The organism is Verrucomicrobium sp. BvORR106 (assembly GCF_000739655.1).
Lineage (GTDB): Bacteria > Verrucomicrobiota > Verrucomicrobiia > Verrucomicrobiales > Verrucomicrobiaceae > Verrucomicrobium.
Map to the genome: position 1 here is coordinate 57,672 of NZ_BATR01000114.1, position 57,671 is coordinate 115,342.

39 protein-coding genes and 1 tRNA gene (2 of these 40 cut by a window edge) are annotated in these 57,671 nt (G+C 59.6%); 16 read left to right on the top strand and 24 right to left on the bottom strand.

Annotated elements, in window-relative coordinates; genetic code table 11:
- Window positions 1–257 carry the 5' portion of a hypothetical protein gene (locus BV106_RS20735; RefSeq protein ID WP_038167779.1) on the bottom strand. 286 nt of this gene lie to the left of the window's left edge, so the window shows 257 of its 543 coding nt (coding positions 1–257); it begins with the start codon at window positions 255–257; its stop codon lies off the left edge, out of view.
- A 159-nt stretch (window positions 258–416) separates the two neighbouring features.
- On the opposite strand from BV106_RS20735, the gene BV106_RS20740 reads away from it, so the two are divergent.
- Window positions 417–2,480 (top strand): hypothetical protein, encoded by a 2,064-nt coding sequence (locus BV106_RS20740; RefSeq protein WP_265595906.1) that lies wholly within the window; start codon window positions 417–419, stop codon window positions 2,478–2,480.
- Here the strand turns inward: BV106_RS20740 and BV106_RS38735 are convergent.
- On the bottom strand, window positions 2,417–2,620 hold the full coding sequence (locus BV106_RS38735; RefSeq protein WP_265595907.1) for a hypothetical protein: 204 nt from the start codon (window positions 2,618–2,620) through the stop codon (window positions 2,417–2,419). The genes BV106_RS20740 and BV106_RS38735 overlap by 64 nt on opposite strands.
- Before the next feature lie 200 nt (window positions 2,621–2,820).
- On the opposite strand from BV106_RS38735, the gene BV106_RS20745 reads away from it, so the two are divergent.
- The 6 genes from BV106_RS20745 to BV106_RS20770 all read left to right on the top strand — a co-directional run bounded on the left by BV106_RS20745 (window position 2,821) and on the right by BV106_RS20770 (window position 7,922).
- The gene (locus tag BV106_RS20745; protein WP_038167784.1) at window positions 2,821–4,365 is read left to right on the top strand and encodes an MFS transporter; all 1,545 of its coding nucleotides are present in this window, start codon (window positions 2,821–2,823) and stop codon (window positions 4,363–4,365) included.
- Window positions 4,366–4,504: 139 nt separating this feature from the next.
- Window positions 4,505–6,088: an MFS transporter gene (locus BV106_RS20750; RefSeq protein ID WP_051946121.1), complete on the top strand. Its 1,584-nt coding sequence runs from the start codon at window positions 4,505–4,507 to the stop codon at window positions 6,086–6,088.
- A gap of 130 nt (window positions 6,089–6,218) precedes the next feature.
- Window positions 6,219–6,920: an outer membrane lipoprotein carrier protein LolA gene (locus BV106_RS20755; protein ID WP_265595908.1), complete on the top strand. Its 702-nt coding sequence runs from the start codon at window positions 6,219–6,221 to the stop codon at window positions 6,918–6,920.
- A 139-nt stretch (window positions 6,921–7,059) separates the two neighbouring features.
- Window positions 7,060–7,494 carry a 3-hydroxyacyl-ACP dehydratase FabZ family protein gene (locus BV106_RS20760; protein ID WP_038167787.1) on the top strand — a complete coding sequence of 145 codons (435 nt, stop codon included), beginning with the start codon at window positions 7,060–7,062 and terminating at the stop codon, window positions 7,492–7,494.
- Between the two features lie 29 nt (window positions 7,495–7,523).
- Window positions 7,524–7,751, top strand: a complete 228-nt coding sequence (locus tag BV106_RS20765) for a hypothetical protein (RefSeq protein ID WP_038167789.1) — start codon at window positions 7,524–7,526, stop codon at window positions 7,749–7,751.
- 81 nt (window positions 7,752–7,832) lie between these two features.
- A tRNA-Ser gene (locus tag BV106_RS20770) sits at window positions 7,833–7,922 on the top strand.
- 172 nt (window positions 7,923–8,094) lie between these two features.
- Here BV106_RS20770 and BV106_RS35965 read toward each other — a convergent pair.
- Window positions 8,095–8,670, bottom strand: a complete 576-nt coding sequence (locus BV106_RS35965; protein WP_081892035.1) for a ferritin-like domain-containing protein — start codon at window positions 8,668–8,670, stop codon at window positions 8,095–8,097.
- A gap of 593 nt (window positions 8,671–9,263) precedes the next feature.
- Here BV106_RS35965 and BV106_RS38740 point away from each other — a divergent pair.
- The 3 genes from BV106_RS38740 (at window position 9,264) to BV106_RS20790 (ending at window position 28,766) form a co-directional block, all read left to right on the top strand.
- Window positions 9,264–24,545, top strand: a complete 15,282-nt coding sequence (locus tag BV106_RS38740; RefSeq protein ID WP_038167792.1) for an autotransporter-associated beta strand repeat-containing protein — start codon at window positions 9,264–9,266, stop codon at window positions 24,543–24,545.
- Window positions 24,546–24,594: 49 nt separating this feature from the next.
- Window positions 24,595–26,607: a hypothetical protein gene (locus BV106_RS20785; RefSeq protein WP_038167793.1), complete on the top strand. Its 2,013-nt coding sequence runs from the start codon at window positions 24,595–24,597 to the stop codon at window positions 26,605–26,607.
- Window positions 26,608–26,750: 143 nt separating this feature from the next.
- The gene (locus BV106_RS20790) at window positions 26,751–28,766 is read left to right on the top strand and encodes a hypothetical protein (protein WP_265595909.1); all 2,016 of its coding nucleotides are present in this window, start codon (window positions 26,751–26,753) and stop codon (window positions 28,764–28,766) included.
- A 155-nt stretch (window positions 28,767–28,921) separates the two neighbouring features.
- Here the strand turns inward: BV106_RS20790 and BV106_RS20795 are convergent, their stop codons facing one another.
- The 11 genes from BV106_RS20795 to BV106_RS20845 form a co-directional block, all read right to left on the bottom strand.
- Complete coding sequence (locus BV106_RS20795; protein ID WP_038167797.1) at window positions 28,922–29,620, bottom strand: DUF4386 domain-containing protein; 699 nt, start codon at window positions 29,618–29,620, stop codon at window positions 28,922–28,924.
- Window positions 29,621–29,813: 193 nt separating this feature from the next.
- On the bottom strand, window positions 29,814–30,284 hold the full coding sequence (locus BV106_RS20800) for a hypothetical protein (protein ID WP_038167798.1): 471 nt from the start codon (window positions 30,282–30,284) through the stop codon (window positions 29,814–29,816).
- A 125-nt stretch (window positions 30,285–30,409) separates the two neighbouring features.
- Window positions 30,410–30,865, bottom strand: coding sequence for a hypothetical protein (locus BV106_RS20805; RefSeq protein ID WP_038167800.1), 456 nt, complete (start codon window positions 30,863–30,865; stop codon window positions 30,410–30,412).
- A gap of 102 nt (window positions 30,866–30,967) precedes the next feature.
- A complete protein-coding gene (locus tag BV106_RS20810) occupies window positions 30,968–31,387 on the bottom strand; it encodes a hypothetical protein (RefSeq protein ID WP_038167801.1) in 420 nt (139 codons plus the stop codon).
- Between the two features lie 190 nt (window positions 31,388–31,577).
- Window positions 31,578–33,122, bottom strand: a complete 1,545-nt coding sequence (locus BV106_RS20815; RefSeq protein ID WP_038167803.1) for a phospholipase D family protein — start codon at window positions 33,120–33,122, stop codon at window positions 31,578–31,580.
- Window positions 33,123–33,336: 214 nt separating this feature from the next.
- A complete protein-coding gene (locus BV106_RS20820; protein ID WP_038167804.1) occupies window positions 33,337–34,074 on the bottom strand; it encodes a DUF4384 domain-containing protein in 738 nt (245 codons plus the stop codon).
- Window positions 34,075–34,200: 126 nt separating this feature from the next.
- Complete coding sequence (locus BV106_RS20825) at window positions 34,201–35,694, bottom strand: hypothetical protein (protein ID WP_265595910.1); 1,494 nt, start codon at window positions 35,692–35,694, stop codon at window positions 34,201–34,203.
- A 498-nt stretch (window positions 35,695–36,192) separates the two neighbouring features.
- The gene (locus BV106_RS20830) at window positions 36,193–37,584 is read right to left on the bottom strand and encodes a histidine kinase dimerization/phospho-acceptor domain-containing protein (RefSeq protein ID WP_038167808.1); all 1,392 of its coding nucleotides are present in this window, start codon (window positions 37,582–37,584) and stop codon (window positions 36,193–36,195) included.
- Window positions 37,581–38,276, bottom strand: coding sequence for a response regulator transcription factor (locus tag BV106_RS20835; RefSeq protein WP_038167810.1), 696 nt, complete (start codon window positions 38,274–38,276; stop codon window positions 37,581–37,583). The genes BV106_RS20830 and BV106_RS20835 overlap by 4 nt, the downstream gene beginning before the upstream one ends.
- Window positions 38,277–38,295: 19 nt before the next feature.
- Window positions 38,296–38,784: a hypothetical protein gene (locus BV106_RS35970; protein WP_051946123.1), complete on the bottom strand. Its 489-nt coding sequence runs from the start codon at window positions 38,782–38,784 to the stop codon at window positions 38,296–38,298.
- A gap of 113 nt (window positions 38,785–38,897) precedes the next feature.
- Window positions 38,898–39,608 (bottom strand): GNAT family protein, encoded by a 711-nt coding sequence (locus BV106_RS20845; RefSeq protein ID WP_038167812.1) that lies wholly within the window; start codon window positions 39,606–39,608, stop codon window positions 38,898–38,900.
- Between the two features lie 90 nt (window positions 39,609–39,698).
- On the opposite strand from BV106_RS20845, the gene BV106_RS20850 reads away from it, so the two are divergent.
- The 3 genes from BV106_RS20850 (at window position 39,699) to BV106_RS20860 (ending at window position 43,556) form a co-directional block, all read left to right on the top strand.
- Window positions 39,699–41,174, top strand: coding sequence for a sulfatase (locus tag BV106_RS20850; RefSeq protein ID WP_038167814.1), 1,476 nt, complete (start codon window positions 39,699–39,701; stop codon window positions 41,172–41,174).
- A gap of 48 nt (window positions 41,175–41,222) precedes the next feature.
- Window positions 41,223–42,698: a sulfatase gene (locus BV106_RS20855; RefSeq protein WP_038167816.1), complete on the top strand. Its 1,476-nt coding sequence runs from the start codon at window positions 41,223–41,225 to the stop codon at window positions 42,696–42,698.
- Between the two features lie 144 nt (window positions 42,699–42,842).
- The gene (locus tag BV106_RS20860; RefSeq protein ID WP_038167817.1) at window positions 42,843–43,556 is read left to right on the top strand and encodes a carbonic anhydrase; all 714 of its coding nucleotides are present in this window, start codon (window positions 42,843–42,845) and stop codon (window positions 43,554–43,556) included.
- Window positions 43,557–43,697: 141 nt separating this feature from the next.
- On the opposite strand, the gene BV106_RS20865 is transcribed toward BV106_RS20860, so the two are convergent.
- The 3 genes from BV106_RS20865 to BV106_RS20875 all read right to left on the bottom strand — a co-directional run bounded on the left by BV106_RS20865 (window position 43,698) and on the right by BV106_RS20875 (window position 47,520).
- The gene (locus tag BV106_RS20865) at window positions 43,698–44,150 is read right to left on the bottom strand and encodes a MarR family transcriptional regulator (protein WP_038167820.1); all 453 of its coding nucleotides are present in this window, start codon (window positions 44,148–44,150) and stop codon (window positions 43,698–43,700) included.
- A 605-nt stretch (window positions 44,151–44,755) separates the two neighbouring features.
- A complete protein-coding gene (locus BV106_RS20870; protein WP_038167821.1) occupies window positions 44,756–45,604 on the bottom strand; it encodes an FAD:protein FMN transferase in 849 nt (282 codons plus the stop codon).
- Window positions 45,601–47,520: a flippase activity-associated protein Agl23 gene (locus BV106_RS20875; protein ID WP_038167823.1), complete on the bottom strand. Its 1,920-nt coding sequence runs from the start codon at window positions 47,518–47,520 to the stop codon at window positions 45,601–45,603. The genes BV106_RS20870 and BV106_RS20875 overlap by 4 nt, the downstream gene beginning before the upstream one ends.
- A 99-nt stretch (window positions 47,521–47,619) precedes the next feature.
- Between BV106_RS20875 and BV106_RS20880 the strand changes: the two genes are divergently transcribed.
- Together BV106_RS20880 and BV106_RS35975 are read left to right on the top strand one after the other, a co-directional pair.
- Entirely contained in the window at window positions 47,620–48,312 is a 693-nt protein-coding gene (locus BV106_RS20880) for a DUF1573 domain-containing protein (RefSeq protein ID WP_038167826.1), read from the top strand.
- 10 nt (window positions 48,313–48,322) lie between these two features.
- Window positions 48,323–48,769 carry a rhodanese-like domain-containing protein gene (locus tag BV106_RS35975; RefSeq protein ID WP_051946124.1) on the top strand — a complete coding sequence of 149 codons (447 nt, stop codon included), beginning with the start codon at window positions 48,323–48,325 and terminating at the stop codon, window positions 48,767–48,769.
- 12 nt (window positions 48,770–48,781) lie between these two features.
- On the opposite strand, the gene BV106_RS20890 is transcribed toward BV106_RS35975, so the two are convergent.
- On the bottom strand, window positions 48,782–49,159 hold the full coding sequence (locus tag BV106_RS20890) for a VOC family protein (protein WP_038167829.1): 378 nt from the start codon (window positions 49,157–49,159) through the stop codon (window positions 48,782–48,784).
- Between the two features lie 69 nt (window positions 49,160–49,228).
- On the opposite strand from BV106_RS20890, the gene BV106_RS20895 reads away from it, so the two are divergent.
- A complete protein-coding gene (locus BV106_RS20895) occupies window positions 49,229–49,594 on the top strand; it encodes a hypothetical protein (RefSeq protein ID WP_038167831.1) in 366 nt (121 codons plus the stop codon).
- Between the two features lie 553 nt (window positions 49,595–50,147).
- On the opposite strand, the gene BV106_RS20900 is transcribed toward BV106_RS20895, so the two are convergent.
- From BV106_RS20900 to BV106_RS20925, 6 genes are all read right to left on the bottom strand, one after another.
- On the bottom strand, window positions 50,148–50,855 hold the full coding sequence (locus BV106_RS20900; protein ID WP_038167833.1) for a PEP-CTERM sorting domain-containing protein: 708 nt from the start codon (window positions 50,853–50,855) through the stop codon (window positions 50,148–50,150).
- Between the two features lie 135 nt (window positions 50,856–50,990).
- Entirely contained in the window at window positions 50,991–54,881 is a 3,891-nt protein-coding gene (locus BV106_RS20905; RefSeq protein ID WP_038167836.1) for an FtsK/SpoIIIE domain-containing protein, read from the bottom strand.
- The gene (locus BV106_RS20910; RefSeq protein ID WP_009961474.1) at window positions 54,874–55,086 is read right to left on the bottom strand and encodes a hypothetical protein; all 213 of its coding nucleotides are present in this window, start codon (window positions 55,084–55,086) and stop codon (window positions 54,874–54,876) included. Before BV106_RS20910 ends, BV106_RS20905 begins: the two co-directional genes overlap by 8 nt.
- Window positions 55,087–55,159: 73 nt before the next feature.
- Entirely contained in the window at window positions 55,160–55,696 is a 537-nt protein-coding gene (locus BV106_RS20915) for a hypothetical protein (protein WP_038167838.1), read from the bottom strand.
- Window positions 55,697–55,714: 18 nt separating this feature from the next.
- Entirely contained in the window at window positions 55,715–55,987 is a 273-nt protein-coding gene (locus tag BV106_RS20920; protein ID WP_038167841.1) for a WXG100 family type VII secretion target, read from the bottom strand.
- A gap of 244 nt (window positions 55,988–56,231) precedes the next feature.
- Window positions 56,232–57,671: the 3' portion of a CTP synthase gene (locus tag BV106_RS20925; RefSeq protein ID WP_038167843.1), read on the bottom strand. The gene runs 171 nt beyond the window's last position; only the last 1,440 of its 1,611 coding nucleotides appear in the window; its start codon lies beyond the right edge, outside the window; the stop codon is at window positions 56,232–56,234.

Below are 57,671 nucleotides of genomic sequence, written 5' to 3' on the forward strand. Positions count from 1 at the left end.
TGTACGGGGATCGGCTGCCCATTCCCGTCCGCCACCGTGTAGTAGGGGCGCTCTGCACTCGGGTTCGAGTACATGGGGTAGTTGGAGAAGGGATAGTTCTCCTTCAGGGAGAGGGAGAGGATCGTGTAGATCAGGAGCGCACCGATGGGGCTGCACTTGAGAAAGGCCCAAGCAGATTTGGCGATTCGAGGTAATTTCGCCATGGGGGAAACCCTGAGGGGCTCCTGAATGGCGGGAGGCTGGACAACGGCTGGCATGGCGGGTAGACGAGGAAAGTCGGGCGGAGAAAACAGGTACCTTTTGCTAGTTGCATCACGTATCCATGACAAGTCGTTGATTGACAATGGCTCCGCGGATTTTGATTGTACGGAAAGATTGAGTGAGGTAATTTATCAACGGTCGTGAAGTATTTCTTTATGAAACGGCACGCTTTCCACGAGCTTACAGTGGGAGGCGTTTGCGCCGCTGTCTTGCAATTTAGCATTTTTAGCCAGGACCTGGGAGTAACGACCTCCCCGGCGCCTCCTGCGATCGCACCTGCGTCAGAAGGGGCCATTCTGGCCCCTCCAGTCACGCCAGCGGCTCCTTCTGCGGCTGCCGTGACGACGCCCGTCTCCCCGGCGCAGGCCCCATCTACGGAGGGCCCTGTGACCTCGCCAACGGTGGTCGCGGCTTCCGCGGCACCCGGCGACATGCCCGTGGGAGTGCTGCCTGAACCGGTGCCTGAGCCCCGACGGGTGCGTCAGCCGCTCCAGGAGTATTTTACCGTCTTCGACCCGCAGCGCGAAGCGAGGCAGAACGTGCATGAGAAGGTCAATCCCTTCATCACCTACACCCACTTGGGCACCGACTTCGGCTTCATTGGCAACGGTCAGGAGGCCATCGGGTGTGAGCGGGGGGCGGTATTGATCTCCATGCCGCAGGGTTACTGGGCGGGCATGTGGCATGGTCTGGCCGGCATTGGCACGGATCTGGACTCTCAGCTCGATTTCCGGGCCTGTTATCCCCCCTTCATGAACACAAAGTTTCAGCCCAAGATCGTGGGCTTTGAGCTGCGAGGGAAGGGGAAGGGGACCTTGAAGGTGGAGATCAAGTCCTCCCTACAGCAGGTCCTGTGGATGAAGCCCTTCGTTTTGGACACTCCAGACATGCGAACCCAGGTGGAGCCAGTGAGTCCTGACCAGGTGGGCAAGGCCAAGTACCTCAACTGGGTGGCGGAATCGGGGACGGATGTGTCCTTGGACTCCATCTCCTTTATCGTGCAGGCACCGCCGATTCCTTTTGACGAGTACGTCTTCCTGACCAGCTACGCCAAACTGGCTCGTTGCTTCAGCCTCCGTACTGCTTGGGTCCGTGACCGCGCCCACATTCGGGATGGGCACTTCGACAACGTGCCCGCCACGGGCATCTTCGCCATGTGCACCGCATTGGCGGCGGAACTCGGGGTGGTGGATCACAAGTTTGCCCGTGATCTGGTGTATCGCGTGAATGACAACATCACCCGCCTGGACAGCTCGCGCGGGCTGCTGCCTCACTTTGTGAAGGCGTTTGAAAACGGGCACTACGGCATCGTGCCGGGCACCGAGTACAGCCTGGTGGACACGGCCATCTACTATCACGCGATGCTGGTGGCGGCAGAGATCTTGCGGGATCAACCCCTCAAGGACCACCTGACGGATCAACTCCGCGGTATCGTGTTGGATGAGATGCTGGTGGATGGGGAAGGTTACATCAGGCACGGGGTGCGTGAGGATCGAGTGACGCCGCTGCGCGCCGTTTGGCGTGACTGGGGTGGTGAGACCGCGCTGGTGCTGGCCATGGCCAACATGACCGCCAAGCCGCCGCCGCTGAAGATGGCAACAACGGGTCGAGTCTATGATGGCACGGGTTTCATTCCGGAGATCCAGAGCCTGTTTTACCCGGACTTCGAACAGGAAGCGCCCGATGCGATCTCCAAGCAGAGCTGGCCCGCGATCCGGCAGGACATGCTGAAGCGGCAGAAAGAGTACTTCCCCAAGAACTGGCCGGACAGCCAGGCGGCCAAGGAGCGCTTCTTTGGGCTCTCCGCTGGTGAGGCCCAGCATGGCAACGGCTACATGGTTGGCGGGGTGGATCTTCCACAGCAGACCGTGATCCACCCGCACTACGTGCTGATTTCTGGAAGCACGGACCCGGAGCCTGAGGGGGTGTACGACCTCTTGCGCAAGATGGAGGATGATCAGCTCTTCCCGCCGTGGGGCATGGTGGAGAACTTCACCAAGGATCTCGATGAGTATCTGCCCATGCTGGGGGCGCTGAATGCCGGTTTCGAGTGCCTGGGGGCCTACAACCTCATGACCAAGCATCGCAAGGCCAAAAACCTGGTGTATGAAGCTTCGAGGTCCAACTCAGAGCTTCGCCGGGGTGTGAGCATCTTCTACCCGGTGGCCACGACGTCGGCTGAAGGCAACAACACGGGCATTTCATTGACCGTCCGGTAGAGACGGCTGCCGTCCTCTGTGGCGAGGGCTTCCTCGTCAGCAGGGATGCCTTGGGCGCTTTTCTCTGCAGCCGTTGCCAGACGCAGCGGCTGCTTGGTATTTGGGCAGCGCAGCAGGGCGATCATGGCAGGGGAGAGCATGGGGCAACGTAGGATGGGGAGGGATTCCGGGCAATCGGGAAGTTGCCGGCGGAGACAACGACCGAAATGGGGCTTCATAACAAGTCCGGGCCAATGTGGAAAAAGGGATTGTCTTGGCGTGGCGGTTTTGTTGCAATGCCGCGCTTGGAACTGCGTACTGGGTTCCACTCGTTTTTTCCTCAGCCTCCGCACTCCCTCCCATGACCAACCCGTCGACTGCAACCCGGCCGGACATGCGCCTCTTTTGGGCATGTTTCGTCGCCCTCGTGGCCACTTCATTCGTGTTCGGGGTGAGGGCGAATACCATGGGGCAGCTGCAGGAGAGTTTGAGTCTGTCGGAAGCCCAGAAAGGGAATATCAATGGGGCAGGGATGTGGCCCTTCGCGCTGAGCATCATCTTCTTCAGCCTGATCATCGATCGGATCGGCTACAAGGTGGCGGCCGTTTTTGCGATCCTGTGCCACACGGTGTCCTTGCTCCTCACCGTTCGCGCCACCAGCTATGACTCCTTTTACTGGGCCACACTGCTGATTGCGGTCGCGAACGGCACGGTCGAAGGCTTCGTGAACCCAGTGGTGGCCACCTTGTTCCCCAAGGAAAAGGCGAAATGGCTCAACATCCTGCACGCAGGTTGGCCCGCGGGACTGGCCTTGGGAGCAGGAGCGACTGCGATCTTCAGCGGGCAGACCTGGCAGTTCAAGTACGGGCTCTGCTTCATCCCGCTGGTCATCTATGCCTTCCTCACTCTGCCGCGGGCGTTCCCGGTGAACGAGCGTGTGGCGGCAGGGGTGAGCTACCGGGACATGCTGAAGGAAGTGGGCGCGGTAGGCTTCTTCATTCTCAGCGGACTGACCGCAGCAGCCGTCTTCCAGATGTTGAAGCTGGAGGCCTCCGTGGGGGTCATTCTGGCCATCGCATCGGTGGTGGCAGTGCTGGTCGGTCTCTACACTCGTTCCCTCGGGAACTGGCTGTTCATCTTTGTCCTGATCACCATTGGACCGCTCGCGACCACAGAACTGGGGACTGATGGGTGGATGCCGGAACTGCTGAAGCTCTCCGGACCTGCTGGATTCACTGCCGCGCAAGCCGGACTCTTTGCCACCTGTGTCTTCATTTACACGTCGCTGGTCATGACGGCCCTGCGGTTCTATGCCGGGCCGGTGGTGCATCGGTTCTCCCCCATAGGGTTGCTGGTCGTCGGTACGGCGGTGGCCATTGTGGGGCTCCTCTTCCTCTCAAAGGCCACGGGCTACGTCATCATCGCTGCGGCCACGGTCTATGCTCTGGGGAAGGCATTCCTTTGGAGCACGACGCTGGGACTTGTCAGCGAGCAGTTCCCCAAGGGGGGCGCGCTGACCCTCAATGGGGTGTCAGCGGTGGGCGTGCTCTTCCTCGGCGTGCTGGGCAGTCCCTGGATTGGCTTCCAGCAGGATCAGGATATGCAGAAGGTCCTGGCCCAACATCACACGGCTTTGCATCAGCGCGTGGTCGGCGAGCCCAAGGACACGCTCTTTGGCAAGGCCCCCAGCTTGGATCAGGTCAAAGTGGACAGCCTGGACGAGCCTGCCAAACAGGAACTGCAGGCCGCGCAAGCCTCCAGCAAGCGGAGCATGTTCGCCGTCATTGCCATCCTCCCGGCTTTCATGCTTGTGTGCTATTTGGGCATGTTTTTGTATTTTAAGGCCAAGGGCGGCTATAAACCAATAGCCCTCGGCCACTCCGAGGAAGCCGATCCCGGTTTCTAACCCAGTTTTTCCTTGAGGCATCCCGCCTTTCTGTATAAAAACGCGGCTGCTTTGGCCGTTCTCTGGGTTCGCGCGGGCTCCCTCCCGCCAAACTCACCTCACTCACCAGACAGACATCAACCAAATACATAATACACACATGAGTAGCAACGCGGGCATAGCGCCCAATGCAAATCGCCTCCTTTGGGCAGGCTTTATGGCCATTCTGGCCGCCGGCGTCGGATTCTCCGTTCGCGGCGGGATCCTGGGCCAGTGGTCCCATCAGTTCGGATTCACCATGACGGAACTGGGTACCATCACAGGGGGCGGACTTACCGGGTTCGGCGTTGTGATTATATTGACAAGTCTTTTTGCCGACAAGATCGGCTATGGAAAGCTGATGATCGCGGCATTCCTGCTGCATTTCGTTTCAGCCGTGCTCACGCTGGCGACACCGGCCTTCTTTGCATCCGGTGGTAAAGAGGCTGCCTACTGGTGTCTCTTCTCCGCCATGTTCATCTTCGCCATCGGCAACGGTGTTTGCGAAGCTGTGGTGAACCCGCTTACCGCGACTTTGTTCCCCTCGAACAAGACCCACTACCTCAACATTCTTCATGCGGGTTGGCCTGCGGGTTTGGTGCTTGGTACCCTTGCGGCGACTCTCATGTCCGCCAAAACCGACGCTGCTGGCAACGTGATTGCTGCAGCAGTGGACTGGAAGATTCAGATGTCCCTGTTCCTCATCCCGGTTGTAATTTACGGGGTGATGCTCATTGGTCAGAAATTCCCGAAGTCCGAGGTGGAATCCGCCGGCGTGACGATCGGCGAAATGGTCAAGTCCGTCATCACTCCTCTATTCATCGTCCTCATCGTGCTGCATGCCTTGGTGGGCTATGTTGAGCTGGGTACGGATTCCTGGATCGCCAAGATCACTGGCAACATCATGGCCAGCCCCGCCAACGGGCTGAAGCTCATGATGTATACCTCCCTGTTGATGTTTGCCCTGCGCTTTGTGGCAGGTCCGATCGTTCACCGCATCTCTCCTCTGGGTCTGCTCTTCGTCAGCGGCATCCTGGGCTGCATCGGCCTCACTCTGCTTGGCAATGCCACGAGCATCGTTATGTGCGTAGTGGCTGCGACAGTTTACGCCTGCGGCAAGACCTTCCTCTGGCCGACCATGCTGGCAGTTGCTTCCGAGCGTTTCCCCAAAGGTGGCGCTGTGGCCATCGGCCTTATCGGCGGTGTGGGTATGCTCTCTGCAGGTTCGCTGGGTGGTCCTGCCATCGGTTACAAGCAGGACTACTTCGCAACGAAGCAGCTTGAGGTGAAGGCTCCTGAGACCTATGGCCGCTACTCTGTTGCTGAACCCAAGGGTTTCTTCTTCCTTCCGAAGATCAAGGGCCTTGACGGCGCCAAGGTGGGTGTTCTTGAAGACAAGGGTAAAGAGCTCGCCAATGTCGGTGCAGCTCTTGCCAAGGATGGCAAGCAGGACAAGAACCACGAAGCTCTGGCCGCCTGGTGGGAAGCTTCCAAAGCTTCTGCTGATGCTGATGCCCAGCCGGTGAAAGATGCCACGCTTGAAGGCAGCCGCATGGCCCTTAAAGTGACAGCAGCCGTTCCTGCCATCATGGCGGTGCTCTACCTGCTCCTTATCCTGTACTTCAAGGCCACAGGCGGCTACAAGGCCCTGCAGGTGACGGGTGAACAGATCGCTGGCGGCGTGCAAGGCCCCGGCGAAGGCTGAGACGGCGATCCTCGCTGAACTCGGATAAACGTTTATGGGACGAGGCTTGTGCCTCGTCCCATTTCTTTTGGAGGCAGGCCCGACGCTCGAACTGCTTGCCCCAGCAGGAATGGCCTGCATGGTATTCGGCATGAGGATTCGAGAAACGTGGTGTCTGGCAGTTGCGGCAGCCGCGCTGATTGCAGCCCCGGCTGGTTTCGCGGCCACTCCCGAAGAAGCCCGAGCTTCCTTGGAGAAGTGGCTGGTTTCGGCCTCCAAGGTGAGCTCAGTCCAAGCCAAGTTTGACCAGCTTCGTCAGCTCAAGAGTGTGCGCAAGCCACTCAAGCGGGAGGGCCAGCTCTGGATGGAAAAGCCCGGCGGGTTTCGCTGGCAAATCGGGCAGGCTCCAGATCTGTTGGTGCAAAAGGGCCCGGATGGCTCGCTGTGGGTGCTGGATGGCAAGGACAAGAAGGCCCGGGTGTGGAGCAAGGAGGCGCTCGATGCCCAGGAGAAGGATGGCAAAGGGCAGGGGTTCGCCATGATCCAGTCCATGCAGGCGATCTCCTTGAAGGAGTTCGAGGAGCAATTCAAGATTCGCGGAGGGGAGCCGGATGCAGGCAATGCAGACGTCTGGGCCTTTGAGCTGGGCTTGAAGGACAACAAGGCGGCCCTGTTCGTGATCAAGGTCACGCTCAAGGGGAACATCAAGGAAGGCTCCCTGCATGCGCTCACCATCCACATGAGGGATGGTTCGAGCATGACCACCGCCATCACGGAGTACCGATTGAATGGAGCGATTCCGGACAGTGTTTTCAAGGTGGACACGGCCGGGTACGAGGTGGAGAAGGAGTGAGGAGTGCAAGCCTCAAGCTTCAAAAATCAAACCTCAAGAGCTCAGCCTCCCCGTGATCATGTAGGCCATGGCCTCTGACGAAAAGCGCAGGGCTGTACTTTGCCATTGATCCCTTCCCATTCAGCATCATTGCTGGATCATGGATTTTGATGCAGCACTGCGAGCCTTGCCTCATGGGCCGGAATTCCGATTTGTGGACGCTCTCGTCTCACTGGAGCCCGGGAAAGCCGCGGCCGGGAGCTATCTGCTCCGGGGGGATGAGAACTTCCTCATCGGGCACTTTCCTGGCCAGCCGCTGATGCCAGCGGTGTTGATGGTGGAGGCGATCGCTCAGGTCGCGGGGGTGGCGGCCCAGTCGGATCCCGTGATCCCACCGCTGGCCGATCTCCGATTGACGGCGATCCGCTCCGTGAAGGTGTTTGGCGCGGCCTTCCCTGGCGATCAACTGCTCGTGGAGGCAGAGGTGCAGGGGCGCATGGGAAACCTGCTTTTGGCGACCGGGCGGGTAAAGCTGGGGGACAAGGTCTTGGCAGAAGGGCAGGTCACTCTGAGCGGCGAACCAGCCCCGGCTTGAATTCAGAGAGGTGCGTGGTATCTCACCCTATGGCGACATACACCTACGAAACCATCCCGCAGACCGAAGGCGAGACCCCTAAGCGCTTTGAGATCAAGCAGAGCATGCGTGACGCCGCCCTGACGCTCCATCCTGAGACAGGGGAACCTGTTCGTCGAGTTATCACGGGCGGTGCTGGACTGATGGGCGTGGGCCAGACGGCGACCGTTTCTTCCGGCGGCGGTGGCCATTGCGGTACCGGTTGCGGCTGCCATTGAAAATCAGTTCATTAGAAGTGCAAAAAAGACTTGCGGGAATGCGGAATCTACGCAAACTGCGCGTCCTCAAATGAATTCCAAGGACAGGTGCCAGAGTGGTCGAACGGGCACGATTGGAAATCGTGTGTACTAGTGATAGTACCGAGGGTTCGAATCCCTCCCTGTCCGCCATTCATCGCCAAGAGTTCTCTATGGTGATGAAAAGCAATCCAACAAGATTGCCCCAACCACGTAACGGTGAACAACCCCTTGCTTTGGCGAAGGGGCTGGTCTGTTAAAAGAGGTCCAAATTTCGGGCCACGTTCCGTTGAATACTTTTCCGCAGAGGGGCTCGTCTTGTGACCTAGCTCAATATGCCTGGCATGGTCATCTGTGGTGGCGAAGAACGGACCAGGTGACCATAGGCATCGCACAGGAGGTCAGCCCCGTTGTTTTCGGTGACGGCTTGTTTATTGCAGCGGAAACGAGCCAGCTTGATCAGCAACTGGTTTGCAGTTTTTTCCTCTGAGAGAAGTTCTTGCAGGAGGCCAGTCGCTTCCTCGTTCCTCAGATGTGAGGACCATTCGTGCAAGCAACCGTACGAGGCGATTTCGAGGTGTTCTATCTTCTGAGCGGCCCCCACGAGGGCAGCGTTGATGGCGGGTGAGTTGCCGAACGCATGGATCATGCGATGACACTCTTGAATGAGTTTGGCTGTCACTTCGCACTTGGTGGCGATGACTGGCTGGCGGAAGGCCTGGAAGACGTGAGTCAGTTTCTCGACCTGACGCACCGTTTCATGATGGTGAGCCAACATCAGGCTCTGCAGCGTAGAGGCAGTTGCCTCCTCGAGGACGAAGGGCATTGCGCGTACCTGCTGCATTTCCGAACTGAGCCTGCTACTGAGTTGGTGGAGGAACAGATCTTTGAGGGATTTCATGGTGTGTTGACGACCGGCGGTACGCCATTGCTGTTGTCGGATGAATGGGGAGACTCTGAGGGCGCGAGAAAGCGCAAAGAGCCCTGCGTTCGTCGTGATGCATTTTTTGGACTAGCGAAGCGTCTAGCCAGCATCCGTTTGCTCAGAGGTGGAATCGTCTGCTGTGCGAATCGGAGGTGGGACGAAGATGGAAGAACCAGTCAGATCATTGAGTGTCTGGCTGCTGGGTGATTGCTGTTGGCTTGGGATGGGCTCTTTGTTTTGGGTGTCTTTGTCCAGTGGTTCTATAGGTGGCAATGCTGGTGACGTGATTCCCATTCCGGGACGATATTCAGTGACGTTGTATTTGTGGTGAGAACTCATATGAGGGGTAGTTGGCGGTGATCTTTGCTGCATACTCTCGAAGCATTGGCTGAAATTGTATATGGGGTGAACGCCCCATCATTTCTGCGAGGGGTTAGGGACAAGACATGGCTCGAGAATCGCCCGCATTTGCGTGCAGGGGACTTTGGAATAGGGGTTTTCTAGTGGACGAAATTATTGTGGGTACTTAGTATTCACCAGTCGGAATATTCCCATTCCGACAAATTCCTATGAAGGTTTTCGTTGTTCTCGCTTCGTTTCTTACTGTTGCTCAACTACTTGTGCTGCCGCTGCACTCGCAGTCGGTGTTGTACTGGGATCTCAATGGTAACGTGGCTGGGTCGGGTGGAGGGAGTGGTCCCTCAGGAGTGTGGAACTCAACTGCGGCCAACTGGAACCCTCAGGCTGACGGCACGGGTGTTCCTTCCACGTGGACAGCCGGGCAGATTGCGGCCTTTGCGGCGGGTAACAATGCCAAAGGCGCGTACCAAGTGATTCTTGCGGGTACTCAGATCGCGGCCGGGGTGACGTTGGAGGAGGGCACGCTGACGCTCGCGGGCGGGTCCCTTTCCTCTGGTGCCTCATCTCTCGCCGTGCAGGTGGCGACGGGCACCCGACTCAATCTCAATTCGGTGCTGGCCGGGACGGTGACCGCGGGCTCGAACGGCATGGCGATCAGCGGTGGCGGTACCGTCAGACTCATGGCGGCCACGAACACCTTCACCGGGGACATCTCCGTCAACGCTTCGCGATTGGAGGTCCTCACCGGCACCACCGATTTGCTGTCCTTGGGAGCAGGCACCAAGGCCATCACGCTCACCAACGGTGCCGTCGTCGCTCCGGTGAACTCCGCGAACCCAGCCTCCACCAGTGGCAAGTCGTTCGTTATCGGCACGGGCGGTGGCACCTTCAACGTGGTCAACGGAGTGAGCCTGACGCTGGATGACGCGGGGCAGTTCAGTGGGACTGGCAACTTGACCATCACGGGTTCCGGCACGGGTACCGTGATCTTGGGAAACACAAGTGTGGCCCATACCTTCACGGGCAGTGTGAATGTCCAGTCCGGAACACTTCGGGTTCAGAACGCGGGGGCGGTCGGTGCGGTGGCAGGTGGCAAGACGATTACCGTGGCTGATGGAGCTTCTCTTGACATCCGGGCGGCGCTGAATGCCATTCCCATCACAGTGCAGGGGAGCGGGGTGAACAACACGGGGGCACTGACCAACTCCACGACCACGGCGGGAAGCAGTGCTTCGGCCATCACGCTGGCTGGTCATGCCAGCATGGGGGTGACCAATACGGCCGCGTTGACCATCTCTGGGGTTATTTCCGGAAGCGGCATGAATCTGACCAAGGTGGGTGCGGGAGCGGGTACGCTGGTGCTGAGCGGGCTGAATACCTACACAGGCAACACGATCGTGAATGGCGGCACGCTGGTGGCTAGTGCTGCGACGAATGCAGCCCCCATCAACAGTGCCTCCGGCCTGGTGCTGAGCGGGACGGGTACGTTCCAATATTTGGGACGATCCGGTGCCTCGGTCACCATGGTATTGAATGGCCTGGAGCTGGCGGGAGGGGCGGGCACGGTTGATGTCAACAACGCCGGCACCATCACCACCCTGGATCTGCGGGGCACCGGCGGCACCTTGGGGATCACACGAACGACGAGGGGTGGTACGGTGGACTTCAAAGCGACCACGGGCACCTTGGGGACCACCGCAGTGATTCTGACCAATCAGGCCAATGATGCCTCTGGAATCCTCGGGGCCTGGGCCACCGTGAACGGTGGGGCCAGCTTTGCCATGAATGACGGCACTGGCAAGGTGGTGGCCTACGGCACCTTCACCGACATTGCGGCCCTGGGGGCATCCATCGCCAACGGTGTGAACACCAATGTCAGGATCAATTCGGCGGGATCGGGGGCCAACATGGCCCTGGCCGCAGGCACCACCAGCATCAACACCCTGACGCAAAACAGCACTACCGCAGTCATCGTTGATACGGCGGGCAAGATTTTGCGATTTGGCGCAGCCGGTGGGTTGCTCATCACTCCTACGGCATCCACCACAGGCTCGTTGACCATTGGCACGGCGGCCAACTCTGGCACCGTCACCGCCGGAGGATCAGACAACACGGCAGGGGAATTGATTCTCTCCGCCTACTCCGGAGCAGCCCTGACCGTGAACTCCGTGATCGCCGACAACGGGACAGGAGTTGTCTCTGTGAACCGATCCGGGACTGGTGCAGGCTTGGTCACGCTGGCGGGCACGAACACTTACACGGGCTCTACCACCCTGGCGGCGGGCATCACCAATGTGACCGTACTGGCGAATGTGAACATCGCCAGCAGCATCGGTCAAGGATCATCCGCAGGCTCGGCAGCAGATCTGGTGCTGAACGGCGGTACGCTGCAGTTCACCGGGGCGGCCGCAGCCAGCACGGATCGACTCTTCAGTATTGGGCTGGGCGGCGGAGCAATAGATTCCTCCAGTGCTACTGCAGCCGCGGTGGTGAACTTTAGCGGGACCGGTGCCATCGGTTTTAATGGCCAGAGCGGTGCCCGCAGTTTCACGCTCACGGGCACGAATACGGGGGCCAACATTCTGGCTGGGGTCCTGGGTGACAACGGCGGATCAACCACTCTGACCAAGAGCGGAGCGGGCCTGTGGGTGCTGACGGGTGAGAACACCTACAGCGGGATGACCACCATCACCGCCGGTACGCTTCGTGTGGGCAATGGGGGGACAACGGGCTCCTTGGGGACGGGTGCTGTTAACTTGACGGGCACGCTGATCTTCAATCGCAGTGACAACTACACGGTGAACAATGCTATTTTCGGCACCAGTGGATCTGTGATCACCCAGGCGTCTGCCAATGTCCTGACTCTGGCTGGCGCGGGGATCAACACCGGTGGCCTTCGCTTTACCGTGGATGGTGGGACGATCGACATCACCGGGAACGATGTGATCCTCACTGGGAGCTCAGCCCTGGTCACCACCAACAGCGGTACCATCAATGGTACGGGAGGAGGACGCATCCTCCTGGGTGCGGCCAATGGCGACTATGGTGCAGCGAGCGGCAAGACACTGGTGATCAACACGGTGATCGCGGATGGCACAGCTACGACGATTGATTTTCATGGGGGCACGAACAGCACGGGGGTCACGTTCCTCACGGCCGACAACATCTTCACAGGGACGGCCAACATCCAGGGGCAGGCGGTCTCTGTGACCAAGATCGGCAATGCGGGGACGGCGGGCAACCTCGGGGTGAACTCGGTCATCAATATCGGTACCGGTGCAACCACGACTTCTCGATTGATCTACACAGGCGCGGGCGAAACGACGGACAGGACGATCAACTTGTCTGCGTCCACAGGGGTTGCCATCATCGACCAGTCAGGCACTGGTCTGCTGGAGTTCACGAGTGCGGTCACGGCGGCGGCCGGTGTCAAGTCGCTGACCTTGCAAGGTTCGACCGCTGGGGTGGGGCGCATGAGTGGGAACATTGCCAACGGAACGGATCCTGTGGGCATCATCAAGTCAGGAACGGGAACCTGGACGCTTGCGGGAAACAATGCCTACTCCGGCGCCACCGCTGTGAACGGGGGGCTGCTTTACGCTGGCTCAACCAGCGCCTTTGGCAACGGGTCCGCCATGACTGTGGCTGCGGCTGGTACGGTCAGGCTGGACGGCTTCAGCAATTCTTTGGGTTCACTTGCCGGAGCGGGCTTGATGGAGAACGCGAATGGCTCTGCGGTGACTCTTACCCTGGGCACTGACGGAACCTCCACGATATTTAGCGGCACTCTGCGGGATGGCACTGGCGGTGGAGCCTTGTCGCTGGTCAAGACTGGTGCGGGAGCGCAAACCCTGGGAGGTGCAGAGATTTCCTATACCGGAAGCACGGTGATCGGCGCTGGCACAGTGCATCTCACGGGATCGCAGGGTGCGGTGCTTGCCACTAGCAGCATCACGGTGGCAGGAGGAGGGACTTTGAATCTGAACAATCAGACGGCTCAGCTTTATTCCTTTTCATCGGGAACGCTGAGTTTTGGCACCGGGACGGGTACGGCGACGCTGGGGTTGGAACTGGGCGCGAACACGGCTGCTTCTGACCGCTATGTTAGCAGCGGGTCGATCGTCACCGCCAACAACATCGCCTTCAACATCTTTGCTCTCAGCGGTTTTGGGCAGTCCTTGAGCTATGACCTGCTCACTGCTGGGAGTGGACTGAGCGGAGCGACCTACTCTTTGTCATCCGTGGCAGGTGGTTACACCTACAACCTCGTCACCAGTGACACCAAGGTAACGTTGCAGCTCGCTGCCATGGCGGCGGGAGATCTCTATTGGCGGGGAGCCCTGAACAATAGCTGGTCCGCCTACAATGCCGGGGTCACCAACTGGACCACCGACGCAGCGGGCACGCTCAATGCCGGAGGTAATCCTGGCGCTTCAAACTCGGTGATCTTCAGTGCCAGCCCAGTCGCCGGACCTGCCGTCACTACCACCTTGGATGGCAACTACGTCATTCGTGATCTCACCTTCACCGCAGTGCCCAATGGCGTCACTTCTGTCGCCATTGCTCCTGGAATCAACTCCACCAACTCGCTGACGCTGGCTCCTATCACTGATACGACTGGGATTCTCGTACAGGACAATGCTGGCAGTGTGACCATCTCAGCACCCCTCGTTCTCGGGGCCGCTCAGACCTGGAACGTAGTGGGTACGGGCGCGAACGGTTCCTCGTTGACCGTGTCTGGAGGAATCTCTGGTTCGGGGAATCTCACGAAGTCGGGGACTGGCACCTTGTCCATCAACGGCGTTTCCACGAACTCGGGAACGACCACGATCTCCGGAGGAACGGTGGTGGGTGGGGTAGCATCGGCCTTCAGTGGTAGTTCGGCGTATACAGTGAACAGTCCTGCCATCGTGCGGCTCAATGGTTTTGCCAATGCCATGGGATCGCTGGCGGGATCCGGCATTGTCGAAAACAACCATGCCAGCACGGCCGCGACCCTCACGGTAGGAGCGAACAATCTCAGCACGCTGTTCAGTGGGATCCTGCGGAACAACAGCGGAGCGGGTACCGGCACGCTCTCCCTGGTGAAGACGGGCACAGGCACCATGACCCTGACTGGGGCCAATACTTTCACGGGCACCGCGACGGTCAGTGCAGGGACACTGACGGTGGGGAATGGCACGAGTGGGAGCATCACCACGACCTCAAACGTCATTGTGGGGAATACGGCCGGCAATGCCGTGCTGAACGTGACAACAGGCGGTTCGATCTCCAGCGCGCTTCTAGTGGTGGGCAACGCCAATGGGGCGTCAGGAGCGGTCAATATCAGTGGCGGTTCTTACACTGCGACGACGGCTGAGACCCAGGACACGATCCCGGCTTTCGGCGCGGCCAATGGAGGCTACGGCAGTCTTGTCATGTCGGGTGGCACGTTGAACCTAGCCAGGTTCCAGTTCGGCGGGGTTCAGGGAGCCAATACCACTGGTGGCATTGGGGTGGGCCTGATCACGGGCGGTACAGTGAACAACACTGGATTCCTGCTGCTGGCCCGTCATGGCGCGTCCATCGGGGTGCTCACGGTGGCCGGGGGTACGCTCAATCACAATGCTGCCGGGCAGAACATTGCCCTGGGCTGGCAGGGTACGGGGCGCGCTGAGCTGAATCTCACGGGCGGCATGCTGGACAACACGGGACGCAGTGTGCAGTTTGGCGGGGGCACCTGGACGGGCACCGCCATCGTCAATCTCAACGCTGGCACTCTCGTGACCAACTCATTCACCCGCACTTCGGGGACGAGCTACATCAACTTTAGCGGCGGCACTCTGCGTGCGGGAGCGGCGAGCACCACCTTTATTCCCACTACGGTAAACCGGGTTACGGTGAACGGGGCCTTTGGGGCCTTTGCAGGTGGGGCTGTGATTGATACCAACACCTTCGATCTCACCATTGGTGCGAACATGCTTGCAGCCACGGGCGACGGTGTGTCCACCATCCAGGTGATTGACGGCGGTTCAGGCTACATCGGGGCTCCAGCGGTCACCATCAGTGGCCTTGGCGTCGGTGCGACCGCGATTGCCAACATGGTGGATGACGGCACGGGCATTGGCACCCTGAAGGTGGCTAGCATCACCATCACCAATCCCGGTGTGGACTACACAGGAACTCCTACAGTGACGCTCGCCGGAGGCGGCGCGGCTACGGCTGCCACGATCGGTACGGTCAGCCTGGCCGCCAACACTTCTGGTGGACTCACCAAGTCAGGGGCCGGGGTGCTGACGTTGAGCGGTACCAACACCTTCGCGGGAGCCGTCAGCGTCACCGGCGGAGCTTTGGCATTCTCGGCGAGTGAGAATCTGGGTGATGCTTCGGCCGCTACGAACACGCTTGGCCTCAGCAACGGTGCGGTGTTGCGATACACAGGGGCGGGTGCTCTCGATTTGGGGGCAAATCGTTCCTTGGCCCTGGGAACGGGTGGGGGGAGCGTGGACGCCAATACTGCCACCGGGGTGCTCACGTCTGGCGGTGGGATCTCAGGCACTGGTGCGACTTTCACGAAGACCGGTACTGGGGCTCTCATTGTCAATGGAGCGGCGACCCACACCGGGGCGACCAATGCGTCCGCTGGCATCCTGACTATTACTGGGAGCCTGAATGGGACGAATGCTCTCAACGTCAGCACTGGGGCCACGATGAATCTTACGGGGTCGCTGCTGGCTCCAGCCTCCATTCAGACCATTGCCGTTGCGGGTGGCGGTTACTTGAATCTCGCGAACGGTACGGGGGTGCCGCTCTCGAATGTTGGCACCTTGAACCTCGGGGCGGGCACGGGGACGGCGAGACTGGGGCTGGAGCTGGGCACCACCTCGGATTTGATCACTTCTTCAGGTCTGGCCGTCACGGCCAATTCGGTCCGATTCGAATTGAGCAAGCTGGCAGGCTTTGGGGTGGGCAGCTACAACCTACTCACTGCGACGGGTGGTTTGGGCAGTGCCAGCTACACGGCCCATCTCACGGGGTACGCGTACAGTCTCACCTCATCTGCCACTTCGGTGCAGTTGAATGTGTTGTCTGCCTTGATTGGGGACGTGTATTGGCGTGGTGATCTGGGGAACAGCTGGGCCAGCTACGCCCTTGGCTCTACCAACTGGGCCTCCAATGCGGCGGGGACGGTCGATGCTGCGGCGTTGCCGGGGATTGCCAATGGCGTGATTTTCAGTTCCAGCGCTACGACGGGGCCGACTATTTCCACCACGTTGGATGGGGATTTTGCCATTGGCAGCCTCAGATTCACCAATGCGCCAGCCGGTGTCACGAGCGTGACCATCGCTCAGGGTACTTCTGGCACGCTGACGCTGGCTCCTGCGGTTTCAACCAGCGGCCTCACGGTCGATGACAACGCTGGCAACATCACCATCTCCGCTCCTGTTGCTCTGGGGGCAGATCAGACCTGGACCATGAGCGCCACCGGCGCAACTCTCACTATCAGTGGCCCCATCACGGGGACTGGCATGCTGACCAAGGCGGGTGCGGGTACCGTGACCTTGTCCGGCAACAGCACCTATTCAGGAGCCACGGTGGTCTCCACCGGAGTGCTGCAGGCGGGTTCTGCGACGGGATTCAGTGCCAATTCTGCCTACACGGTCAATGGTACAGCAATCCTCCGGCTCAACGGCAACAATGCCAACGTGGGCTCCCTTTCAGGCACTGGTTTTGTTGAGAACAACCATTCGGCCAATGCCTCCATTCTCACGGTGGGAGCTTTGAATAGCAGCACCGCCTTTGGTGGGGTGATCCGGAACGGTGCAGCGGGCACCATGGGACTGACCAAGGTGGGAATCGGGACATTGAGTCTCGGCGGGGTCAATACTTACACAGGGGCCACGTTGATTACCGGGGGGACACTGCAACTCGCCACGGGTGGAAACTTGACCGGAAACAGCGCGTTGACGATCACCGCTGCTGCGGGAGTAACGGCCTCATTCGATGTGAATGGCGGCACTCCAACGCTCGCCTCCATTACCTTGGGCGGCGCTTCGGCGACCTCTACCGCGAATGTCCTCGATACGGCGGGCACTGGGGTGATCAATCTGGGGGGCAATATCACCTATAACGGCACCAACAATCCCTTGGGCTCGACCTTCAATGCGGGATTGCTGTACACCAATCCGGGAGGAAGCAGAACCATCACGGCGAACACCTCGACCAGTGCATTGGTGGAACTGACCTTCAACGGGGCCATCAATGGAACAGGATTCGTGACTGACAACAGGGTGATCTTCTCCGGAACGGGAGACATCACCCTCAACAACACCGTGACGGTTGCCGGTTCAGGTTCTGATCTGCAGAAGAACAGCACCGGGATACTGAACATCAACGCTGCCACCACCGTGACCGATGACTGGGTGATCGACGCGGGCATCGTGAATGCCAACGTGAGCAATGCGCTCAATGCCACCGACGATATCGTCATCGATGGTACGAGCGTCCAGGACTCTGCCGTGGTGAACGTTGGGGGAACGGCGGGAACTTCAGGAGTGCATCAGGGGGACGACATCTTCATTCGCAACGGCGGCCGGGTGAATGTGCTGGTAAACAACGGCATCAGCCTGGGCACGGACATGATCCTCGTCGGCGATTCCTCGTCGGCCTCCGCGGCGGCGGCCGGGCGGCTGGATCTCGCAGCGGACATTTCGATTGGCGCCAATGGCCTGCAGGTGGGCAACGGTACCAACATTGGCAATGTCACCGGTACGGGCACCATCACCACGGCCGGGACCTTCTCCCTGCGGAATGGCACGGTGGAGAGTGGCATCACTCTGGCAGGCGCAGGTGCCATCACGAAGGTGAGCAACGCCACGTTTGTCTTCTCCGGATCTCGCACTGCGACAGGAGCGACCAACATCCAAGAGGGCACCTTGGTCCTTGACTACACGACCAACAACGCCAGCAAGATCGGCGGGGTGCTTACCCTCGGCTCGCTCATCCCAGCCGCGGCCAATCCGGTGCTGACCATCAACGGCAATGCCTCGGCCGCGACCAATCAGGTGGTGGCCAGCACCACCCTGATTCTGGGCACTAGCAGAGTGAATGTGAATGCCGGCACCGGACAGCAGGCATCGCTCAGTCTCGGCGCCGTCACAAGGACAGTGGGCGGTTCCACCCTGGTCTTCACCTACAACAATGGCAGTGCCAACGTGAAGACGGACCATCTGAGCTCGTTGTTGCCCTATGCCACACTGACGACAGGCGGCATCACGCGTTTGGCCGCCACTGACGGCTCAGGTAACGTGGTGCACGCCACGGGGGCAAACAAGAATGACGTCACCGCTTGGTGGGGAACGGACAATGTCACCAATACAGGAGCGTTCTCAGGAACTATCGGCACACAGTCATCGGCGGCGTCCACCTTGAGTTTTGTGGCTGCAGGCTCGGCGTCTTCCGTGAACGTGGGAGCGGAGAGCCGCTTCACTCTGCGCAATGGCGCTGTCTACGTGGATGCTGGGGTAGGGGCCAATGCGACTTCCATCGTGGGAGGTCAGCTGGCAGGGGCGACCTCTGGCGTCACCGGGGAAATCATCGTTCATCAGTACAACACGTTGTCCGCGTTTGAGATCGGCTCACGACTCTTCGGGACCACCACCCTTACCAAGAGTGGCGCGGGAGCGTTGGTGCTTTCAGGAGACAACTATTTCGCGACCAGCCTCAACAACGGCGCGGCCAGCTTTGTGGCCCTGAATGAAGGCACTTTGGTCCTCCGCGGTGGCAACGCGATCGGGGATGCGACCAGTGTGCATATGAAGACGGGGACCACCCTGGAACTGGCGGCGGGGGCGTCCGAAACGATCGGTAGGTTGGGCATCGATACCACCAACATTTCCAGCGGAACCATCTCACTCGGCGCAGGCAGCGCCCTCACGATCAACCAGACTGGCAGTGCCACCTACAGCGGTGTCTTTACCGGGAGCGGCACCATCACCAAGGTGGGCAATGGCAACCTCCAGTTGACGGGGAACACTGCAGCAGCGTTTACGGGGGCGCTAAATGTGAATGGAGGCATGCTCTACATCTCAGGCTCGGCTGGTCATCTGAGTGGAAGCGTTGAGATCAACCTCAATGCTGGAAGCTCGTTCTTGATCGACAACGACGACGATTCCTCCAACACCACGCGCATCTCGGACGCCGCGGTGATCACGCTCAATTCGGTCAATGCTCCCTGGGCGGGTGAAACCCGGGCCAGAGGGCTGTCTGTACGCACGGACAACAACAGCAACATGACGGAAACCGTAGGATCGCTGGTCCTGGCCAGTGGTGCCAACTACGCCGGTCTGGAAGCTGCGGGTGGCACCAGTTCTGTCGCGGGCATCATTGCGGCCAATGGCATCACGCGAAATGTCGGTACGACGTTCAACATCCGGGGTGCAGCTCTCGGAGCCACAACGGGGCAGCGCTCCGTGCTCAAGATTGCGGATGCCAATGATGCGGCATTCATGACCTCGAATCTCGTCGGTGGTGGCGCTGCGACCGGTGCTTCAAACAAGAACGTCAGCATCGTGCCGTGGGCGATCGGAGAGACGATCTTGGATGATCTCTCTGACAGCAACATGGGAAACAGCTTTGTGACCTATGTGGACAACAGAGGCTTTGTGGTGCTGGATCTCACGACAGAGTTCCGCACCTTCGCTGCGGGTGGTACCGCTCAGGACAACATCCGGGAGTCTCTGTCTGCGAATCTGACCGGACTCGGCGCGCAGACGATCAACTCTCTGATCCTGCATGATGCCACCGTCGCTGCGGGAAGTCTGACCGTGTCGGGTTCCGGCTTGCTGACCAACACCAGCGGTGCCTTCCTCTTCACGCTCAACACAGCCGCCACTGCCTCCAGTGCTCATGGGATCCTGCTCAATGGTTTCAGCGGCATTCAGGTAGGAAGCACCAATGAGTATATCATCCAGGTGGTGAATCCGGTCTCCACGGCTACCACTCCTGCATTGACGGTGGAGATCGCGTCGAATCTCACCAGCACTGGGGCCTCCCTCACCAAATCGGGGCGCGGCACCCTGATCCTTTCCGGATCCAACAGCTACGGCGGTGGCACTTACTTGAACGAAGGCATTTTGCAGGTGGCTGGTCTGGCAAACCTCGGCTCTGGCGGTCTGAGGTTCAATGGAGGCACGCTCCGTCTGGGCGCTGGTTTTTCGGATGACCTCAGTTCCCGCGCGATGACGATCTCGAATGCAGGTGGGATCCTGGATACGAATGGCATCAGCTACGTGTGGCAGAACGGGCTGGATATGACCGGGCCTGGAAACTTCATCAAGTCCGGGTCGGGACTGTTGACGATTCAGGGAGCATCGAGCTTTACGGGTACGTTTGTGGTAGGACACACATCGAACATCACAGGCGCGACTGCTGGGGTTTCGCAGGGCGTGCTGTTTAACGGAGTGACCAATCAGGCTGTCACTGGGAATCTGCAGATTGGTTCAGTCGGTACTCCGGCAAGTGGCATTGCGGGTGCGGCATTAGGGGCGGACGAGCAGATCGCGGACACGGCGACCATTGTCTTCAATGGTGTCGCTGCCAGCAGCCGGTGGGCTTACTTCAAACTGTTGGGACATACTGAAACGGTGGCGGGTATCTCTGACGTGACGGGGGCAGGCGTCATTGAAAACCGCGAGGGTGACACCGTCACTTCAGCCGGTGCGTTGATCCTGAACAGTGATCGTGACTTTACCTACAATGGCTACCTGCGGGACAACAGTTCCGGCAGCGCAGATGCCAACCCGCTCAGTCTGACCAAACTCGGGTCGGGCATGCAGATCCTGTCTGGCACGCAGATCCGGTACACGGGGGGAACCACGGTGAATGGCGGGACACTGTACCTTCTTAACACCAACAACTTCGCCAGCAGCATCGTCAACAATGCCCTGGTGGTGTTTGACTATACCAATGCCTCTGCCCTTACGCTCACCAAAGACCTGTCCGGCAGTGGCAAGTATGTGAAGCGGGGAACGGGAACTCTGGCCTTGAATGGGAACAACACGTTCTCCGGAGCGCTGGTGATTGAAGAGGGGGGAGTCAGCTTTAGCAACAGTCTTGGCAACAACGCCGTGGGGAATACCATCTCCATCCTGGAGAACGCCACGCTCACCAGCACCGGCCTCGCGGCGGTCCTGGGAAATAATCAACACGTCACCCTGGGAGGTGAGGTTGCCAACATCGAGGTGACGGGGGCTGCCAACACGCTGACGGTGGCTGGCTCTCTCTCTGGCGGGGCGTTGACCCGGTTTGAAAAGGAAGGCGCAGGAACGCTGATCCTGACGGGGGCGTCCACCTTTGCGGGTACCACGCAGGTGAACGCAGGACGTTTGGAAGTGCGCCACGCAGCAGGCCTGGCGGCCAGCTCTGGCATCACGGTGGCCAATGGGGCCGGACTGGTGCTCAATGTGGCATCCACTGGCAGCGGAGCCAGCCATAGCCTTATGGGAACGGGCAACCTGCTGACGCTGGGTAGCACAGGAGGATCTACCGTGCTTGGTTTCGGGATCAACGGGGTCGCGAATGACAAGCTGGTTCTCGGTGCAGGTCAGTTCATCAATGTCGCTGCCACCACGGTGTTCACGGACCTGTACGTTTCCGGAACTCCGTTGTCTTCCAGCTATGTCTTGATCCAGAGTGCGAACGCTACGAACTACGGTGCCTTCACTCTGGGGTCCATATTTAATGGAGGGGCTTATATCTACACCCTGGACAATACCCAAGGTAACAACCTGGTGCTCAATGTCACTGCTGCCTCCCAGCCGAGTCCGCCGCAAGCCTACTGGAAGGGAGACTTGACGGGGACGGGAACCGGAGTTTGGAATGCAGCCCAACTCAATGGCAATACCAACTGGGCGACGGCAGCCGATGGTGCCACCGACACGCAAGTGGGGCCCGATGCAGGGACGGATGTGTTCTTCAGTGCCACTGGTGCTCAGAACTTCACCACGACGCTGGGAGCAGATCTCGCTGTGAAAAGCGTGACGTTCCTTGCCGGTTCAGGTACTGGCGGCAGCAATACGGTGGTTACAGGAGGCAACACACTGACCTTGGGTGCAGGAGGCTTCAGCCTTTTCACTGGTTCGGGCAGCATCAGCTTCAGCCCGAATGTGATTTTGCAGGGCAGTCAGACCTGGACTGTGGCCGATGCGGCAGCCGTCCTGACGGTGTCTGGCTCCGTTTCAGGTGCGGCGGATCTGATCAAGGCAGGCTCCGGCGTCGTGGTGCTGTCAGGTGCCAACACTTACACGGGGAAAACGATTGTGAACGGAGGCGCTGTCCAGATCACGGCGGAAACCGGGCTGGGTGGCAATCCTACGGGCGGATTCCAGGCAGACCAACTCACTCTCAATGGGGGCGCATTGGTCGTCACAGCGAGCATGCTCCTGGATGACGTCAATCGAGGGATCACACTCGGTGCTTTGGGCGGGACATTTACCGTGAATACGGGTGCGACGTTGACGGTGGCCAACGCGATTGGCGGCGCTGGCGCCTTCATCAAGAGTGGAGATGGGACGATGGTGGCCAATGGGGCGAACAACTTTAGCAGTTCGGTTCAGGTGAACGCTGGTACACTCACCTTTGGGAATCAGGTTTCATTGACCACGGCAACCGTCACCGCCGGGACCATGAATCTGGGTGGGGCGACCAACAGCTTCTCTGGTACGCTGCAGGTGGGAACCTTGGGAACGGGCAGCCTGAACTACGCGGTCGCGGGAGGAAGTCTGACGGTGGGCAGTGGCTCCGGAAGCAACCTCGACATCGGGGTGATCAATGATGCCTCAACGACTGCCCGAAAGGGGACGGTGGATCTGAGAGGGACGGCCAATTTCACTGCCAACGTAGGCATGGTGCGCCTCGGCGTGTACGTCAGCGGTGGCAACGTGGCATTGGAAGGGGACCTCTTCCTGGCGACCAACAATACCATCACGGCTTCCACGAGCTTTGTGGTGGCAAGCAGCAGTACGCCGGGGGTGTCTGGGGTGAACACCGTGGCGTTTGGCAGTGGCACCAACGTGGTGAATACGCCGTTGCTGACGATTGGTGGCTTTAAAGGCAGTGGGGAGGCGACTCTGGCCAGCGGCGGTACGTTGACGGTACAAGGCCTCAGCGGAGGCTCCACCACGCTCAACATTGGGCGGAACCCAGGCAATACGGGAACCCTGACCACAAGTACATTCGACATGACGGCGGGCACGTTCATCGCGAATCTCGGAGCGGTGGTCATTGGGGAAAAGACCGGAGGCGGCGTAGGTACGGCGACGGCGACCATGAGTCTCGGGACTTCCAGCGCCAACAGCGTAACGGCTGCATCGTTGGTACTGGGCAACTACTCCTCAGGTACCGGCAGCACTACGGCGTCCTTTGCCACGGCGAATCTGAACATGGGGGGCGGCACCTTTGATGTGACGGGGGATGTCACGATGGCTGCACACAACAACGGAACGGGGCTCGCCACTGCAAACCTCAATCTGACAGGCGGCACTTTCACCATCGGCGGGAATGTCACCAAAGGGGCCAGTGCTTCTGCCACGGCGACGATCACGCTAAATGGCGGGACCCTGGATATGACGGGAGGCACGATTGGATCGGCAGCGGCGAATGCTCTGGTAAACTTCGTGGCCCAACAAGGGCGCATACGGAACCTGCAGGAGCTGAATGGTGGAGGGGCATTTACGAAGACGACAGCTGGGACGCTGATCGCATCCGGAGTGAACGGGTACACTGGAGCCACCACCGTGCAGGCGGGTGTGTTCCAGGTGGGGGAAGGACAGGCGGGTTCCATCAGCAGTGCCACCACCGTCCAAGCAACCGGAACCCTGGCGGGCACGGGCGTGATCAACAATCAGGTCGTGATTCAAAATGATGCTTTCCTGAAACCGGGGGATCTCGCCGGGGCAGGAAAAGGGCGCCTTTCCATGGGAAGCCTCACCGTGGCCACGGGCGGACAGATCCAGCTGCAATTGACCTCCGCCACCATCCCCCTGGACTCAGCACTCTACGGAGCCATCACAGGTGGAAGCTGGGTGGATGCCCAGACGTACTACTCGGCGAACAGTCCTGCCTGGAACGTGCCTGCCAGCACCCTGACCAATCATGATGCGGTGGCCATGACGGGAACGCTCACACTGGGGACTCGGGAGTCGGTCACCTATGGGAGCGGGACGATTCTTCTGATCAACGATGGTTATGCGGCCCGCACGGGCGATGTGTTCAATCTCGTGGACTGGGTGGGGCTCATTCAGGGAGGTTTCACCGTGACCAGCGGGCAGTTTGCAGGTCTCACTTCTGCAGGAGATCTGGATCTGCCAGATCTGGCGGTGGGTTACTACTGGGATACGAGCGCATTCATGTCTCAAGGGGTTCTGGTGGTGGTGCCGGAGCCCTCTCGCGGAGTGATGCTGCTGCTTGCGGCGACGCTTCTGACCTTGCGGCGTCGTCGCCGCCTGGTCTGACGGGTTTGTGTTTGCCCGAATGCATCTCAACGTGTCATGATGGGCGGCTATGTCGGAAAATTTCCAGTCGAAATGGTCGTCGTGGAAACGACTGGGTTCGTGGCTCATCACGGGGTTGTTACTGGGAGCGGCAGCAGGGGCGGATGCTGATTCCAAAGTCGCGGCTGAGGTGGCGTCCATGGCCCGATGGTCGGATCCGGTGAACGGGCTGACGGCGAGGGTGGACTATGTGAATCCTGCGGGACCTGCGGGATTTGTCGTGCTGGTGCAGCTGCGGAACGTCAGTTCATCTCCCTTGAGGGTGCCGATGGGGAATTCGCCGGATTCTCGGCCGGCCCGGTTGTATGAATTGCACAAACGTGACCGGAAAGGGGAATGGCACCGTGCACCTTGGTTGCCGGGAGAGCATCTGGAGGGTGATGGTCCCGTGGCGGACAGAGGAGGCGTGTTGCACGCGGGATTTTTGGTTGGGCAAGACATCGAGCGCCCCCCTGTCGTGTTGCAACCGGGGGAAGGGGCTCTGGTCTATCTCTGGGGAAATAAGCCCGGAGGGGATGATCGTAGCCTTCCCCTTGATTTGAAGGTCGTGCTCCGTCTCAAAGCAGGACAGATCCAAACTGTGGCAAAGGGGCTCGCCAACGCAAAGGGGGGACCTGCTACTGCAGAGCAAGGAGACGGATCCTTGGCGTCTTGGACAGGAGTTCTGGAGACGCCCGCCTTTCCAACCCATCGTGCTAGCAAGTTGCACAGGCAACGACGGGGGCAGTTGGAATGTACCGAGTATCTGCCACCATTTAGGTTGTTCATAGGCAATCCGCTGCTCCGGGACATGTCGGAGCACCAGTTTGATGGCATTTGCGATTCCAATTTTGCACTGAATGCCGCCGTCGAGCTCTACAGGGGGGGGCCCATGCGCAGCATCTTGGAGAAAAGAATGGCGAATGCTACCTCGCCACTTTTGAGGTTGATGATCGCCATGCTGGCCGTTCGAATGGACAGCGAGGCTGCGATGAACCACATAAGAAGTTGCTCCCAGACCGTTGAGTGGAGCGAAGTCAGAGAATTTCATAGTGCATTGACTCATCTGTTGCGTGAGTATGGGAGTGAAACGCCACCCTGGTTGCTGGTCCTCGTGGAAAAGGTATTGACTGATGACCGAGCGCTGAGCGTTGCCAGGTCGTCAACCAATGGATCCATCGTTCCGTCCAATGTGCTTGAGAACGCCACGAAACGGGAGACGCTTCCCCTGACGCTTGCGTACGCAAAGTGTCCAGGTGCTTTTTCTGTATTGGAAGCAAACTTCAAAAAGTACCCAAGCAATGAAGGTCTGTGGGGACTGCGAGAATTGCGAGATGTGCGTGCGGCACCCTTGTTGTGGCAGGCTCTACGTAGCAAATTGGCTGATCCCAAAGGTCAGAATCCCGCCGCAGCCAGACTTGACGAGGAAAGTCTCGCCAGTGCAGTGGCAGCTGCTCGTATGACCGATGCAGCGCCTCTTCTCATGCAATTGCCTGAATCGAGTCAGATGCTGATGGCATTGGGCTCCCTGGGCGATCTACGTGCTCGAGACTACCTGCAGCAGATGTCGGAAAATGGAATCGTCGAGGGGAAAGCCCGACCCGACCTGGCTTTTTGGGCCAGCATTGCCCTTGCTGCTCTAGAGCCAGAAAAGCGCACCATCCGGTTCGAGGAGCTTTTGGGTGCCCTTTCTAATGATGAACGGCAGATGATCAGTGTGGTGAGTTCGATGGGCGCCCTTGAGGACCCACGATTGATCCCGCTGTTCTCGAGCCTGGCTGCAAACTGTAGCAACAAGTACGTCGTGCGCGACTCAGTGATGCACCTTGGGACACTGAAAGCGCGTCAGTCCGTGCCGACTTTGTTGGGCATATTTGATCGACAGTTTGATCCTCCCACGACAGGCAGCCTACCTCCGTACACAACAGCCGATCACCAAGTAAACATCATCCGTTCTCTGGAGTTGATATCTGGAAAGGACTTTGGCATGGACCGCACGAAGTGGTTGCAATGGTGGACTGAACAGTCAGGATCCAGGCAATGATGATGGATGCCACGGAGCAGCCTTTTCGATGAGGTTGGCGCACTACTGCGGGAACTGGTCGTTCTTGGAGTCGTTTGTATTGCCTAGATTGCCGCCTTTGCTCATAGTCGGTGGTGATGTTGCGCAAAACCCATCGATTGGGCTTGTCTTTGATCTTAGGTTGGGTCTTTGACGGCTCATCATTCACGGCTCTGGCTCAAGCAACAGAGACGGATGCCAAGATCGCAGCCGAGGTGTCAGCCCTGGCGCAGTGGTCTGCACCAGTGAACGGATTGGTGGCGCGGGTGGATTTCGTGGATACCTGGAGGTATACGGGATATGTGGTGTTGGTGCAGTTGCGGAACGTGGGTGCGACTCCATTGCGGGTACCCATGGGGAATTCACCCGATTCGCGGCTTGCCCGTCTCTTTGAGCTGCACAAACTCCACCAGAAGGGAGAGTGGCAACGCGTGCCGTGGATGCCCGGCGAACATTTGGATGGCGATGGGCCCGAGGTGAATCGGGGAGGAGTGCTCTATGGAGGCATCGCGAGTGGGCAGGATTTCGAGAGGACTCCGGTGGTGCTACAGCCTGGGGAAGGGGCGCAAGTTTACCTGTGGGGAGATCGTGCTACGGCAGATGGAGGGGGATTCACCGAGCAGCTGAGGATTAGATTGCTTCTCTCGGACAAGCAGCTCACCCAGCTGGCTACGGGCGAAAACGGGGCGACTCCGAGCAAAGGCAAGGTGAGTTCATCGAAAGGTGGGAGCCGCCTCGCATCGGTGCCAGATTGGACCGGCGAGATACAGACCCCTGCCTTCCCCGTGCGCAAGGCTACCAGGCTCCACGAGTATCGACGTGGGAGCCTGGAATGCCCGACGGTTGTGGCTCCCTTCAGCTACTCCCTTGGCAGCCCGCTTAATCGCGACTTTTGGGGACCTCAGCTTCCTGCCCTGGAGCGGTGCAATGCCGCTCTCAATGAGGCGATCAATCTCTATGAGCCGACCCAGATGCGACGTATTCTGGAGAGCCGGACGACAGAGAACGCCTCACCACTCGCCCGGCTCATGATTGCCTCACTGGTGGCACCGCTGGGTAGCGAGAGTGCAAAAGCCTTTCTCCAATCCCGCGCCGATGCGACCGACTTTGAGGAGGTCAGAGAATTTCACGAGGCGTTGTCAACGCTTCTGCACGGGTACGGCAAGGATGCTCCAACTTGGGCGCTGGTGCTCATGGAGAAAGTCCTCACAGACGAGCGCAAGTTGACTTTCAATGCCGAACGGGGGCCGGCTTCAGGCTTAACCTCCGCGTCAAGAGTGCTGGAGCATGCGACGAAAGATGGGCGGCTCGCGGTGGCGTTGGCGCGGACCCAATGCGCTGGCGCCTTTTCCGTCCTTGAAGCGAACTTCAAGAGGTATCCCACACACGAGGGGGCTTTGGCTCTAGGCCTGCTCAGTGACCTTCGGGCAGGTCCATTGTTAATGGATCAGCTGCTTCGCCGCATCCAGAGTGCCCAGCCCAGAGGTTCGCTGGCCAAGCTCGAGCTAGACTGGTTGGCCAGTGCGTTGGCGGACCTCCACATCAAAGACGCGGCTCCACTACTGATGCAATTGCGTCCGACTCCCGTCGTGATCATCGCCGTAGGGCAGTTGGGGGATCTGAAGGCTCGCGACTGGCTCCAAAAGTTGATGGAAGGTGAAGAGGCCTCCTCTAGTGAGAGGAGAAGCTCCTCTCAAGAGGTGAAGAGCGCGGCCAAAATCGCGCTGGCAGCCCTTGAGCCAGAGCACCGGGTCACGAGGTTCGAGGAACTGCTCAAAGGTCCGTTTGCCGATAAATGGAAGGAGGTGAATGTGGTCAGAGAAATGGCTGCACTGGAGGATTCACAATTGGTTCCGCTGTTTCTGACCCTGGCTGCGACCAGCCAAAACAAGCATGTCGTAAGAACATCAGTAGAACACCTGGGAGAAATGCGGGCGCGACAAGCGGTGCCGGTGTTGCTCGAAATTGTGAACCGGTCGTTCGATCCAGATAGTGAAACGTTCATCACCTCGTACACTGGCGCCAAACATCGGAGCAACGTCTATCGAGCACTTGAGACGATATCGGGACAGGACTTTGGAGACGACTGGGCTCAGTGGGAAAACTGGTGGAAGGGCCAGCCTGAGTCGGCGGCCCGTTGAGCAAAAGCTGGGCAGGTTGATCATCAGTGCCGCTTCTTGATAGGAGGAAGCGGTCGGCGAATTGAACTTGGACTACTGCCAGGTTCCGGCTCGTAGCGGGAAAACTCAACCTGCTCACGGGTGAGCCCAACAAACGCCGGGCTTTCTCGCGCACCTCAATCTCTCGCCGGAGAAGGCGTCAACGCGTCTGAGGATTGACGGAAACCCCGTGCAATCAAATAGACCGCCAAGATGAGCTCTAAAAGGGCTGAAGGCACGTTTAACGCCAAATAGGTGGTCGTCACCACTTGGATCCGATCAAGCATGTAGAGAAGCGTCGCGAGAAGCGTCAATGCCGTGCCAATCAATCCCCAGACTGACATCCAGCGCGGAATCATTCTGGTTCTGAATAATGCCCGATAGAGGAAGATGCTGCCGACGCTCCAGGGAAGGATCATGCCGATGTGATTCAGCCAGTCCCGAGTTTGGCGGAGCAACGCTCCGATCACCTCAAGTTCTGCACCGTTGGGATTGCGGGCCGGCGCAAACCGGCGGCTCAGATCAAGCAAGAGCAGAAGCGTAACGATCCCTACAAAAAGGAATACTGCGCCAATGGTGCGAAACGCGAAGTAGGCGAGGGCACTGGTCCGACTGTCCATCGCAACGATCGGGTACATGATGACCGCGATGGTGACGTAGATGATGGCCATCATAGCCTGAAAGAACACGGCCACAAACACTCTGGATTCAGATGAATGCAGTTTTGTCAGGTAGTCAGCCTCTTCGATTGCCGGAACTGAACTCAGAATCCCGCAGGCGATAGCGGCAATCAACAACACCCCAAAGGCAATGGCAGTTCGCCTGTTTTTGTTCATAGGGATCTCCTTTTCGCGATGGCGTCCTTGTGTCAGCGATGCCAGCAAAGGGGGCGTCTGATTTTGACAGGGGCGATGTCGCGCTTACTGGAAGTTGCTTCTTTTGTGTCGTCTGGCGTGCGGTTCAAGAAGTTTGGTCGGTAATTTCTTCCCGGACTTCGCCTAACCTACATCTCACTGCTGGACGATTCGTTCATTTGGACGGCGCCAACGGAAGGCGGATGACGAAGCCTCCCGAAGCGAAGCAAATTTTCATCATGGCTTCATCCAGTGGGCCAAAGGTGACATTCTTTGGGGCAGGATTAAAATGAGTCTTTGGATCGCCGACACGTGCCACAAGCTCTATGCATTGAAGGGTTTTCCCGGCCTTGATGCCACCGATTGATTGGGCGTCACCCCCCAACTCGGTGCCGCTAGCGATGCCAGTGGGAAAGCACCCCAACGCTCCATGGGCGAATGAGCCATCCGTGAAAATTAGCCGCATCATGGGATAGAACTGGATGCCAGGTGCTGCGCTACTATCCACCTTCACCGTTAGCAAGAATCTGAGACATGACTCTGTCGTCAACACGGGGCGCGCCGTTCCGTGTGCGAGCGGGGCGGCTGAGAGTTCCGCTGAGTGGAGGAAGGAGATAATGCCGACAAAGGTAAGAAATAGTTTCATACTATAGAAAAAATGGGGCTGGTTGACCTCGGTAAACGGATCCGAGACGTAGCTAAGTTTTTAGAATGCGAGGGAGACCTCAATGCGTTTCTCCCGTCGTCTATGTTATTGTTCCAGCCTGTAGTTCACTTCCGCTTCGGATACAGGTAGCCAACCCCAACGATGGAATCAATCATGTTGCCCTTAATGACGATGTCGGGGGCGTAGAAGCCGATATGCCCTACCTCCTTGCCGTCTTGCAGGTCCTTGGCCGTCTTCAAGGATTCCTGCCACACCTTTGCCAGAACGCCGCCTGGCGCGGCTTCTTTACCCCTCTTGATCGTGAACGTGGCCTTTTCTGAGATGACTTGAACTCTTGTGACCGGCATTCCCAGCCACCTGTCCCCGGAGTAGTTGGGATCGTGGGTGGCACTGACTAACGTGATGCGAGTCGTCGCCTCGGTGACGGTGATGGTGATCACCTCTTCTTCAATGACGACCTTTGCTACCTTCACGAGTGTGACATCGGCATCGGACGCGGCACGCGCCGAAGCCGTCAGAGAGCAAAAAAGCACCACGATGGAGGCGAGTAGGAGTTTCATGGCGAATAGTCTGCTCCAAGCTGCGGGAAACTTTGTCAGAAGTGTGTCAGGCGTTTGTAAGTTGTTCGTTCCCCCAAGCGGCGCATTGAGGTGGCCGGTGGGTCATTCGATCGTCTTAGCCTGGAGAAGGTAAATCGTGTAGGCTTCGTAGCATTCGCCGACGATGATGCCTTCAATACGAAGTCGTTCACCCTTCTTGAGCGATGACGCTTCGGTTGTAGCGCTGATTAGGTGAGCGTGGAAGACTCCCGTTCCCTGGGCAGAGTCACCTGTGGGTTCTTTTGGGGACATGACCTCCACCAGCGGAACTTCCCGTTCGACGGTGACGACGACATTGAGCAGTACAAATTGTCCGATGATCTTGTCTTTTGCGTTCGGAGTGCCGCCAAGTTGATGCAGTTGGGATGCCGTCAGGTGGTTCTGCGAGGGAAACTGAATATCAAGCTTATTGGATGTAGGATCCCCGAATGCGCGGATGAGGGGGGCGATCAGAACAAGAGAAAGGACTAGCAGCAGTTTCATGGCGGCAGTGCAGGATTCGAACCACTGGCAGGTTTGACGCCGTAGGAGGTATAACCCCAGGCAAATCGAACCGGTATTTGCGACGCGGGCTCACGGAGCAAACTTCTCCATCACCAGCTGCAAATGTTCGCCGTGATGGCCCGGTTGCACCACAAGCCATCCTTCACCCAATTTTCTATTGGGCGCTGGATCAGAGCTGTCCTTCGATGGGCAGAAGGCCCAGTGCATTGACCTTGAACCGCTGCCAGGCACTGGTGCCAGGTTCCTTCTCAAAGCGGACCATCTTTCCCTGCTCGTTGGCAATCCAGACGGGGTTGCCATTCTCAAGGACCAGGCGATAGGCCGTGCTGTCCAGGTTTCTCAGAAGAGGCCGCGTGAGACTGCTGGCGAGTTCACGAGACTCCACCATGATGCCGATCTCGGTGTTGAGCTTGATGGAGCGCGGATCGAGGTTCATGGAGCCAATGAACACCTTTCGATCGTCGAATGAAAAGGTCTTGGCATGAAGGCTTGCCGAGCTGGAGCCACCGGGGTGGCGTTTTTTTGAAGCAGCAACGGCACTGCCCGCAGTGGGCTTGAGTTCGTAGAGTTCGACTCCGGCTTCGAGCAACGGTTTGCGGTACTTTTTGTAGCCAGCGTGCACCATGGGCACATCGGTCGAGGCCAGGGCGTTGGTCAGGATGGTGACGCGTACACCCCGTTTGCGCAAGCCCGCCAGCATGGCCACGCCGTCTTCTCCTGGGACAAAGTAGGGAGACACGATGAACAGATGCTTGGTGGTTGCTTCCACCGTTGACCAGAGCTGGGGTGCGAGGTGGGTGGCCTTGTCATCCGGGGCAGTGTCCACCTTGTCTGGAGCGTCGTAGAGCGCCCACGCTTTGCACGGCCGAAGCTGGAGTTTTGCCGCGCTGAACCCGCTTAGAATTGGGGAAGCTGACGGAGGGCTGGTTGCTGAAGAACTCCCGATTCGCGCATCCAGAGCCTGGCGTTGAGCTGAGGTGAGACTCTGTTGCTTGTTGCCAGAGAGGTCCATGATGTCCACGGCATAGGGACTGTTCCAGTACTGATCAAATTGCGATGACACTTCCGCAACCACGGGCCCAACGGCGAGGACATCCAGATCGGCAAAGTTCACGCTTTTATCCGCATCGAAGTATTCGTTCCCGATATTGCGCCCGCCCAGGATGACCGCTTCGTCGTCGGCAATGAAGGCCTTGTTGTGCATCCGGCGATTGGCGCGGCTGAAATTGAAGAGGAACCCCAGCATCTGGGCAGAACGAAGGGAGACGGGGTTGAACAATCTCACCTCCACATTGTGGTGCGCGGCGAGGGCGAGCAGATTCTGGTCAGAAGCGCTCACGCCGATGTCATCCAGCAGCACTCTCACCCGAACCCCACGGTCTGCGGCCTGCAGGAGAGCCTTCACCATACGCGCGCCCGATGAGTCACCATGCCAGATGTAGTACTGCGCATCGAGCGTGCGACTCGCCATGCTGGCGAGGGCGAGGCGGGCATCCAGTGATTGGTCGCCGCGGGGGAGGAGTTGGGCCCCGCTCTGGCCCGGGTGTTTGTGCGTGAACTTCTTTGATTCCTTTACGATGCGGGAGTCACGCGCGGCGGAGCTGGCGGCAGAGGGAGGCTGGGTGTCTTTCCGGGTGGCTCGGGGAGAGGAGCAGCTTCCGAGCAGGCAGACGACGATGGCAATCGAAAGAGGGAGGCGCTGCGTGAGGTTCATGGAAACACATTGGTTGAACCCATTGCTTAGGGGCGGTTCCCCGCCCAGAGCCGCGACTCTCTTCATTGCCAGACTGATTGGTATCAGCCTGTCCGAAGATTCGACATTGTCGGGTCATGGCGTGTCCTCATCCAGCCAGTTTCTGGAGGCGCACGCTATCAGACCTTGGTCGTATCCAGTCCTCGCTGTTGGATCGGGGACTTTGCGCCCGTGGTCACTGGGGAGCCTCGGCTTGAGGAGCTGGCTTGTCGGCATGTCCGGGAGCCCGCGTGATGTCATACTCGCGCCAGGCCACCTGATGCTTGTCCGTGAGGGGGAAACACTTGCTGCCGGGGGTGGTGGGCTTCGCACCATCGGCAAGGATCCCGGCTTTGGTGAGGGCATCACGTTGATCCACGCCCCAATCCAGCTTCAGATCGGCGATGGGTTGATGCGAGAGGATGGCAAAGACGATCTCGCGGCTCTTGTCCACGCCTTCGGGGAGTGCGGTGTTGATGTCCCACATCTCTTCAGCGCGTAGCCCCGACTCCGGCGGAAGCTTGATGGTGCGGTCCTTGAACACCTTGCCGCTGGGCTGGGAGGGATTGGGATAATAAAGGAGCACGCCTCCGTCTGCGTTGATCGCCCCCACATAGAGCCAGCCACTTTCGGGGGTGCGGACGCTCACGCGCTGGCGGTCACCAGTCTGGTAGGAGGATTGGTTAGTCGTGATCTGGAAAGGCCCTTCCGAGGCGCCTGCGGGATGGAGATTTGCGGTTTCGGCGGCCGTCGGGACAGCGCTGGCGGAGGGCTTGTCTGTCGGGGTGGCCGCTTCGGCTGCCGGTGTAGCGGTTGACTGGGTGGGCGGGGTGGCGGGGGCTTCCTTCTTGCACCCGGCGGTCAATGTGACGACAGCCACTGCGGTGGCAGCACAGGCAATACGGGCGGCGGAGGAGAGGGAGGGGCGGACCATGATCAAAGGTGGACGACAGCTTCTATTCCGGAGGTGGGCGCATCAACAGACTGGGCCCGGAACCTACTACTGGGACGGTCCCGGCGAGGCGTCAAGCTGAGCGTGGTTGCGCTGACGGTTCCGGCGTCAATTTCTCCGTGACATCTGGTTCACCGTCATCTCCCGTGCCTCGATGAGCCGGGTGATGAAGATCCGGAAGCGTTCATTCCAGATGTCCCCGTGGCCATCGATGACCGCCTTGTCCGCCTGGGCAACCATGAAGGGGCCAATACTGCTGGCGTCATCCACCACACCTTGGGACTGGAAAGGGGACATAAAGGATCGCCCATGCTCATTCGCGGAGAGCGGCTTCATTGCGCCCAGGCCGGATTTCCCTTCTGCCAGGGGAATGGCCCGGAGCATGGCAGGGCAGTTGGAATTATCACTCTTCACCAAGTCATGCGTCGCAAAGGGGCGATAGGCTCCCAATGCCGTGCGCAGACGTCCTCGCTGCTCGATCCATGGCGTCTTCTGCGTGGAGGTGGTGAGATTGCCAAGGGTCTGGCCAATCGGGAACAGCGTCTTGTTGGGGACATCTGTGTTCGATCCGACGACGATCATCCGTGGCAGGTAGATGTAGGGGACTCGTTGGGATTCGGCCAGACTCGCCAGACGCTGGTCTCGACTGTAGCGGGCGATGGTGACGTAGCGCAGGGCCTCAAATGCCGGGTTCACCAGCACCACCAGGTCCCAGTTCCGATGCACCCAGGGGCGTTTTTTGCGGCGTTCGTGATCGTACACCAACTCCATCAGATCATCCTCATAGGAGCGTGAGACCGAGGAGAACACTGCGGCGGCGCCGAAGCTGTGCCCGACGATGATGGCCCGGGAGTTCTTGTCGGCGTCACTGCGGGGTTCCACTTCCTCGAACCGCCGGCGGATCAGGGAGATGCGTTTCAGGCTTTCCGCCATGGCGCGGTAGCCAATCTCCTCGGCCGTGCCCTTGCGATTCCAGAAGCTGAAGTAGTGGGGAACATTGGCGATGAAGCTGGCACCTTTGACGTTCTCGATCCCCAGGGTGGTGGCGTTCGGGATCACGCGTCCCCGCCAGCTCAGGTAGATGGCGATGACGGGGCGTTTGAGGGCTCCTGGCTTGGTGTTCTCATCCTTCCAGACTTCATAAGCTGCATGCCGGAAGTTCTTCAGGTTGTCATTCTTCTCTTGGGCGTTGTTGTTCCAGCCGTGGGCAAAGGCCAGGATGATCACGCCATTGCGGTAGCGGGCGCGGTTCTTCGCGAGATCGGCCTCCAGGGTCTCTTCCATGAACTCAATCTGGTTGCGACCTCGTCCGGGCCGGATGCCGGAGACGGACTCGACGTTGTCTGGTGTGGTCTCCCAATAGCTGCCCTGATCATCACATTCGATGTGGGCGAGCTTGAAGGTGTCGCCGTACACTTCGAAGACGCGGTGCTCGCGGCTCTTGGAAGAAACACTGGCCGGGTCCACAACGGGGTGGGGGCTCGCCAACGATTTTGGCGGCTGTCGCAGCTGCTCGGTGGAGTAGTCTGAGCGATACTGCTTGTGGGCAACACAGCTCGTGGCCGCGAGAAGCAGCGTTCCCCAAGCAAAACACAGTCCCATTTTCATTAGGACAGGTTATTGCTCGATATGGGTATGTAAAGAAAAAACCTGCCAGGGAACCTTGGGTGCGGAAGGCAGTCAGACCGCCGCAACTCCTTCGGAGTAGCAACCGTCTGTCGCCTGTTCCCAACGTAGACTCGCTGGAAGCGCGCCAACCTTGGGCTTGTCGCCGCATCCTCTTCGAGGAAGAACTTCGACTGAGCGCGTGGAAGACGTCGGATCCTTGGTGGTTACCCCAAACGCGCACGGTTTGTCGGTTCTGCCAAGGTACCTTGGGGGCGGATATGGAGGTGTTGCTGGCGGTGGGGAGGAAGCGGATGCTGTCGGCCTTCCCACCTGATCGTCTCCTGCGGCGTTTCCCAAGGTTGACTCGCTTAGGGCTCGTCCAACCTTGGGCTGTGCTACAGATCCCATACTGGGATCAACTTCGGTCTGTGTCGGGCATTTCCAGATGGTTCCTGGCGGCCACCTGGAATACGCGCGGTTGGTCGATTCCCCTCAGGCCGTTCGCGACCACGGCACCCGGATGGTCAAGATTCCGCCAGGCTGCAAATCTACTGTTGCCTCCGTGCCCAGCAAGCGGGCATAGATGGCCACGAGGGAGAGCCCGAGTCCCGAGTGGCTGATGATTTCCTCGCCCTCGGCGTGCCGGGGTGTCTTCTTCCAGAATCGTTCCATCATGTGAGGCAGATCAGCAATGGTGAGTCCAGGTGCGGGATTGGAAACAGCCAGCTGATTAGGGGTGGACTCGATGGTGATGGTGGCACCCCCAGGGGCGTGGGAGACAGCGTTCTCCAGCAGGTTGTTGGCGATCGCATCCCAGATCACAGGATCCGACTGCAGAGCTCCCGCCCCCGATTTTAAGACGAGGGTGAGCTCGCGTGCTTCAGCCGCAGCGCGAAAGCGTTCCACCGCTTCCTCACCGAGCGCGGTGGGATCTACCGTTTCCAGATGCACCGGCTGCCGACCCGCCTCAGCCCGGGACAGGAGGGTGAGTTTTTGCAGCAACTGCTCGAGGCTCCGCAGCACTTTCTGGGCCTCGTCAAACTGTTCGGGCGTCCGCTCCTCCGGCCAGCTGGCCAGGAGTTCAAGGATGGCCCGCAGTTCTGCGAGAGGGGTGCGCAACTCATGGGCCGCATGGCTGCTGAAACGGCGCTCGCGTTCAATCGCCTCGCGAGCACGGACGAGCAGATCATTCACCCTCCGGCCCACGGGAGCCAGCTCAGCCGGCAGAGTGGTGGCATCCAGAGTGCGGGCCGGGTCATCGACCGGTATTTCCTGAACCTCCCTGGCAAGATCTGAAACGGGCCGCAGACTTCTCCGCACCACGCTGCGCAGCACCATCAGCCCCACGAGCATTCCCGCGGCGGCAGTGCCTGCTACGACCAGCGCGAGAGTGTGCAAAGTCTCGCCCAGGGCGGTGCTGTCACTGGCCACTCCCAGTTCTACCAGACTGGCCCCGTCGGGCTGATCTCGGGACTTTACGGGGACGGCAAGCCAGAGGGCCCGACCGGGGCGTCCATCGGGGAGAGTGAGGTATCCATTCAGTGGTTTGCGCGTGAGGGGCCCGGGCAGCGAAGGCAGGCGGTCCCGACGCAGGGAAGGGGAGCGCGCCAGCAGATTGCCGGCAGGAGTGCGAAATTCGAAGTAGTCACCGCCGGCAGCGGAGCCAAAGCCAGCGAACTCCTGTACTTCCAGGTCGATCTCCAGCCTGCCACGCTCCATCTCAGACGTCGTGACCAGCGCATCCGCCTTGGCGGCAAGGACAGCATCAAAGTTGCGCAAGAGCAGCCGCTCGGCGGTGAAGTAGATGAGACACCCTCCCGCTGGCAGGAGGACGGCGGCCGCAACGCAGAGAGCCAGCGTGAGGCGCGTGAGAAGCGAGGTCATGATGACGAGGACGGAGAGGAGGCATCAGGATCCAGCACGTAGCCGAGACCCCTGCGGGTGTGGATGAGAGCGGGTGTTCCGGGCGGAGAGAGCTTCTTCCGTAGGGAATACACGGCTGCATCCACTGCGTTGCTCAGAGGGCTGTCCGTTTCACTGTAGAGGCGGGCTTCGATCTGTTCACGACTGAAGATCTGTCCCGGATGTCGGGCGAGGCATTCCAGAAGAGCGAACTCACGCGCGGTTAGTGTGATCGGATTGCCCAAGCGGCTCACGGAGCGGGCGGCGAAGTCGATTTCCAACGGACCGACCTGGAGCCGGGAGTCAGGCTTGCCATGACGACGTCTCACGAGGGCTTCAAGGCGCGCTGCCAGCTCGACGATGGCGAAGGGTTTGATGAGATAATCATCCGCTCCCGTGACCAGACCTCGCACCCGGTCCTCCACGCTGTCCAGCGCGGTCAGCAAGAGCACGGGTGTCTCCACCTGCTGACGGCGCCATGTGGCCAGGAGTTCCAGGCCGGACTGACCGGGCAGCATGATGTCCAGGATCACGGCATCATACGCTGCCAGTTCTGCCAGTTGAGCACCTTCCTCCGCGGAGGAGGCTTCATCAACAGCATGGCCCAGGCGGGTGAGCGCCCGGGCCACGGTCTTGCGCAATCGGATGGCGTCTTCAATGAAGAGCAGTCGCATCGGGCAAGTAAGGTGAGGATCAGTCCGCTTTCTGGGTGATGATGCTGCCGTCCGCGTTGAAGACAGCCTTGATGTCGCCGCCGTCCTTGTCCTGGCGGTCAATTTCCACACGGTACGTCACCTTGTCGCCTGCGGTTTCTTTTTCCACGTCATCGACCCGGCCGGTGGTGCTGGCCAGTTTTTTGGCGGCGTCCTGTACGGCGGCGGGAGCGTCGCTCAGGGCGATGTCATCACGCACCTTGATCACGGTGCCGCTCGCGTTCAGGTAGAGTTTGCGCTCGCGCTGGGCAGTGGGGAGTTTCACCTCGGCCACATACAGGCTCTGACCCTGAATGCTGACGAGATCCACCTCATCCAACGTGCCACCGGCAAGGTTCTGATTGATCGCCTGCTGCACGGAAGCTGGGCACTCAGCCAGCGTGATGTCCTTGGCGGAGAGGGCTGGGGCAAAGGTCAGGGCGGCGAGGAGAGCGGCGGCAGGAACGAAGAGGAAGGTTTTGGTTTTCATAGTCGGATGTTTTTATGGGTTTGCTTTGGGGGTGGCCCCATCAGTGGTGACCACGCGACATCCTGCCATGCGAACATGACGCGAAGATGATGACACAGAGATTTTCGAATCTCTCAATGGGCCTGCGTGGCGCGGTCCGGCACAATTTCAGAAAGAGGACAGAGCTGCCGGCCTTGGGCGTCGAAGTTCTCTGGGGCCAGCCACTTGTCGAAGCGTGCCCGCAGGTGTGGCCACTCTCCATCGATCACGGAGAACCATGCGGTATCGCGATTGCGCCCCTTCACGACAACAGCCTGCCGGAAGATGCCCTCAAACTGGAAACCCAGACGTAACGCTGCGCGGCGGGAGGGAGCATTGAGCGAGTCGCACTTCCACTCGTACCGCCGGTACCCGAGCTCGAAGGCGTGGCGCATCATGAGGTACATGGCCTCCGTGGCCGCGGTGGTGCCCTGGAGGGCGGGGCTGAAGTAGAGATGCCCCACCTCGATCACCCCGTTCGTGGGATCGATCCTCAGAAAGCTCGCTACACCCACAGCACGGCCGGTATCGGCCTCCAGAATGGCGAAGAAAAGGGGATCCGTGCTTGCGGCGCGATCGGCGATCCAGGTGGTGTATTCCGCCTGGGTGTTGAAGGGCCCGTAGTGCAGGTAGGTCCAGGAGTGTCCGTCGGTGTCTGCTGCAGCCGCCTCGTACAGCTCTGCTGCATGGGCTTCGGTGAGCGGCTCCAGCCGACAATGCCGGCCCTGCATGGGAGAGCGTGCGGGGCGTGGAGGAGGGCACCAGTCTGGGAGTGGGGTGCCGGTGGGAGGAGCGGGGGTGATCATGGGCAGGGGAATTAATTACCTGTTTTCCCGGCCTGGCAATCTCTTGAGAGACTGGGCGGTTCTGCGCGTTTCACCGCGCCTCTCTGACTTATGAAAAAACTCCTCGTTCATGCAGCGGCGCTGGTGCTAGGCACGGTGGCCGCATCTTCGTCTGGCCTTCATGCTGAAACTACGGCCCGTCCCAACATCATCTTCATCCTCGCAGATGACCTGGGGTACACCGACGTGGCCACCTTCGGCAGCAAGTACAATGAGACGCCCCACATCGACCAGATGGCGGCCCAAGGCGTGAAGTTCACGCAGGGATACTCCTGCGGGCCCAACTGCCAGCCCACCCGGGCCGCCCTGATGAGTGGGCAATACGGCCCCCGCACCGGCGTGTACACCGTGGGCGGCATCGACCGGTTCCCCTGGCAGACTCGCCCCTTGCGCCCGGTGGACAATGTGGTGAATCTCCCGCTGGAAAAGGTGACGTTGGCCCAGACGCTCAAGAATGCAGGCTATGCCACGGCGATGTTTGGCAAATGGCACCTGGGCAACGGGGAGGCCTATCATCCCTCCAAGCGCGGCTTCGACGAGGCGATCGTCTCCAACGGACGCCACATCAACTTCGACACCAATCCGAAGGTGGACGTGCCCAAAGATGCCTACCTGGCGGACTTCCTCACGGATCGTGCGACAGATTTCATCCAGCGCAAGAAGGATGGGCCGTTCTTCCTCTACCTGCCGCACTTTGGCGTGCACTCACCGTATGAGGCCAAGCCGGAGCTGATCGCCCGGTTCAAGGACAAACCGGCTGCTGGCGGCCACCACAGTCCCGTCTATGCTGCCATGCTGGCCAGTGTGGATGAGAGCGTGGGCCGCATCTTGAAGCTGCTGGATGACCTGAAGCTTGCGGAGAACACCCTGGTGGTCTTCTCCAGTGACAACGGCGGGGTGGGCGGCTACGAGCGGGAAGGGATCGATGGAAAAGGCATCACCGACAACGCCCCGCTCCGCGGTGGCAAGGGCATGCTCTATGAAGGGGGCGTGCGGGTGCCCTACGTGTTCCAGTGGAAGGGGCACATCAAGCCGGGGCAGGTCAACACCAGCGTGATCAATTCCGTGGATCTGTATCCAACCCTCGTGGAGTTGGCTGGCGCGAAGGCTCCTGCCGTGGCCGATCAGCCGCTCGATGGGACCAGCTACGTGAGCGAGTTGCTTCATCCTGGTGAGAAGCCTTCCGGCCGGGACGCGATCTTCTGGCATTTTCCCGGTTACCTGGGGGCAGGCGGGGATACCTGGCGCACCACCCCCGGCGGTTCGATCCGTCAGGGCGACTGGAAACTGATCGAGTTCTTCGAAGACGGACGTCGCGAACTCTACAACCTGCAAGCGGACCCTGGTGAGAAGAACAATCTGGCCGCTCAAGAACCCGACCGCGTCAAGGCGCTGCATGAGCGGCTCGAAGTCTGGCGGAAGGAAGTGAAGGCGCCACTGCCTACGGCCAACAAGCCCCAGGACGCGAAGGCTGGCGGCAAAAAAGGTGGAAAAAAGAAGGCCAAAGGCGATGCCGACGCTGACTGAGCGACATTAGCCAGATAATATTCCTCACCCTCACCTCAAGTCTCCGCTATGAAACTACTCTTTGGATCGATCCGATATGCCGCCGCCCTGGCAGGTGCATGGTGCAGCATTCATGGGGCCACGGCCACCGCCGCTGCTCCTGGATCGCCCAATATTGTCGTGATCTTCGCGGATGACTTGGGGTATGGTGACTTGAGCTGCTTTGGGGCCAAAGGGCAGACAACGCCGAACTTGGATCGCATGGCGGCTGAGGGCGTGAAGTTTGAACGCTTCTACGTCGCGCAGCCCGTTTGCTCTGCATCACGCATGGGGCTCATGACAGGATGTTACCCCAACCGTGTGGGGATCAAAGGGGCGCTGGGGCCGGGTGCCAAGGTAGGCATCAGCAAGGAGGAAATGACCCTGGCGGAAGTGGTCAAGCAGCAGGGCTACGCCACGGCCGCGTTCGGCAAGTGGCACCTGGGGGATTCTCCCCAGTTTCTGCCCGTTCATCATGGGTTCGATGAATATCTCGGCCTGCCGTACTCCAACGACATGTGGCCGTACCACCCGGAGTTGGTGAACCTGAACCCAGAGCAGCGCAAGAAGCGTCGCGACTTCCCTGTGCTGCCGCTGGTGGATGGGGACCGGATCGTCCTGCCGGAGGTGACTGCGGCGGAGCAGCCCCGACTGACGACTTGGTACACCCAGCGGGCGGTGAAGTTCATCACCACCAACAAGGACAAGCCGTTCTTCCTCTACCTGGCGCACAGCATGCCGCACGTGCCGCTCTTTGTGAGCGACAAGTACAAGGGCAAGTCGGCAAATGGCGTTTATGGCGACGTGATCGAAGAGATCGACTGGTCGGTAGGCGAGGTGCTGAAGGCCCTGAAGGACAATGGGTTGGATGAAAACACCCTGGTGCTCTTCACTTCCGACAACGGTCCATGGCTCAGCTATGGTACGCATTCGGGCTCAGCCGGTCCTCTGAGAGAAGGCAAGGGCACCGTCTGGGAAGGTGGGGTGAGGGAGCCCTTCGTCGCACGCTGGCCGGGCAAGATCCCTGCTGGCAAGGTCGTGACGGAGCCCGCCATGACCATCGACATCCTCCCTACCGTCGCGGCTCTGACAGGGAGCAAGCTGCCTGAGCACAAGATCGACGGGCGTGACATCTGGCCGCTGCTCGCCGCCGCAGACGGGGCGAAGAATCCGCATGAAGCCTACTACTTCTATTACAACGACAACGAACTCCAGGCCGTGATGAAGGGGCGCTGGAAGCTCTACCTGCCGCACAGCTACCGCACGCTGAATGGTCGGCCCGGTGGCACGGAAGGAGTGCCGGCAAACTACGAACAGCGCAAGCTGGAGAAGGCTGAGCTGTATGATGTGGTGGCGGATATTGGCGAGCGAACCGATGTGGCGGCGACCCATCCTGAGGTGGTGGCGGAGCTGGAAAAGCTCGCGGAGGGCATGAGGGCGGATCTAGGGGACTCCCTCACGAAGCGGTCTCCCACCGGCAACCGGCCTGGGGGGAAGGTGGAGTGACGGCGGTACTCTGACATAAATCTGTCAGAACTGTCACAAACTGCCACGGATCAAAAAGCACAGGTAGGTACAATAGACGATGGCGTAAAGGCTGCTGCCCACCGCGCCATCCCTGTTGTGCTCCCAGTCCAATCTGATCCCAATATGAAAATTCATCGTGCTCTTTTCGCCGCCGCCTTGCTTGGCAGTGGGGCGCTTGCAACGTCCGCGTTTACTGCTGATCAAGCGCCTGCCAAGACAGACGCTGCGGCTCACGCTCCAGATGAATCCCAGCCCACTCCTGAGCAGGCATTGCAGCGCCTGAAGGACGGCAACAATCACTTTGTGGCCAACAAGCCGGAGCATCCCCACCTGACGCCAAAGTGGCGCACACAGTTGGCGACTGGGCAGCATCCCTTCGCCATTGTGTTGGGCTGCGCGGACTCCCGCACCGCTCCTGAGGTGGTGTTCGATCAGGGGCTTGGGGATCTGTTCGTGGTCCGTGTTGCGGGCAATGTGCTGAACGACGAGCTTCTGGGCAGCATCGAGTACGGTGTGGAGCACTTGGGCAGCCCGTTGATCGTAGTGCTTGGCCATGAGCGTTGCGGAGCCGTGAAGGCTGCGCGTGAGACGGTGGCCGCCAAGGGGGAAGCTCCGGGGCATGTGCAGTCTCTGGTGAAAGCGATTGAGCCAGCGGTCATCGCCACGGCCAACGCCGATGCGGAAACGACCGCGAAAGCCAATGTTCTGAACGTCGTGAAGGCTCTGGAAAACTCCGGACCGATCTTGAAAGAGAAAGTCGCGGCAGGGAAGGTGAAGGTGGTGGGCGCTCACTACGACCTGGACACCGGTGCCGTGGAGTTCCTCTCCGCGAAGTAACCGCGCCTATCCGCGCTTACCATCTCGATCAATCGACCGAGTTGAATGCCGACACGAAAAAAGCGGAGCGTGAGCTCCGCTTTTTTTACAGGGTTGTGGTAAACAACCTTTGTTCGAGTCATGCACCAGCCAGCCAGAGGACTAGCGGGCCTGGGCCGTTTCCGCGCCGCTGATCGTGCCCACGAAGGAACTCATGTCAGGGCTGTTGGAGATGGTCATGGCCTCGGCCACACGATCCTGCAGGGCGCCACGAAGCTTGCCCACGAGATCCACGCCCTTTTGAGTGATGCGAACGAGCACCTTGCGACGGTCGTCAGCAGCATGCATGCGTTCCACGTAGCCGAGCTTCTCCAGACGGTCGACAAGACCGGTGGCAGCGGCGGTGGAGTGGCCCATCTTGCGGGCGATGTCGGTCATGGTCAGTTCCTTGGATGTGCTGAGGTAGCTCATCAGGTAGAACTGGGCGAAAGATACATTGCCGCGGCTGAGATCCTTGGAGAGGTTCAGCAGGAATTCCCGCTGACTAAAAAGGATGAAGTCCGCGAGTTTGCCAGGATCGCTAAGGTTGGCTGCTTTGGATACGGGAGTTGCCATGAGTGATGAGGAATTAAAGGTTTGCAAAGCCTGAACGTCGTGGTGTTGAGATTACTATACCTTCTAAGTACATAGAATTACAAGATATTTTTCTAAAAACCACACTGGTAATTCCCCCTGTTTGTTGAGGGCACACGCCATTTTATAGTCAATGGCTGCAAAATATCAAGCAAAAACGCGACCTTTTTCAAAAAATATACTGCAAATCCAATAATTTTCAAAATCCGGTCCTGAGAGTATGAAGTTTCAATATTGAGTGGACCTCATTTTCCGAACCGGATCGTCTTTAAAAAATTTGTCCCAGAGCCCGAAAAATCAGGGCTTGGCGTGGAATCCCGGCCGGTGAGAGTTTCATTGGATCCGCCTTTCAAAAATGAAAGGGTGGAATCAGGGCAGGGGAGACCCAAAAAAGTGAAATTTTTGGGTCTCGGTAATTTCGGGAGGCAACGCAGAGGATTTCCGACGGATCGGCCGAGAATTTGGACCTGACCTGATCTTGAAGATGGTCGGCGTCGAGCGCCAGGATTGAGCGGGGCACGTGACACCGCGATTGTCTATTCCCTATCTATATAGGGAGGGGGTGACCATGCGGGAGCAGGCGGCCGCTATTCCCAGATGGCTTCCACTTCCTGATGCCTCGCACAGAAGGCCGTGGTCTCCTGGCGGGTCATCACAGCAAAGGCGGTCGATAGCGCATCCGACAGTGCTGCGGTGGGGGCGCTCGCCCAGACGCGCTCTTTCCGCACGGGCATGGGGAGGTACGTGCGGGGATTCATGATGTGGTTGCCCTTCACCTGAAAGCCACTGCCACTCACGGCGCGATCCGTGAGCCGAAGGGGGATCTTGTTCTCCCCACCCACGCTGACGACCCAGCCCACATCCCCAGGGGGGGCACCTATCGCCAGGATGCTGCTGTCACCTGCGTTCAGCAGCACGTTCTGAATGCTCCAGTCTTCCAGCACAGTCACCACTTGGTCTAGGGCATAGCCTTTACCCACGGCACCCAGATCCAGGAGAGGATAGTCCACGTGGGAGGTGACGAAGCCGGCCTCATCGAGGTCGAAGACATGGATGCCCACCCGCTGCCGGGCGAACTCCACTTCCTCTTCGGAGGGCGTCCGCGGGGTGCCGTCGCCGTTGCGGAAGATCTTCATCAGCGGTCCGATCGTGATATCGAAGGCACCGTTGGTCTCGGCATGCACTGCTTTGGCCAGAGCCAGGCAGTCTGAGGCAGCAAGCCCGACGGGGGCCCGCTCGCCCTTCCGGAGGTGGTTCACCCGCCAGATGTCACTCATGGGGCGGAAGCGACTCAGTTCATCCTCCAGCCGGTCGATCTCCGCGAAGACCGCATCCGCCACATTGCCAGCATAAGCCGCATCAACGTCGTCCTGGGCGATGATGATTTCGAATTCAGTGGCCATCGCCTCATGGCGGGCGCGGTAGAGGGGCGTCATTGACGGGATCTTTTGGAGCGCTTGGGCTTGGGGGCGGCTTCGCCTTCCGGGGGAATCTCAGGTACGGGTTCGGCCTTGCGCACCAGGCCATCACCTAGGGCGGGCTGAGTCGGCGTCGCGAGAGCCGGGGAGAGGGCCACAGGCAGAGGGCCGGTCCGCCCGGTGGGTACAGGAAGGGGGCGGAGTGTGGCCTCAGGGGTGCTGGGGGCCGCGAGGTGAGTGCTGTCGGAGGCTTCGCCGGGCGGAAGGACGGGCAGAGAGGCTGGCGCGGGAGGCGCGGTCTGCTCATCCTCTACAAGCTCCGCTTTGGACGGGGGAACTGCTGGGAGATCAGGATTCAGGTAGGCTTCCCAAAGGTGCTTTTCCACCAGGAGCGTCAGCATCACTCCCGGGCGCAGTCCATAGTCGCTGGCGTTGTATTCGCCTTGAAGGTGCCCCCGGACCTCATCGCCCCGCTCTTTGTCAGTGACGATGATGGGTGCTTCCAACTTGGCTGGGATCTGGTCTTGGTAGCCGACTTGGGTGAGATCACGCAGGTACCAAGGGAGGGGCCAGCCGTGTTCCGCCTGAATGATCTGCACAGGAGTGGATTTCCCTGCAGGATGGCGGGCGGCCAGTTCATGAATGCGCTTGGAGAGCGCCAGCAAGTTCGTCGTGGTGTGGGAATAGACGTAGGGGTTCCGGCTATCCGCCGCATAGCGGGTGGCACCGGGGAAGGCGTAGTCCGTGGCGAGGTTCGTCTGACTGCACAGGTGGTAGATACCGGCACCGAAAAGGATGACCAGCACGGTCTTGAACAAGGGGACCTGCACTGCGCGGAAGATCCGACGCATGCCCAACCCCGCCAGGAGGACGAAGGTGTACTGAACCGCCATCACCGACCACGGCGTCTTGTAGGGGATGATGGAGTAGATCGCGAGCAGGATGAGCGCGTAGAGCGAGAGGAAAACCAGGAAAGCGCGGACATTGTTGTTCCGCCGCTTGTCCAGCAGGGCATCCAGAATACCCACCAAGCCCAGGGCCGGAATGAGTGCTTCTGACCACACGAAGCCGTCCTTCCGCCAAGTCATGAGCTGAATGTAATAGTGCCAGGGCTTTTCATGCCCGCTGCCTCCGGAGCGCCGCAGGTAGCTGTCGTAGGTGGCGATGCTGTCGTGCACTCCCTGCCATTCGCGGAATCCGTTTGAGAACATCCAGAGGGAGGTAACCCCTGCGACTGCGGCCACAATCAGCCAGGCCAGCCAGTCTGGAATGGTGGGGCGGGCTCCAGCGTATGAAAGGCGGGCGTTCCGCGGCTCAAAGGAACCGATGCGGATGGACACCAAGCCCCATGCGGCTGCCATGGCTGCCAGGTTCAGGACGAAGGTCTCCTTCGTGGCGTGCATGAACCCGAGGCAGAGTCCAGCCAGCAGCAGCCAAAGCACGTTTCGCTTTTGCGACCATCGCCAGAGGGAGGCGATGAAGAGGGCCGTCTGGACGACGAACGGCACCTCCATAATATAGTAGCGGCTGTAGTAGTTCAGCATCGGCGAGACCGCCGCCAGCAGGGCTGCGACGACGGCTCCCGTACGGCCCAGGCTGTCGATCATCAGCAGGGGGACAAGCACCAAGGCCAGGCCGAACACGGCGACCACCCAGCGGAGCTCTCCCTCCTCCATCGTCGTGGGATCCCATCCCCGCCAGCGACCGACCAGATCTGCGGCGTGATGCAAAAAGGGACCGTGGTAGTCCTTGGGATCGTACTCAAAGGTGCGGCTCTGGGCGTACTCGTGCGTCTTTAGCGCCAGAATCGCCTCATCCGTATGCATGGGCTTCTTCGCCAGATCGGTGAAACGATACAGAGACCCGAGCCCCAAGGCGAGGGTGAGCAGAAGGATAAAGCTTTTCCAGTTCAGCGGAGCAGGTTCGCGCGCCATGGGGCGGCAAGGTTTAGACAGCATCGGTCACCCGTCAATGCAAGCGCACGGAAAACCGCATGGACTGGGCGAATTCCTCGTGTCAGACTATAGGTACTCATGCGCACTTCCCTCCGCCTCTTTTTACTGACTGTCCTCGCCTCGGCCCGGCTACAGGCCGGTTTGGTGGTGGACAACGAGCCCATCGAGCTCAAACCTCGCCCTGAGGATGATGAAGTGGAGCAGACCTTCACGTTTAAGAACACGGGCAGCAAACCGCTCACCATCGTGCGGCTGGAGAGCACCTGCTCCTGTCTGGAAGCGAGCTTGGACAAGCGGGTATATGCTCCCGGGGAGAAGGGCAAAGGGAAGGCGAAGTTCAAGGTGAGCAGCTTCACAGGGCGTCATGAGAAGTCGCTGCGCCTGCACACGGATGACGACCAGGAGCCAGAGAAGGTGGTGAACTTCGTGCTGGATGTCCCTGAAGTGATCAGCATTGAGCCCAAGCTTCTGGAGTGGACCGTCGGCGAAAAACCCGAGCCCAAGACGTTCGTGGTGAAAATGACGGGCACTGATCCGATGAAGATCACCAAGCTGTCCGCCACCCGGGAGAATGTGACCTTTGAGTCCAAAGAAGTCACGCCAGGTCGCGAATACGTCATCACCATGAAGCCTGCTTCGACCAACGATGTGACCATCGGTGCATTGAAGATCGAGACCGACAGCAAGATCCCCAAGTACAGCCGTCAGATGGCGTTCTTCAATATTGTGCGTCCAGAACTGGCAGAGAAGAAGAAGGCCGCAGCGAAGTAACCGGGTACAGATGATGAAGGTGATCACCCAAGCAATCGTCATCCTGGCTCTGACGCTGGCGGCTGCTGCCGCCACCCAGCGATGGCATCCCCGCGCCCCGGCCTGGTATGTGGCGGAAGAGCGGCTGGCGGATGATGAGGTGACCCTGGCGCTCGTGCAGGAGAAGTGGAAGGGGGAGGTGCTGTGGATTGATGCCCGGCCGAGAACCGACTACGAAGCAGGCCACGTCCCAGGTGCGGTGTTGCTCAATGAACAGGAAGCAGACAGCCTCATGTTTGATTTGTTTGAGAAGCTGCAGGACAACGCCAAACCGATCGTGGTGTACTGTAGTGGCGAGGCTTGCCAGGCGAGTCGCAAGATTCGCCAATACCTGAAAGAGCGAGTGGGCTCGCAGGACATCTACGTTCTGCGGGGCGGTTGGAAAGAGGCCCAGACTTTGGGCTCTGCACAAAAGTAGGGGAAGGGACGTTTAGCTCGGGAGTCTGTGGCAGATCTCGAGCCGATTGCCGCACGGATCCTCAAAGAAGATCGCGTAGTAGTGCAGTGCCTCGTAGCCGGGACCTTCTACGTGAGTGGCCCCTGCTGCCGCGGCGATCGCGCCCAGCCGGTCCACCTCTGCAGGTGACTCCGCCCAAAACGCGATGCGGTTCTCATTGGGCTGGTGATTCGGAGATTCGGTAACGCCAAAGAATTCGGTCACTGGACCCTCTGGGGCTTCAAACTGGAGCCAGTCTTCAATCTGCGCGTCGCGGGTGAAGCCAAGAGCTGGGAGCAGCGTCTCATAAAAGGGCTGCACCTTGGCCAGATTGGATACTCGGAGGTCAACGTGATCAAAGCGACGGGGCATGAGTCGGAAGGGGAAAAGGGCGAAGGCCGATTTGAGCGAAGAGGGGGCACCAGTGTCGAATCTGGTGCCATGGAGACAAACTCTCAACGTGTCCGGCTTGGCCGGTGGATGCTTGTGGGCGCGGGTTTGGGAGTGAGTTTGCTCCTTCCTATCGCGCTGTTGCTGTTTTTTGTGCCGCTGCGGCAGGTCTTCTGGGGCTTTGACGATCAGCCACTGCCGGATGTCTTTTTCTGGTTTGTGGTTGGGATCGCGGCGGCGATCATGCTCTTCGCTCTGGCTTGTTCGTTGTCTCGGGATGGCGAGAGACGGACGGCTCGGAATCTGTTGGTGGCAGTGGCGGTGTTTGAGTTGCTGGCCTGGCCGTGTGGCGTGCTCATGACCCACTATGTCGAGCGGGTAAAAGTTCACGGGATCTTGTACTCGGCTCCGGAGTGATGCTGGGGGTTGAGAGATAGATGGTCTCGATAGACCGGCCCTGCTCGGCTTTTGTCGTGGTGGTGTCTTGCAAACTCCGAAAAAGCGGCGGTTGCCGCGCCCACTGGCAAAGCGTTGCGCGCTTAGGCGGAGGAGATGTCCTGGTGATGGTACGCAGCATCGCCTCCGATGTTGGAAGCCGAATCTCGTCCAAGATGAATGTACGGCCATCACCTGGATGCGCAGCATCTTTGGAGTGCGCGCGGGAACCGCCGCTTTGGTGGATCGGCGAAGCTTCCTCGAACCTGAGTGAGGGTAGCAGGGTGTGGATAGCTCCTGGGGGACTCGTCTCCTGACCGCATAAAAGCGGAACTCCAACCCTGCTGGCGGAACGGAGAGGGTTGAGTTCCGCTTTTAAGCGGTGGAGGTGCGTATGTGCTCCAGAGATAGGTGACCCAGCAGCGAATGATGCGAACGACTAATCGGCAGGCGAAAGCAGCGATTCACGCACCCACTCGACAGCGACTTCGTCGCCAAGCGTTGGGCGTCTACTTTGGACTGACGCCCGCCTCGCCTATCTCCGTGGCCGCTGACGCCGCATGATCGCGGCAATGCCCGTGAACAAGAGCAGCAGGCTACCGGGTTCCGGCACAGGAGCGACGGCCAAGTTGATTTTGGTGAGAGAGGCGCTTTGGCCAAGAGCTCCGACCAGGGTGCCGCCTGCGATCTGGACGTTGACGGGTTGGACATTGTCCACGTCACCCGTTGTGAAACTGAAGACAAAGGACTCCGTGGCAGTCTGGTCCAAGAGTCCAAGCAGGGTGCTGGTCGGGGTTTGGTAGACGACACCTCCATTCACCAGAATATTGACGTTCAGTGCGCTGAGGATGGCGACCGTAGACGACGAGTTGCCGCTGATGGTGAGATTGTAAGTGGTGTTATCCAGCAGGGTGATTCCCGTAAAGGCTTTGGTGGCTGAGAAGCTCCCTGCGACCCCCGCCACCCCGGCCTGGGCAATCTGAAACAGTCCTCCGGAGTCATTTGCAATCCCCGGGTTCATCGTAAGCGTCTGGCTGGACGCGACTCCGACGAAGGTGTTGGAGGCAGTCCATCCAGCGCCCAGATTGGCGCTGTTGGTGGTGCCCACTGTTGCGACCAGAGTCGTCTGAGTGACCGTCTCCGAGGGAGTTCGGTCCAGGGCGTTCGCAATGAGCACCTGGGCCGATACCGAGGAAGTACCGATCCAGAGCCCTGCCGCCAGGATGATTAGCAGGGGTTTCATGAGTCGCCATAAAGATAAGAAAAAATAATGCTAATGGCAACATCTATTTATTAGGAGGGCTACTGCACAATGAAAAACCCGTCTCCGGCGGTGTTCCGGAGACGGGTTCTAATGGTTCCTTGGCAGCAGGGAAGACTACTTCATCTTCTGCCCAGCCTCTTCGATCCAGCCCGCGTCAGGCATGGCGTAGGGGCGGAAGGTCTCCAGCGTGCCTTCGTGTTCATTGTAGAACAGCGCGCGGTGCAGGCCCAGGTTGCTGGCTTTAGGGGAGTCGATGAGGCTGGCGGAGTCATTGGCGCTCATCTGGAAGACCACGCGCATCTCAAACTCGCTCAGCGCCTTGCGGCTCAGCGAGCGGTTGACGTTGTTGAACGTGTCCACGGTAGTCAGGACGTGCATGCCCAACGGACTGCCCTCCGTGATAAGATCCACAAACTGGGTGCCGGGGTTTCCGCCGCCTTCGTCGTCGCTGCTCATGGAGAAGCTGAAGTCATCCTCCTGGCGCAGCTTCTTGTACTTGTGCAGGCCATGGATGAGCAGGAAGACAGCCGGAGCGCGGGAGGCTTCGACTTCACCACTGGTGCGGGCCTTCATCTCGGCAGACAGTTCCGACATGATGACGCCGATATCCTGACCGCGGGAGACGGTGATCTCATGGGGGACCGCCGCAATGGCCCGCTCGATGAAGTCGGACTCGGTTGTGCCTGGGGTGCAGCCGTGGAGGACCACGAACTTGGCCCCACCCACTGGGTACTGGGCGGCGAGTGAAAGCAGGGAGGTGCCCAGCAGGGTGAGGGCTGCCTCGTCCCGCTGTCCGACGATGAGCAGGTGGTTCCCACTCTGACGGTGGAAGGCGGCCTCCGTGGGGCCCTTGATGGAATTGGGGGCACCCATCCAGGCCTTGCCAGCCAGGGGCTGATTGGCAGGCTTGGTGTCCAGTGCAAAACGAAGCAGTTGGTTCTCGCGGAGATCGGCGGGAGCATTGCCTTCGAAGACAATCGGGGAGGTGTACTCGTGCCCACGTTCCACGGCCAGATCGTGGACCTTGTCGAGCCACTCGTCGCGTTCATCATCTCCCAACCACACGACTTGGAACGGACTGTTCCCTTCCATGGCCCCAGCGGCGTCATTGTAGATGCCTTCACCGGGCCGGGTGAGGAGGCGCGGAGCCGCATTGTTCTCATCCATGATGAGATAGGCATCCGCCTCGTTGCACTGCAGGGCTACGCGAATGACCATCTGACCCAGGGTGGCGCGGGCCAGCGAATAGGCCCCGCCAAGGGTCTGGGAGCCTAGCAGCACATGAATGCCGAAGGCACGGCCCTGACGGACGATGCGGTCAAAGAGCAGAGAGGCGGTCTGGGCGATGGTGTCATCGTCCACGAAGAACTCCTGGAACTCATCGATGAGCAACAGGGAGCGCGGCATGGGCTCGGTGCCGCCGGCGCGCTTGTAGCCGGCGACGTCCTGCACGCCCAGTTTCCGGAACATATCACCGCGGCGTTTCAGCTCGCCGTCCACGCGCTGGAGCACGCTCAAGGCAAACTCGCGATCACTCTCAATGGCGACGACCTTCGCGTGGGGAAGCTTCTTCGAAGCGTAGCACTTGAACTCCACGCCCTTTTTGAAGTCGATGAGATAGAACTCGACCTCCTCCGGGCTACAGGTGAGCGCGAGGTTGGTGATGATGACATGGAAGAGGGTTGATTTCCCTGAACCCGTCTTGCCGGCGAAGAGGGCGTGCTGCCGGGTGCCTTTGCCGATGGCCAGGTACTGGAGCTTGGTGGCTCCGGTACGCCCGATGGCGATACGAAGCTCGTTGGTGGTTTCACCCGCCCACAGCTCACCCGGAGGCGGTGCGATCTGGGAGAACGGCACCTGAACGATGTTGGAGTCGATGCTGCTCTTCCCGATGCGATGCACGAGCTGGACGGCCAGATCGGGATTCGGAGGAGCGTCGAACACAAGGGTGGCTCCCGACTTCTTCACGACGTCATTCGCCAGCACAAACCCGTTCCGCTCCTTGCGGAGGCAGATGCTGTTCTGCCGCAGTTCATCTGGCGTGAAGCCATCGGGCAGAGGATGGCGTTGGTCCCAATGAATGAGCGTATAGATACCGCAGCGTGGGCCGCTGGTGGCGATGCTCTGGAGGCGCTTGGCTGCTGTCTCGCTGAAGTTCACCGGGAAGTCCGCGATGACGAGGAAGTGGTACTTCTCGGCCACGCTGCCAGCTTGCTCGTTGTACTCCGTGATGGTGGCGTACTCGTTGCGAAGGTACATCTGGATGACCTTCTCAATGTGCTCGCTCAATTCCGCGAGGCGCTCCTCGATCTGATCGCGCTGGGTCCAGATGCGTCGGTTGATGAGCGTTTCCTCGTAGTCGGAGAGGTGCATCAGGCCAGCAAAGCTCTGGCCCAGTCCCACAGGATCAATGATCGTGAAGCTGAGTTTGCCGGGTGGGGTGGTGGCGAGGAGGCGGAGGATGATGTTGTTCAGCGCATCGATCGCGGTGGTGCCTCCCGGTTCGTTGGTTTCAAACAGGAGGGAGCCTTGATAGGGGAAGGAAAGCGAGAGCGGGATGGAAAGCTTCGACGGCCCGGGAAGGGCGAGTCTTGGATCCTTTGGCAGCGTCGCGGTCGGACGCGTCAGATCGACCTCCAGCTGGGCAAATCGCGTGGCCGGGGTGAAATCCGTCGGAGGCTTCCAGCCTTCCGCATAGCCCGGGTGCCACTGGGGGAACCGGGCGGCGGTCGCCGAGTTCATCTGGCTGATGGCGTCATAGATCGGCGTGATTTCGCTCTTCCATTCGGCCTCGATCTGGTGCCAGCGCGCATTTTCCCCAGCCTCCAGGGAGGCGACATCGGCCTGCTGGGCTCCGCGCAGCTGGGAGATGTTGGCGGAGTCCGTATGCGTGACGGAATCAATGCGGTGGGACTGCTCTGACTCAACCCGTGCCAGACGTGAGGCAAGGGTGAGGTCAATCTTTTCCAGCAGACGGGGATATTGGGCGGCGAGTTTGGCCTTGGTGCGCTCCTCGAACTCCAGGGCCACATCGTCCGCACGCAGCTTCTGCTCTTCGATCTCCGCCACCTCACGGTCAAACGCGTCTTGCAGGGCTCCGCGCCCCTGCTGGGTATGCGAGTCCACGGTGGCCCGGCAGCTGTCCTGCAGGAAGCGGGCTTCTTTGATGGATGCGGCCAGCTCCCGGGCGAGAGGCTTCACCTTGGACATGCCGATGAGGTGAATGATCCAGACGGAGGCAAACGCCACGGCGCAGCCGGTCGCGACGACGCTGTAGTCTTTGGGGTGGAGCCCCATGCCGTACAGGGCAGCCAAGCCAATCAGGATGATGCCGAGGGCAAAGAAGGTGAGGGGAATCTTTGCGAAAAGCTTGGGCAGAGGAAACTGCTTGAACTCATCGAGCTGTTTCTCACCTGCCGCCAGATGTGCCTGAAGGTTGTTGAGCCACTCGGCTTCTTCGCCGGCGGGAACGGGGCCCGGCAGCGGGGCTTTACGACGCACGCGGATCAGGTTGATGAACGAGCTGGATCCCGCAAAGGCATCCCGCGTGCTGTGCAGAAGATCTGTGAACTGGGACTGGTAGGTGGCCAGGCGTCGCGTGAACTCCGGGTTCACCACGCCGGACGATTCCAGCTGGCGCTCCAGGCGGAAGCGGCGCATTTGCAGCTCCCCCAGCCAGCTCTCCCGCACCTCCCGCACGCGGCGGGGCAGATGCCGGGTGAGGACGAGATGAGAGCGTTCCACTCGGGCGCGACGACGTTCATAGACGCGTTTGAGCCGGGAGGACTCTGCCTCCAGATGGGCCTGGGCTTCGGCGACTTCCTGATCCAGCCGGCTTTGCGCCTGATCGATGGTGACCTGATGTTTCTGTGTGACAGTGTTGCGCTGCGTGCGCAGCTCTTTTTGCAACTGCTCCTCGCGTTTCGCGAAGTCCGCCACCTTGCTCTCCAGGGCGTCGAGCAATTCGACGCTCCGGCTGGCTCTGAGATCCAACCCGTTACTCACAGTCGTTTTTCACCTTTCTAAGCAAATTGTCCATCTCCTCCATGACATTCCGCGCATGGGTCACCAGATGCGGAAGTTTTTCCAGGTAGTGTTCTTGAAATTCGAGGGCCTTTTGGTCCCGCCAACTGGACCGGGTTTGCTGCCACTCCACCGTCAATTCACGGAGGGCTTGGGCGAGGTTGGAGGCGCTGACGCGGGTGCTCATGCGATAGGAAATAAAAGCGGCTGGAAAGAATCAAAAACGCCAGATGGGACGAGGCGTCTTAAGGGACAAAACCTCAGGAGGGTTGTTCAGATTCCGTTGAACTCGGCAGGGCGGGTCCCGGCCCGGAGGGGGCGGGGCCACCCATCTGATGGTAGGACTCCAGAATCTTCTGAACCTGATCCAGGTAGGCGACGGCTTTGGGCAGGTCGTGATCCACATAGTCCCGCAGCATTTCCATCTTCCGGACATGCGGATCGAAGGTGCTGTCGAAGTTCCGGTTCCATGCCTTGACCCGGTCCAGTTTCTGCTCGGCCTCAGCAACGGCAGCCTTGGCTTTCCGGACTGCGGCTTGTTGCTGGGAAGGGGAGTCCACGAACTCAGACATGCGGGCAGTCATGAGTTCGCCTTCCGCCTGCTCCAGCATGCGTCGGCGTCGACGGATCTGCCCCTCCCAATGCGTGCGCTGTTCCGTCTGCACCCAGGCCCGGGCACGGCGGACTTCATCGCCAGACTGGTCGAGTGAGCGCCGGGCCTTCGTGATGAAGATGACGAGGTGCGCCCGGAAGCTCTGGAGGGCGTCGAGTGAGGTGATTTTTGCCTGATCAGCCATGATGAGTCAGACAGCAGCCTAACGTTGATCGAGGTATTGTTCGATGCGTTGTGCCTTCCGCAGGAGGAACGGTGTGTGTTTCTCGGAGATCTCCACGAACTTTTTGAGCGCCTTCATCGTGGTGATGAATTCCTCGGCGAACTTCTCATGCTCCTGATCCTGCCAGGTACCGCTCAGGGCGGTAAAACGGGCATTCAGAGCCGAGGCCTTGGTCTGCACGTCGTCATTGAAGCGCTTGAGCTCCTTCGCGAAGCGCCGCACCTCCTCTGGATCCATGATTGCCTGTGCCATATGTGGGAAAAGTACGTCTGTGACTGGTCGCGGACCCCGATAGAACCGTCGGAATTCGCGTTTGGTTGTATCATTAATGCATATTCGAGGGAGACGGGGCGAGGCAAAAATCCCAGCGCGCCGGGAAAAGCGCAGCGCATGGGAAAGCGTTGCTGCCGCGGCTCGGTGCCAAAAATAAACCCTCCTGCCGATGAAGCGGACAGGAGGGTGGATGGATTCAAGATCTGCCGAGGGAGATCTGGCCTCAGTCGATCGGGGCGTGATGGTGAAGCGCCGCCCGCACGAAGCCGTAGAAGATCGGGTGCGGATGGTTCGGCTTGGAGAGTAGTTCCGGGTGGAACTGGCAGGCCATGAAGAACGGGTGGTCCTTCAGTTCGATGATCTCCGCGAGCGTGCCGTCCGGAGACATGCCGCTGATGATGAAGCCTTTGGATTCCATCTCCTCCTTGTAGATGGAGTTGTACTCGTAGCGGTGACGATGGCGCTCGGTGATGGTCGCGCTGTGGTACAGGTCGTACGCTCTAGTGTTCGGCGCCAGGTCAGTGACCCAGGCTCCCAGTCGCATGGAGCCGCCCTTTTGGGTGACATGCTGTTGCTCCTCCAGCAGATTCACGACCGGGTGGGTGGTGGTCTTGTTGAACTCGGTGCTGTTCGCGTCCGTCCAGCCGCAGACGTTGCGGGCGAACTCGATGACGGCGATCTGCATGCCGAGACAGATGCCAAAGTAGGGGATTCCGGACTCGCGGGCGTACTTGCAGGCGGTGATTTTGCCTTCCGTGCCACGATCTCCAAAGCCCCCTGGGACCAGGATGCCTTGCATGCCTGCAAGGTGCATCTCGGGGCCGCCTTTCTCGATCTCTTCAGCATCCACCCGCACGACCTCGACCTTGGCGTCATTGCCGGCACCGGCGTGGACGATGGCCTCATAGATGCTCTTGTAGGCATCCTGCAGCTCGATGTACTTGCCCACTACCGCGATGCGCACGTGGTGCGTGGGGTTGATGACGCGGTTCACAAACTTGCGCCAGCGGGCCAGATCAGGCTGCTTGGTCTCGATGTGGAGCAGCTTGCAGACGAGGTCGTCCAGCTTTTCCTCATGCAGCTTGAGCGGCACTTCGTAGATCGAGTTTTTCACGTCGGCGGCTTCGATGACCGCTTCGGGTTCGACGTTACAGAAGAGGGAGATCTTGTCCTTCACGTCCTGGTCCAGACGCATCTCGGTACGGCAGAGGACAATGCCGGGGCTGATCCCGATCTCACGCAGCTTGGCGATGCTCTGCTGGGTGGGCTTGGTCTTGAGCTCACCCGCGGCGCGGATGTAGATGATGAGCGTCGTGTGAATGTAGAGAACGTTCTCCGGCCCGACTTCCTGACCAAACTGACGGATGGCCTCAAGGAAGGGGAGGCCTTCGATGTCCCCCACGGTGCCGCCGATTTCCGTGATGATCACGTCAGCGGTCATTTCACGGGCGACCTTGCGGATGCGCTCCTTGATCTCGTTGGTCACATGCGGAATGACCTGCACCGTGCTGCCCAGGTAGGCACCGCTGCGTTCTTTGGCGAGGACGTTGGTGTAAACCTGACCGCTCGTCAGGTTGTTGAGGCGGGAGAGATTGGTGCTGGTGAAGCGCTCGTAGTGGCCCAGGTCGAGGTCGGTTTCGGCCCCGTCATCCAGCACGTACAC

What these genes read in the sequence shown, in the direction of transcription:
- BV106_RS20815 (WP_038167803.1), bottom strand. Translation starts at nt 33,122, where the DNA reads ATGAACCTCACGCAGCGCCTCCCTCTTTCGATTGCCATCGTCGTCTGC.
- BV106_RS38740 (WP_038167792.1), top strand. Translation starts at nt 9,264, where the DNA reads ATGAAGGTTTTCGTTGTTCTCGCTTCGTTTCTTACTGTTGCTCAACTA.
- BV106_RS20890 (WP_038167829.1), bottom strand. Translation starts at nt 49,159, where the DNA reads ATGCCCCGTCGCTTTGATCACGTTGACCTCCGAGTATCCAATCTGGCC.
- BV106_RS20865 (WP_038167820.1), bottom strand. Translation starts at nt 44,150, where the DNA reads ATGGCAACTCCCGTATCCAAAGCAGCCAACCTTAGCGATCCTGGCAAA.
- BV106_RS20785 (WP_038167793.1), top strand. Translation starts at nt 24,595, where the DNA reads ATGTCGGAAAATTTCCAGTCGAAATGGTCGTCGTGGAAACGACTGGGT.
- BV106_RS20920 (WP_038167841.1), bottom strand. Translation starts at nt 55,987, where the DNA reads ATGGCACAGGCAATCATGGATCCAGAGGAGGTGCGGCGCTTCGCGAAG.
- BV106_RS35965 (WP_081892035.1), bottom strand. Translation starts at nt 8,670, where the DNA reads ATGAAATCCCTCAAAGATCTGTTCCTCCACCAACTCAGTAGCAGGCTC.
- BV106_RS20810 (WP_038167801.1), bottom strand. Translation starts at nt 31,387, where the DNA reads ATGAAACTGCTGCTAGTCCTTTCTCTTGTTCTGATCGCCCCCCTCATC.
- BV106_RS20740 (WP_265595906.1), top strand. Translation starts at nt 417, where the DNA reads ATGAAACGGCACGCTTTCCACGAGCTTACAGTGGGAGGCGTTTGCGCC.
- BV106_RS20745 (WP_038167784.1), top strand. Translation starts at nt 2,821, where the DNA reads ATGACCAACCCGTCGACTGCAACCCGGCCGGACATGCGCCTCTTTTGG.
- BV106_RS20820 (WP_038167804.1), bottom strand. Translation starts at nt 34,074, where the DNA reads ATGGTCCGCCCCTCCCTCTCCTCCGCCGCCCGTATTGCCTGTGCTGCC.
- BV106_RS20835 (WP_038167810.1), bottom strand. Translation starts at nt 38,276, where the DNA reads ATGCGACTGCTCTTCATTGAAGACGCCATCCGATTGCGCAAGACCGTG.
- BV106_RS20755 (WP_265595908.1), top strand. Translation starts at nt 6,219, where the DNA reads ATGAGGATTCGAGAAACGTGGTGTCTGGCAGTTGCGGCAGCCGCGCTG.
- BV106_RS20750 (WP_051946121.1), top strand. Translation starts at nt 4,505, where the DNA reads ATGAGTAGCAACGCGGGCATAGCGCCCAATGCAAATCGCCTCCTTTGG.
- BV106_RS20895 (WP_038167831.1), top strand. Translation starts at nt 49,229, where the DNA reads ATGGAGACAAACTCTCAACGTGTCCGGCTTGGCCGGTGGATGCTTGTG.
- BV106_RS20830 (WP_038167808.1), bottom strand. Translation starts at nt 37,584, where the DNA reads ATGACCTCGCTTCTCACGCGCCTCACGCTGGCTCTCTGCGTTGCGGCC.
- BV106_RS35970 (WP_051946123.1), bottom strand. Translation starts at nt 38,784, where the DNA reads ATGAAAACCAAAACCTTCCTCTTCGTTCCTGCCGCCGCTCTCCTCGCC.
- BV106_RS35975 (WP_051946124.1), top strand. Translation starts at nt 48,323, where the DNA reads ATGATGAAGGTGATCACCCAAGCAATCGTCATCCTGGCTCTGACGCTG.
- BV106_RS20860 (WP_038167817.1), top strand. Translation starts at nt 42,843, where the DNA reads ATGAAAATTCATCGTGCTCTTTTCGCCGCCGCCTTGCTTGGCAGTGGG.
- BV106_RS20845 (WP_038167812.1), bottom strand. Translation starts at nt 39,608, where the DNA reads ATGATCACCCCCGCTCCTCCCACCGGCACCCCACTCCCAGACTGGTGC.
- BV106_RS20765 (WP_038167789.1), top strand. Translation starts at nt 7,524, where the DNA reads ATGGCGACATACACCTACGAAACCATCCCGCAGACCGAAGGCGAGACC.
- BV106_RS20910 (WP_009961474.1), bottom strand. Translation starts at nt 55,086, where the DNA reads ATGAGCACCCGCGTCAGCGCCTCCAACCTCGCCCAAGCCCTCCGTGAA.
- BV106_RS20875 (WP_038167823.1), bottom strand. Translation starts at nt 47,520, where the DNA reads ATGGCGCGCGAACCTGCTCCGCTGAACTGGAAAAGCTTTATCCTTCTG.
- BV106_RS20880 (WP_038167826.1), top strand. Translation starts at nt 47,620, where the DNA reads ATGCGCACTTCCCTCCGCCTCTTTTTACTGACTGTCCTCGCCTCGGCC.
- BV106_RS20870 (WP_038167821.1), bottom strand. Translation starts at nt 45,604, where the DNA reads ATGACGCCCCTCTACCGCGCCCGCCATGAGGCGATGGCCACTGAATTC.
- BV106_RS38735 (WP_265595907.1), bottom strand. Translation starts at nt 2,620, where the DNA reads ATGCTCTCCCCTGCCATGATCGCCCTGCTGCGCTGCCCAAATACCAAG.
- BV106_RS20795 (WP_038167797.1), bottom strand. Translation starts at nt 29,620, where the DNA reads ATGAACAAAAACAGGCGAACTGCCATTGCCTTTGGGGTGTTGTTGATT.
- BV106_RS20915 (WP_038167838.1), bottom strand. Translation starts at nt 55,696, where the DNA reads ATGGCTGATCAGGCAAAAATCACCTCACTCGACGCCCTCCAGAGCTTC.
- BV106_RS20825 (WP_265595910.1), bottom strand. Translation starts at nt 35,694, where the DNA reads ATGGGACTGTGTTTTGCTTGGGGAACGCTGCTTCTCGCGGCCACGAGC.
- BV106_RS20800 (WP_038167798.1), bottom strand. Translation starts at nt 30,284, where the DNA reads ATGAAACTATTTCTTACCTTTGTCGGCATTATCTCCTTCCTCCACTCA.
- BV106_RS20900 (WP_038167833.1), bottom strand. Translation starts at nt 50,855, where the DNA reads ATGAAACCCCTGCTAATCATCCTGGCGGCAGGGCTCTGGATCGGTACT.
- BV106_RS20805 (WP_038167800.1), bottom strand. Translation starts at nt 30,865, where the DNA reads ATGAAACTCCTACTCGCCTCCATCGTGGTGCTTTTTTGCTCTCTGACG.
- BV106_RS20855 (WP_038167816.1), top strand. Translation starts at nt 41,223, where the DNA reads ATGAAACTACTCTTTGGATCGATCCGATATGCCGCCGCCCTGGCAGGT.
- BV106_RS20850 (WP_038167814.1), top strand. Translation starts at nt 39,699, where the DNA reads ATGAAAAAACTCCTCGTTCATGCAGCGGCGCTGGTGCTAGGCACGGTG.
- BV106_RS20760 (WP_038167787.1), top strand. Translation starts at nt 7,060, where the DNA reads ATGGATTTTGATGCAGCACTGCGAGCCTTGCCTCATGGGCCGGAATTC.